54 protein-coding genes and 2 CRISPR repeat arrays are annotated in these 44434 nt (G+C 42.6%); of the genes, 14 read left to right on the plus strand and 40 right to left on the minus strand.

The annotated features are described in order from the left end of the window. The first annotated feature begins 8 nt into the window (after window positions 1-8). Window positions 9-636: a CRISPR direct-repeat array (repeat unit 30 nt; unit sequence GTTTCAAACCCTTATAGGTAGTCTACAAAC). Between the two features lie 162 nt (window positions 637-798). The 38 genes from C508_RS0110785 to C508_RS0110980 form a co-directional block, all read right to left on the minus strand. Continuing rightward, window positions 799-3210, minus strand: a complete 2412-nt coding sequence (locus C508_RS0110785; RefSeq protein ID WP_018703581.1) for an ATP-dependent DNA helicase — start codon at window positions 3208-3210, stop codon at window positions 799-801. Window positions 3211-3230: 20 nt separating this feature from the next. Further along, complete coding sequence (gene cas6 / locus C508_RS0110790) at window positions 3231-3899, minus strand: CRISPR-associated endoribonuclease Cas6 (RefSeq protein WP_018703582.1); 669 nt, start codon at window positions 3897-3899, stop codon at window positions 3231-3233. Continuing rightward, window positions 3896-4744 carry a hypothetical protein gene (locus C508_RS0110795; protein WP_018703583.1) on the minus strand — a complete coding sequence of 283 codons (849 nt, stop codon included), beginning with the start codon at window positions 4742-4744 and terminating at the stop codon, window positions 3896-3898. The genes cas6 and C508_RS0110795 overlap by 4 nt, the downstream gene beginning before the upstream one ends. Further along, window positions 4725-5456 carry a hypothetical protein gene (locus C508_RS0110800; protein ID WP_018703584.1) on the minus strand — a complete coding sequence of 244 codons (732 nt, stop codon included), beginning with the start codon at window positions 5454-5456 and terminating at the stop codon, window positions 4725-4727. Before C508_RS0110800 ends, C508_RS0110795 begins: the two co-directional genes overlap by 20 nt. A 13-nt stretch (window positions 5457-5469) precedes the next feature. After that, the gene (locus C508_RS0110805) at window positions 5470-6498 is read right to left on the minus strand and encodes a hypothetical protein (RefSeq protein ID WP_018703585.1); all 1029 of its coding nucleotides are present in this window, start codon (window positions 6496-6498) and stop codon (window positions 5470-5472) included. Between the two features lie 157 nt (window positions 6499-6655). Beyond that, window positions 6656-7207, minus strand: coding sequence for a thymidine kinase (locus C508_RS0110810; protein ID WP_018703586.1), 552 nt, complete (start codon window positions 7205-7207; stop codon window positions 6656-6658). Between the two features lie 102 nt (window positions 7208-7309). Next, entirely contained in the window at window positions 7310-7570 is a 261-nt protein-coding gene (locus tag C508_RS0110815; protein ID WP_018703587.1) for a hypothetical protein, read from the minus strand. 34 nt (window positions 7571-7604) lie between these two features. Further along, complete coding sequence (locus C508_RS0110820; protein WP_018703588.1) at window positions 7605-7967, minus strand: hypothetical protein; 363 nt, start codon at window positions 7965-7967, stop codon at window positions 7605-7607. Window positions 7968-7979: 12 nt separating this feature from the next. Then, complete coding sequence (locus tag C508_RS0110825; protein WP_018703589.1) at window positions 7980-8393, minus strand: hypothetical protein; 414 nt, start codon at window positions 8391-8393, stop codon at window positions 7980-7982. A 221-nt stretch (window positions 8394-8614) separates the two neighbouring features. After that, on the minus strand, window positions 8615-8851 hold the full coding sequence (locus C508_RS20350; RefSeq protein ID WP_156817619.1) for a hypothetical protein: 237 nt from the start codon (window positions 8849-8851) through the stop codon (window positions 8615-8617). Window positions 8852-8873: 22 nt separating this feature from the next. Further along, the gene (locus tag C508_RS19485) at window positions 8874-10199 is read right to left on the minus strand and encodes a hypothetical protein (protein WP_018703591.1); all 1326 of its coding nucleotides are present in this window, start codon (window positions 10197-10199) and stop codon (window positions 8874-8876) included. A 168-nt stretch (window positions 10200-10367) separates the two neighbouring features. Continuing rightward, window positions 10368-10781, minus strand: a complete 414-nt coding sequence (locus C508_RS0110840; protein ID WP_018703592.1) for a hypothetical protein — start codon at window positions 10779-10781, stop codon at window positions 10368-10370. Between the two features lie 15 nt (window positions 10782-10796). Then, the gene (locus C508_RS0110845; RefSeq protein WP_018703593.1) at window positions 10797-11354 is read right to left on the minus strand and encodes a hypothetical protein; all 558 of its coding nucleotides are present in this window, start codon (window positions 11352-11354) and stop codon (window positions 10797-10799) included. Between the two features lie 165 nt (window positions 11355-11519). Continuing rightward, window positions 11520-12107: a DUF6036 family nucleotidyltransferase gene (locus C508_RS0110850; protein WP_018703594.1), complete on the minus strand. Its 588-nt coding sequence runs from the start codon at window positions 12105-12107 to the stop codon at window positions 11520-11522. After that, window positions 12086-12637: a DUF6788 family protein gene (locus tag C508_RS0110855; RefSeq protein WP_018703595.1), complete on the minus strand. Its 552-nt coding sequence runs from the start codon at window positions 12635-12637 to the stop codon at window positions 12086-12088. The genes C508_RS0110850 and C508_RS0110855 overlap by 22 nt, the downstream gene beginning before the upstream one ends. 115 nt (window positions 12638-12752) lie before the next feature. Further along, a complete protein-coding gene (locus C508_RS0110860; RefSeq protein WP_018703596.1) occupies window positions 12753-13397 on the minus strand; it encodes a DUF6927 domain-containing protein in 645 nt (214 codons plus the stop codon). 15 nt (window positions 13398-13412) lie between these two features. Beyond that, complete coding sequence (locus C508_RS0110865) at window positions 13413-13775, minus strand: hypothetical protein (protein ID WP_018703597.1); 363 nt, start codon at window positions 13773-13775, stop codon at window positions 13413-13415. Between the two features lie 18 nt (window positions 13776-13793). Next, window positions 13794-13940 carry a hypothetical protein gene (locus C508_RS20355; RefSeq protein WP_018703598.1) on the minus strand — a complete coding sequence of 49 codons (147 nt, stop codon included), beginning with the start codon at window positions 13938-13940 and terminating at the stop codon, window positions 13794-13796. Further along, a complete protein-coding gene (locus C508_RS0110875) occupies window positions 13933-14304 on the minus strand; it encodes a hypothetical protein (protein WP_018703599.1) in 372 nt (123 codons plus the stop codon). Before C508_RS0110875 ends, C508_RS20355 begins: the two co-directional genes overlap by 8 nt. A 107-nt stretch (window positions 14305-14411) precedes the next feature. Next, window positions 14412-14822: a hypothetical protein gene (locus C508_RS0110880; protein ID WP_018703600.1), complete on the minus strand. Its 411-nt coding sequence runs from the start codon at window positions 14820-14822 to the stop codon at window positions 14412-14414. Between the two features lie 60 nt (window positions 14823-14882). Then, a complete protein-coding gene (locus C508_RS0110885; protein WP_018703601.1) occupies window positions 14883-15218 on the minus strand; it encodes a hypothetical protein in 336 nt (111 codons plus the stop codon). Window positions 15219-15239: 21 nt separating this feature from the next. After that, entirely contained in the window at window positions 15240-15719 is a 480-nt protein-coding gene (locus C508_RS0110890; protein WP_018703602.1) for a hypothetical protein, read from the minus strand. Between the two features lie 122 nt (window positions 15720-15841). Then, a complete protein-coding gene (gene ligA / locus C508_RS19490) occupies window positions 15842-17701 on the minus strand; it encodes an NAD-dependent DNA ligase LigA (RefSeq protein ID WP_018703603.1) in 1860 nt (619 codons plus the stop codon). A gap of 24 nt (window positions 17702-17725) precedes the next feature. Beyond that, a complete protein-coding gene (locus C508_RS18375; RefSeq protein ID WP_018703604.1) occupies window positions 17726-19096 on the minus strand; it encodes an ATP-dependent DNA helicase in 1371 nt (456 codons plus the stop codon). Window positions 19097-19605: 509 nt separating this feature from the next. Next, a CRISPR array of direct repeats spans window positions 19606-20236; the repeat unit is 30 nt; unit sequence GTTTCAAACCCTTATAGGTAGTCTTTAAAC. Between the two features lie 142 nt (window positions 20237-20378). Then, on the minus strand, window positions 20379-21266 hold the full coding sequence (locus C508_RS0110905) for an exodeoxyribonuclease VII large subunit (protein WP_018703605.1): 888 nt from the start codon (window positions 21264-21266) through the stop codon (window positions 20379-20381). After that, complete coding sequence (locus tag C508_RS0110910) at window positions 21259-21648, minus strand: hypothetical protein (RefSeq protein WP_018703606.1); 390 nt, start codon at window positions 21646-21648, stop codon at window positions 21259-21261. The genes C508_RS0110905 and C508_RS0110910 overlap by 8 nt, the downstream gene beginning before the upstream one ends. A 256-nt stretch (window positions 21649-21904) precedes the next feature. After that, entirely contained in the window at window positions 21905-22027 is a 123-nt protein-coding gene (locus C508_RS20840) for a hypothetical protein (protein WP_018703608.1), read from the minus strand. Between the two features lie 5 nt (window positions 22028-22032). Further along, the gene (locus C508_RS0110925) at window positions 22033-22803 is read right to left on the minus strand and encodes a hypothetical protein (RefSeq protein ID WP_018703609.1); all 771 of its coding nucleotides are present in this window, start codon (window positions 22801-22803) and stop codon (window positions 22033-22035) included. 47 nt (window positions 22804-22850) lie between these two features. Further along, window positions 22851-23099: a hypothetical protein gene (locus tag C508_RS0110930; protein ID WP_169342530.1), complete on the minus strand. Its 249-nt coding sequence runs from the start codon at window positions 23097-23099 to the stop codon at window positions 22851-22853. Window positions 23100-23116: 17 nt separating this feature from the next. Continuing rightward, window positions 23117-23542: a single-stranded DNA-binding protein gene (locus tag C508_RS0110935; protein ID WP_018703611.1), complete on the minus strand. Its 426-nt coding sequence runs from the start codon at window positions 23540-23542 to the stop codon at window positions 23117-23119. A gap of 696 nt (window positions 23543-24238) precedes the next feature. Beyond that, window positions 24239-25981: a DNA cytosine methyltransferase gene (locus tag C508_RS0110950; RefSeq protein WP_018703614.1), complete on the minus strand. Its 1743-nt coding sequence runs from the start codon at window positions 25979-25981 to the stop codon at window positions 24239-24241. Window positions 25982-25996: 15 nt separating this feature from the next. Continuing rightward, a complete protein-coding gene (locus C508_RS20360) occupies window positions 25997-26224 on the minus strand; it encodes a hypothetical protein (protein WP_156817620.1) in 228 nt (75 codons plus the stop codon). Between the two features lie 73 nt (window positions 26225-26297). Beyond that, window positions 26298-26768 (minus strand): HD domain-containing protein, encoded by a 471-nt coding sequence (locus C508_RS0110955; RefSeq protein ID WP_018703615.1) that lies wholly within the window; start codon window positions 26766-26768, stop codon window positions 26298-26300. A 2-nt stretch (window positions 26769-26770) separates the two neighbouring features. Further along, window positions 26771-27364 (minus strand): ProQ/FINO family protein, encoded by a 594-nt coding sequence (locus tag C508_RS19495; protein ID WP_018703616.1) that lies wholly within the window; start codon window positions 27362-27364, stop codon window positions 26771-26773. Window positions 27365-27427: 63 nt separating this feature from the next. Continuing rightward, the gene (locus tag C508_RS0110965; RefSeq protein ID WP_018703617.1) at window positions 27428-27631 is read right to left on the minus strand and encodes a hypothetical protein; all 204 of its coding nucleotides are present in this window, start codon (window positions 27629-27631) and stop codon (window positions 27428-27430) included. A 188-nt stretch (window positions 27632-27819) separates the two neighbouring features. Next, the gene (locus C508_RS0110970; RefSeq protein ID WP_018703618.1) at window positions 27820-28239 is read right to left on the minus strand and encodes a hypothetical protein; all 420 of its coding nucleotides are present in this window, start codon (window positions 28237-28239) and stop codon (window positions 27820-27822) included. Window positions 28240-28408: 169 nt separating this feature from the next. Beyond that, window positions 28409-28780, minus strand: coding sequence for a hypothetical protein (locus C508_RS0110975; RefSeq protein ID WP_018703619.1), 372 nt, complete (start codon window positions 28778-28780; stop codon window positions 28409-28411). Window positions 28781-28808: 28 nt separating this feature from the next. Continuing rightward, window positions 28809-29705, minus strand: coding sequence for a tetratricopeptide repeat protein (locus C508_RS0110980; RefSeq protein WP_018703620.1), 897 nt, complete (start codon window positions 29703-29705; stop codon window positions 28809-28811). Between the two features lie 110 nt (window positions 29706-29815). Here C508_RS0110980 and C508_RS19500 point away from each other — a divergent pair, with 110 nt between their 5' ends. The 4 genes from C508_RS19500 to C508_RS0111000 all read left to right on the plus strand — a co-directional run bounded on the left by C508_RS19500 (window position 29816) and on the right by C508_RS0111000 (window position 33717). Next, window positions 29816-31387 (plus strand): sensor domain-containing diguanylate cyclase, encoded by a 1572-nt coding sequence (locus tag C508_RS19500; protein WP_018703621.1) that lies wholly within the window; start codon window positions 29816-29818, stop codon window positions 31385-31387. A 23-nt stretch (window positions 31388-31410) separates the two neighbouring features. After that, window positions 31411-32418, plus strand: a complete 1008-nt coding sequence (locus C508_RS19850; protein ID WP_018703622.1) for an HD-GYP domain-containing protein — start codon at window positions 31411-31413, stop codon at window positions 32416-32418. Between the two features lie 130 nt (window positions 32419-32548). Continuing rightward, the gene (locus tag C508_RS0110995) at window positions 32549-33211 is read left to right on the plus strand and encodes a nucleotide-binding protein (RefSeq protein ID WP_422664644.1); all 663 of its coding nucleotides are present in this window, start codon (window positions 32549-32551) and stop codon (window positions 33209-33211) included. A 23-nt stretch (window positions 33212-33234) separates the two neighbouring features. Then, the gene (locus tag C508_RS0111000; RefSeq protein ID WP_018703624.1) at window positions 33235-33717 is read left to right on the plus strand and encodes a hypothetical protein; all 483 of its coding nucleotides are present in this window, start codon (window positions 33235-33237) and stop codon (window positions 33715-33717) included. 51 nt (window positions 33718-33768) lie between these two features. Here the strand turns inward: C508_RS0111000 and C508_RS0111005 are convergent, their stop codons facing one another. Both C508_RS0111005 and C508_RS20560 read right to left on the minus strand, forming a co-directional pair. Then, window positions 33769-35157 (minus strand): replication initiation protein, encoded by a 1389-nt coding sequence (locus tag C508_RS0111005; protein WP_018703625.1) that lies wholly within the window; start codon window positions 35155-35157, stop codon window positions 33769-33771. Between the two features lie 624 nt (window positions 35158-35781). Further along, window positions 35782-35961 carry a hypothetical protein gene (locus C508_RS20560; RefSeq protein WP_215731968.1) on the minus strand — a complete coding sequence of 60 codons (180 nt, stop codon included), beginning with the start codon at window positions 35959-35961 and terminating at the stop codon, window positions 35782-35784. 504 nt (window positions 35962-36465) lie between these two features. Between C508_RS20560 and C508_RS0111015 the strand changes: the two genes are divergently transcribed. From C508_RS0111015 to C508_RS0111065, 10 genes are all read left to right on the plus strand, one after another. Next, a complete protein-coding gene (locus tag C508_RS0111015; RefSeq protein WP_018703627.1) occupies window positions 36466-37083 on the plus strand; it encodes a hypothetical protein in 618 nt (205 codons plus the stop codon). Continuing rightward, on the plus strand, window positions 37080-38759 hold the full coding sequence (locus tag C508_RS0111020) for a BamA/OMP85 family outer membrane protein (protein ID WP_018703628.1): 1680 nt from the start codon (window positions 37080-37082) through the stop codon (window positions 38757-38759). The genes C508_RS0111015 and C508_RS0111020 overlap by 4 nt, the downstream gene beginning before the upstream one ends. A 14-nt stretch (window positions 38760-38773) precedes the next feature. After that, complete coding sequence (locus tag C508_RS0111025; RefSeq protein WP_018703629.1) at window positions 38774-39472, plus strand: hypothetical protein; 699 nt, start codon at window positions 38774-38776, stop codon at window positions 39470-39472. 26 nt (window positions 39473-39498) lie between these two features. Next, a complete protein-coding gene (locus C508_RS0111030; RefSeq protein ID WP_018703630.1) occupies window positions 39499-40677 on the plus strand; it encodes a type IV pilus twitching motility protein PilT in 1179 nt (392 codons plus the stop codon). Between the two features lie 19 nt (window positions 40678-40696). After that, entirely contained in the window at window positions 40697-41500 is an 804-nt protein-coding gene (locus C508_RS0111035) for a hypothetical protein (protein WP_018703631.1), read from the plus strand. Between the two features lie 68 nt (window positions 41501-41568). Further along, window positions 41569-41931 carry a hypothetical protein gene (locus C508_RS18395; protein WP_018703632.1) on the plus strand — a complete coding sequence of 121 codons (363 nt, stop codon included), beginning with the start codon at window positions 41569-41571 and terminating at the stop codon, window positions 41929-41931. Window positions 41932-41970: 39 nt separating this feature from the next. Next, entirely contained in the window at window positions 41971-42306 is a 336-nt protein-coding gene (locus C508_RS19505) for a hypothetical protein (protein WP_018703633.1), read from the plus strand. A gap of 444 nt (window positions 42307-42750) precedes the next feature. Further along, the gene (locus C508_RS20365; protein WP_018703634.1) at window positions 42751-42897 is read left to right on the plus strand and encodes a hypothetical protein; all 147 of its coding nucleotides are present in this window, start codon (window positions 42751-42753) and stop codon (window positions 42895-42897) included. Between the two features lie 350 nt (window positions 42898-43247). Further along, the gene (locus C508_RS0111060) at window positions 43248-43667 is read left to right on the plus strand and encodes a helix-turn-helix domain-containing protein (RefSeq protein ID WP_018703635.1); all 420 of its coding nucleotides are present in this window, start codon (window positions 43248-43250) and stop codon (window positions 43665-43667) included. A gap of 184 nt (window positions 43668-43851) precedes the next feature. Further along, window positions 43852-44043 (plus strand): hypothetical protein, encoded by a 192-nt coding sequence (locus C508_RS0111065; protein WP_018703636.1) that lies wholly within the window; start codon window positions 43852-43854, stop codon window positions 44041-44043. The last annotated feature ends 391 nt before the right edge of the window (window positions 44044-44434 follow it).

Here is a 44434-nt window from a genome sequence, read left to right on the forward strand (position 1 = left end):
TCTCAAGAGTTTCAAACCCTTATAGGTAGTCTACAAACCGCCAAAGTCATGGCTTCAGGCGTCATTGCTTGCGGGTTTCAAACCCTTATAGGTAGTCTACAAACGGTGCTGGATCGTGTTATCTGAATGGAAAGAAATCGAGTTTCAAACCCTTATAGGTAGTCTACAAACTTTTTCTCTTCGTACATACCGCCAACTTCAAACTGAGTTTCAAACCCTTATAGGTAGTCTACAAACTTCACCCAATGCTTCACCCCAAACTTCCGCATTATAGTTTCAAACCCTTATAGGTAGTCTACAAACAAAGGCTTTTTTTATGGTTTCTGCTGTCCATGGCTCGTTTCAAACCCTTATAGGTAGTCTACAAACGGACGCAAATGTGTTTAGCTTCATTGCAGTTTCTAAAGTTTCAAACCCTTATAGGTAGTCTACAAACCACCGCCGTGTATAGCGAGTTTTTTGGTTTCAAACCCTGTTTCAAACCCTTATAGGTAGTCTACAAACTTTCTAGGAGTTCTTGCAGCTCTTCCTCCAATATTTCGTTTCAAACCCTTATAGGTAGTCTACAAACTTACCAGGCAAGGCAATTCCCCCGCACCCTACTTTGTTTCAAACCCTTATAGGTAGTCTACAAACCCATTTTACTCGCTATTTTACTGCCTATCAAAACAGCCCTAATCAATTATACCATCGACCAGAAACGATAAAGCCAGATTTTTGCTCGTAGCCGTTGTCGTCGATCCCCCGTACTTTTTACCATATTGGAAATCGACGACAATAGCATTTTGCCATTTGGGCTTAAAAATCCATAACCACCTGAAACCGATTTGTTGATGCATCTTTGGTTTTTCTATTTTTCCATTTTGTTTCTTCAAGGGCTTGGTTAACTAAAAAACCGAACTTGCTATACGGAGCCATTTGAATCTTTCCAGCCGCCGTTGTCCATATTGACTCATCGCCTATTAGATACACCCTTTTTTGTGCTCGGGTGATGGCCGTATACATCATGTTCTGGTTTATACGAGATTTTTCGCTAGCCGGCACAACGAAAACATAGTCGGCTTCAGAGCCTTGCGCCTTGTGGATACTTATTGCATAGGCCGGTTCAATCCAGCATGATATCTCTTCATACGTATATGGGGATATTTCATGGTCTGGATCATTCCAGCGCACTGTGATACCAGTACCCGTTTCCCCAACAATAGTACCTCTCATACCATTAAACACATCTTCGGTGCGTCCTTCATGGCGAAAAAACATTATTTTACGGCGCCCGGTAGTATCCTCAGCATACTCGGCATAATCGTTTTGTGTTGCAATAACCGGATCTCCTACCGCAAAGCTACCTGCTGACTCGTCAATTCGCTTGCCTTTTTCATTTAGTTTCGTCCGTAAAAATGCATTAAGCTGCATGGTTCCCATTTCTTCTTTTCGCTGATCTGAAATGACAAGGATATCCTCATGCTTTATTCCGTTTTCCAAAAGAGCAGCTATTTCCCGGTATAATGCTTCTTTGTCTCGCTCTATCAGTTGTACGGCTTCCGTAGGCCTAATTTCAAGCGAGTGCTCGTTTCGGACTTGAAGGGCCGCTTCCAACAGTTCCCTACCCTCTGTCCTAAAAACCGTCTTTAGCTCGGTTACAGGAAGAAGCGATGGGTCTATAACGCGTGCTGCCATCTGGTGGAAAAATCCACTTGGCCCAATAGCCGGCAGCTGACCGGGATCACCCATGATCACTAAATGAAGTTGCGGTTGCTGTTTAATCGAATGAAGCAACCGGCTAAATACCATGACCGAACAAAGGCTCATTTCGTCCACAACAATAATGTCTGTATGCTCAAACAGATTTTCCATGTCGCCTTGCCGAGGAAGAAAATCATTTACCCCTAAATCCTCGGTCATATGGGTTATGTTCGCAAATCGATGGATGGTTTGAAAATCTTCCTTTCGCAGATTGGCTTTTCCTCCAGCTACGGCCGCCGCCATAGCCGATGGAGCGATAACCTTAACCCTCTTACCAATGGCTTGACAATATGAAACCAACGCCTTTATGATATGCGTTTTGCCGGTTCCTGCTTGGCCAACTACTACACTGGTTTTATACGCAATTGCATTTTTTAAGGCTTGCTCTTGCTCGCCGGACAGCGGAATATCCTTAAACAATCCCAAATCAATGGAGTATCCATTGTTCGAGTCACCTATCCGGTTTGCAAACAACTCTGCCGCCGTACGTTCAGCAAAATAGGCTCCCGTCATATAAATTCCTGAAGCTGCAGCGTTGCCATAGTAATTGCTTTTTTCCGCGAAGTTTTCTCCTAACGTTTCTGCCACTTGCGAATAGTATCTTGCAGCTTCTTCGCCGCATTCTTTTTTCCCAGAAATAGTTACCTTCGCGCCACCTTGCTTCATTACGTCCCGGAAGGAGCTAATCAAGAGCCGATTTATAATGATGCTGGGATGGGTATCCTTTGATTTTTTTGCCAACTCCATCATCGCTTTATCGCCTTTTGTTTGAACCGCTACATGCGGTGTGGGAATGAAGGTGTTTCCTCTTCTGGCGTTGCTGGCTACTATCTGAGCGACCACTGCCATTGCCTCGATTTCTATCGGCAAATTCACGCCCAAATTTTTTGCCAATCGCTTTGCATCAGTTATTGAAAACTCTTCCGTTTCTGCAATGATGAAAGGATTGCTGGCAATCAGATCGACAACACCTTCAAACCCCCGTTGCTTGGCTCTTTGGGAAAAGAAAGAAACCAACATCCAGGCGGTTTCTGGTGACTCGCGAAAGCCCGCTTTCCTAAATAGTTCGTGCACATCGCGGACATCTTGCGTGTATACGTCCGGCAGATCACAAACCGTCCCTTTTGTTCCAGTCAACTGTCCATCGCGCAATCGTTCTCCATCAACTGCCGTTTTCGAAAACATTTTTCGGATGGATGATTGACGAATAATTTCCCAATCTTGGATATAAAACACCGTGTTTTTCCCAAGTTTTGCTACTTTCCCTTGGGCGTGAATAACCATGCCCCGCCGCAAACTGTCTTTTTGATTCCGTTTTGCCAGTTTAAACGATATGCTGTCTTTTGCTTCTGCTTCCATTATCCCCGAAGGGTCTTTCAGAACGGTAAGCTGGCCATCTGTCTTATATTTGGTTGTTGCCATCGAAAACGAATACACATTGTTAAGATATACGTAGACCCAATCCATTTTTTGCAATCTCCTTTCGTTTAAACCGGCACCACCAATCCAAACCCTGATCCAGTACGTTCTCCCAGGCCGCCATAGAGCGCAACTTCAATAGCCTTGGGTTCACCTGTCAGCTCAAGTACCACGTCACCACGGGCGGGTACCGCGAATTTATAGGGGATACTGCAAGGAAACCCTTTTTGCACGATACGAACACCCACCGCATTTGGTAGCAGCTCCATGTTTAAAAACGCATTGGTTCGGCGCACTAGATTTTGGGCCAATAACTTTTTCCAAAGTTCCTCGTCTTGATCCAAAAATACCGGCTTCTTTTTACCGTCTTCGCCACGGTAGGAAAGAGCAATAGGAGACAGCGCTTTCACGGTCATTCGACCGCTAATGCGCTGAACTGGTTGAATCGGAAGAACCTTCTTTACTTCAAATAAATTATTTTCGATCATAATCCCTTGTCCGACCAGTGAGACAGCCCCCTCTTTTAACGCGAGAGCTATGTCTTCTCGTACAGACGCAAAGGTAAACATGCCTTGCTGATAAGCCCAAGTATAGGGTTTAAATTTTTCCTTGGCATTATGCAGTTGCTTGGCCAGCGCTTCGTTCCCGGTATTTAATAACCGCCAAAAAAAGGTTACCGCTTGATCCTTTGAAGCCGGTTCTCCATATTGTTCTACCAAAATTGCAAGTCGGTTCATCTTTTTGACCGTCCTTTCTTCTTGGTACTACCTTGTGCCTTGCGCTCCTCTTTGGCAATTTCTCGATCCAAAAAGTCTTTTTGTTTTTGGCCCAAAACAGCGGAGGCCTTTTCCACTTCTTCTTTCCCCGGGAGTGCGGGAAAATTAAAAAAGGACAACGGGGAAATATAGCAATGGTCATAGAGCGCACGGTTCCAATACGGCGGCTTATAGCCTACAAAATCAATCAGTTCCTCTTTAATCGGCTCGGTCCAACCGGCAACCGGAATCGGGCGGGCGGGATTTCCTTCTTTCAAGACGCTCCAATTGGGGCACTCCTTCTCTTTCACATCAACCTTACCTATTTCTCCAAAGCCAATCGACCGCTTGCCGCCAAGATGGCCCAGCTTCCAGATTAGTTTTGTGAGCTCTCTAAAGTGCTCCTTGTCGGTCACTTGTGCGTAAAAATCAAGATACGGAGTAACTAATTTCCAGTACAGTTCCCGCGCTGCTTGATGTTCGCCCATTTGATTACTTACATAGGACTTACCTAAGTCTTGTTTTGCAAAGGTTTGCACAAAATCAGCGTGCCGATATATCAGCGTTGGCTCAAGAAACGAACCTTCTGCAGCAAAGCTGCTGGAAATTGCAAAAAATGAATCATTAACCAACGTAAATGGCAACTCTGGTTCCGCTAAGTTAGCCGGGTCCATTTCCGCTGGGGTTTTCACAAGCCCTTTAGACAGGGCCCACGCGTACCCATAAAGCCCATCGCCCTGAATCGGACGGATGGGCTTTACCGCTGGAAAAAGCAACGGCGATACGAGATGAAAACGTACCCGGACGTTATGAATCTGCTTGCTCATTAGAAACCTCAGAAACCTCCTTTGTGGCAACGTGCGCAGCCAAATGTGCCGCCAAGACAATGGACGTATCCATTGCTTGTTTATAGGCTTGCATTAGTTCCCGAATGTAATAGTTTCGCTTTTGCCACTCGGTTTTCATATACACTGTGGTTGGTTTCAAATACGAATCAATTTGTTCGAGCATAGATTGAACCGATTGGATAAATTCTGCTCGGTCTACATCAACTACCCCGGAAAGTTCTGTAGAGGACCGAAAAAACCGCAAACCGGCGATGGTCATTTTTAGCCGTTTTTTTGAAAGATTTACACCGTCAATGGCTTTCCATTGTTGGTGTTTTTGTGTTAATGACGTATTATCCCCCCGCAGCAGGATAACGCTGGGGACAGCGACCGCATCGGCGCTGGCGACAATCTTCTCGTAAAAATCAGCAAAGTTCATTTGTTCAATGCTTTCGGGCGTTGCAATGACCACCGATTGCTTGTCCCAATATTGCTGACGGTTATGCCCTGTTCTAAACCATTCGCAGGCCACACAGCAGCGGTCTTCATCGATCCGCCGGCAGATGTTTTCATCGGTCCATGTAGTTGACGACAATTCCTGGTGGCTTTTCGATGGCCCAAGGAGTGGGCCGCCGCATACACGGCAGGCCCCCGGCTCTACTTCTGGGCGATTTCCCAATCCTATATAAATAATCTGAGGTCCGCTATACATTAGGCGCCCCTCCTTATTTTTCCGCTTCTTTGGCTGCTTTTTTTGCCGCTTTCGACACATACCCGAACAGCTCCGGCATGGTTTTAATGGCATCAATGATTTCTTCCTTATGTGCCGCTAGATACGCGTCATAGTTTGCAATTGCCGCAGACGCATCAAACTCTTTAGCATCGCCATCTTCTTCGATTTCATAAAGCTCAAAGGATACAAACCCATGACCGCGGCCGCTCATGCCGCCAACGACTCCATTTTCGGAAAGCAAGCCATACATGGCCAAAAAGGCTAACCTGGCACCCTCATTGTCCGTGGTGATGCGCGAAGAGGTTCCAAGAATCGTACCCGCTGGCAGATACTCGGAGCCATAAATCATGGCTTCTTTCTCTACGCCAATATCGCTTTCTCCAGAAGCATCTTCAATCGCGCCACTTTCCGATCGCCGTGTATAGCGAATTTTTTGCAAATGAGCATCTTTCATAAATTCCGCATAGCTTGGAGCCTCGTTTTCAATCTTTTCTGTGAGGGCCAACGGGAATACCGGATCAAATAAGCTGGCGGTTTCGCGTAAGTACGGACGCAAAAAGCCGACCCGGGAACTACCTTCGAATTGATGTGCATGAAAAACCATGCCCAGGGCGCCCAGCATCGGAATTGTATCACGAAGCTTTTTGTATTTTTCTGGCGCCGCTGCTTTCGCGGTCATGCCAGCCGGGGTAACCCCGCCCGCGCGGAATGCCGTTTGAACACGGCGTGCCAAAACTTCTTGTTTTGGAAACAGCTCCCCAACCGTAACGCCCAGTTGAGCAAACGTATGATCAAACAGAAGGCGACGGCCCAGGCCGCGTACACCGTTACCAGACACAACCGGAATGCGCAGCGTCAACGATTCGCCGTTATGTTGGCACACCACCGTTTCGGTGCGCCGTGGTTTAACATTAGGGTTTTGGCCTTCGTCAAGGATCTCCGAGTGCACAATGCTCGAAAGAGCGGTCACCGTTCCGACTAGCTGAGTCGTTTTGTTTTCCACTACCCCGTTTTCTGTCATCCTAATCCCCTCCATAATTTGGTTTTCCACTTTTTATATTATAGTATTTATTTAAAAATAAAACAATGCTTTTACTGTCAAATTGTACTATATTTTCGCAAAATAAAAACCAGCACGTGAATTCACATGCCGGTTCAAGGATACTAAGCGATGAGTTTTAAGTTGATTCGAGACAATCACGGCAAAGCGCCCTATACTTATCAGCGCCACCTATATCGACGATTGAATCATCCTCAACAATCTTTTGGGATAAATACGCATCGGCACCACAGCTTACGCAAACTGCGTTAAGCTTCGTTACACTGTCTGCGACACAGGCCAACCTTCCCATTAAGGGGATAGCCTCACCTGTAGACCACATATCAAGACCGACGCAAATTACCCGAATGCGCTTTTCTAACAGTACTTGGAGGACTGAAAGAAGATCCCCATTAAAAAACTGAGTTTCTTCAATGCCGATAATGGATATGTCCGGGGTAACCAAAGAAAGTATCTCTTCGGCGCAGCCGACAACCTGAGCTTTCATCTCTACCCGCCCGTCATGCGTCATCACTACATCGTTGTAGCGAGTATCACGGGATGGCTTTACCAATAAGATTCCCTGCCCAGCAATTTGTCCTCTGCGTAGCCGGCGAAGCATTTCCTCTGTCTTGCCCGAAAACATGCTGCCAAAAATCAGCTCTAATTTTCCAACGCTCTGATTTGCCATAAATACTCCTCCTTCGCGCAATGCGCAATTTTAATAATTACCTATCATCATTGTAGGAGGAAAAAGAATCGATAGCAAAAGAGCCTTTTAAATATCCCGGGTCTATCTATAGTGTGTCACATGCGCAATTACTGGTTTAGGCATACCGCTTCCTCCTTTTTCAGGATGATAACTCGCAACGTCAGCCTCTACCTTATCCTTTTGTCCACTAGCAAGTTCCTTAATCCAGAAATCGCCTTGAATAAGTATTGAACTACCATCTTCAAACTCAATCACTACATCATCATAGCGGGCATCCGCCCCGCCCTCTTGCCGAATCCCTTTAATAATTTTGCCATTAGCGTTTTCAAAAACCATCTTCACAAAACACACCTCTTTCGATAATTTGGTATATGGATCAACGCCGCTTTTTCCAAAGTTGATCTGCAGCCTTTCGATTGACCAGCCATGTTTTTTCGCCCATCTTTACTTTATCTAGATTGGACAACCGTTCCGTTGCACAGGTCATTCTAACATTGCTTTCCGATACTTCATATTCCTGGGCAATTTGCTGCGGTGTCGCCCACTGCTCTTTTATCATTTCAGGCGTAACCGGTTTTTTATAAAAGTTATTGCTTATATACTCGATTAGAATGTCTGGTGAAAGCCCTTCTGGTGTACGCCCAGAAACATTAAAGTATAACTGGCGCAACATATCTATCGGTAATCCTTCCAAAAAAGATTTGCTCAATATGACTATTTCACTCGTATCCACTTTCATTTCCTCACCCTCTTAGCAGCCATTTTTTATACAGTTATATCCTCGTCTCGGTATTTGAATCTTTTCCGCCCCTTTCCAGAACTTTGACCGTTTATATACTCCATTTATGCATTCATACCTGAAAATTAGCTCTCTCCCCTTTTTGTCTTTGCGAATTAAAATAATCCATCCATTGTATGATGGATGCTTATCAATAAATAGCTCCATTGCTGCATCGTTATTCTTTTCCTCTTTAAGAAAAACGTACTCGGTGTTTGAAATATCTAATCCTTGGGGTATTGGAGTAACGTCATGCCGATACATCATTTTGTGACCTGGAGCAGTATGCTCCAGATTAAACTTTTCGATCAACTCGCTTTCCCTTGCTGAAGGATCATGATTTACAACTATAGAAGCGCCACAAGAACAAATGTAGATTTTAGCCATAGATATCACCATTCCTTTACTACAATTCACAATTTATTGTAGCGGAAAATAGTGTATTTGTTTTTGCATTTTTGGACATCTTTAAAATTTTTAAGCCATCTTATCAGGACTGCTCCCTCGCCGTTTATTCATCTCGGCATGATTTTGCTTGAAAAGATCTTTAAAAAGAACGTTCAGATTCATATTTGCATTATTCATCATGACCGCTCCTTAACCATATATTAACTACGATTCAATTTCCATCCGTAGCCTTCACATTGAGTGCATTTACCATTGGCATCATTCCCAGTGCCATTGCAATTAGAGCAAACAATCCAATCATCATTTCCTATGGCACTACTAAATACGCCCTTGCAAGTATCTCCGTATTTTGTACGGCGGTGAGGTTCGTTTATTGAGGAAGCATTATAAGAGTATTCTTTGCATACAGTACAAAAAGCAATTGGTTTGTTTTTCATTTTTATCATCCTCCACCTATCGTCACCCTGTCTCCATGAAGAGTTCCATCTGTTCTTCAAACGCTCCCGCCCAAAGCCGATTGAACCAATCGATTCCGTATCTAGCTTTGTCTGGAACTATGGCCGGCGCTACCACAAACATTTCTTCTTGGGTTGGATAAACCCCTTTATTTTTTTCGGAAACCACGGCGTAATAAATATCCTTTGGACAATTGAGGGTTGCACCAATTTTTTTGGAAATATTCTGCAGAGGCATTGGCGGTTCTCCTTCCATTGGGCGGGTCGTTTTCTCTCTACTTTCTACCGCTCGATACGTTAATCCCTTTTTGAGATATAACCGCCGCACACGATACACCGCCCATTGGTGGTTATCAAGGATCTTATTAAACCTAATCACCGCAGCTTCATTGCCGGTTTCCTTAACTAGGTCTATGAGTGACTTTGAAGAATATAACGCGCCTCTTGGATTAAACGCTAGACTAACATATTCCATTTGCATCGCTTTAGCCACTTCTACCGGATACTCTTTTTGCCGTTCGATCAAGTCCTGGATGTTTTGTTTATTATGAGCAAATGGGCAAAAGACACAAGCGCTTTTTTTCCAGATAACTTGGAGCTTGCTTTTAATGTAATCAATACAGTCTTGCCGATTCCATTTCCAATCTAATAGTGGATAAAAACCAACGCGCTCATAAAAATATTTATCTTCCTTGGTGCTAGTATCATACAATTTCGCTTTTTTGACTCTCGGCATTTCATCTGTATTAAAACCAAATGCTATTCTTTCTCGCACCGTTTTTTCAAGCCTCTTTTGAAAGCCGGCTTCTGATTTTTCTACCCGATCCATCTCCTCCGAATTATATCCAAATACATGTCTCGCTGGCTTTCGCACGTGTTCGTCTAGCCAAGACTCAATCACGAAATTCTTGAATTTCAGAGCGCATCGATGTTCGCCTGCATATTGAGGTACTGTCCCTGCATTAAGTTGCTCTTCTGATAGACGATAATATCCTTCAATATGGCATTTTTGAGGGGCTCTGCTATCTTCTAAAACAACATATCCTTTTTTTTGCAAGTGACCCTTCCTGGCAACCTGAACAAAACGAACCCCTTTTTCTTGCATCAAGGGAAACATGTATTCTTCGACCATTTTACCCGTATCTGGCCATTCTTCGCCTACTTGGGATGTTATCACAATTAGTTTTTCCAAATCGCAGGGACACGTTTCCGGCTCCAGCATCCATCGTAACAATATGGCCGTACTCTCAACGCCCATACCATATGACAGGATAACAATCTCAGAATCTCTTTCAATATGCTCTTTTAGTTGCTTTATTGCCGTATCCATGTGACCCGCCTCCCTATATTGACGTTATCGTCAATATAATCTTAGCATTGACGATAACGTCAGTCAATACGCAAAAAAATAAACTGGCTCTAAACCAGTTTATCTATATGACGGTTCTTCCGTTTTCGATATTGTTTCTAATGTCCACACAACCACTTACTACTAGATTTATTCAAACTTCATTCCGACGCCAACCAACAAACCATGAATATCAACGTGCAAAGACGCATTTGCCTTTATCTGAACAATATCCTCCGGCCCAATAGCAGCCGCCTTTTTTCTGTTGAGAATATCAATAATGTCGTTTTCAAGGTTTTGGAGTTTAGTATCTAAATAGCTCTGCAATTCTTCTTGAGAACGAATGGGAACACCTTGATTGGTGAATTCCCTTCTCACCTCTTTGTAGAAGTCATTCAAATACGTTACTTTTTTGGCTAATACCTCTTTTTCTAATTCCTGGCATGACTCTCCTTCTTGCTGCTGCAGCTCATCTAACTCAAACTTCCCTGTATCGATAATCGTATCCAAAAATGTAAAAAAACTATTCATGGCAGCTTGCTCATTTGGGTATCCCTTTTTCATAGAAAACCAACTCCTTTATTCTCTTCCTAATCCCCAGTTGCGTGCCGGGTCGTTTCTCCGGTTCAAACATAAATTATCTTTGGCAAATACGGTCCCGTCTTCTCCATGAAAACTAACGCGCCAATCCGTGTTCGTCTTTCCGGAATTCGACATGATTCTACTAGAACGCCGCTCATAGCGGATGCCTTTAAAAAGAACGGCCTTGCCTTGCTGAAGCTCATTCGTTTTATCCCAGAAAGCCGCTTCGAGATTTGTATAATTGACTTCCATCTCTTCCGGCCGCTTTGGTGTCTCTTTCTCTGGAAGATTGACACGGATATCCGTATTCCCGGTTATTTCAATAATATTTCTAGTGAAGTATTCCCGCCCGGCCGTTTGGGTATCAAACGAAATGTCTTTTAAGCGATCATCAGGGGTCGTGTTTTGGGTCATAGTACATACCTTCCCGCCCATGGTTACTTCGATGGAAGAAGGTTCATTTTTTTCAATATGCCAAGAGAAGGGTGAGCCCACTACGCAGTAGCCCCATTCTTTAATTTGCTTATTTGTCAAAATGGACGTAATTTCTTTCACGAATTCACCACTCCTGTTTGTTTGTTTTTTTGTTTGTGTGTTTGAATAATGTCTAAATCAAAAATGCTTCTATACCTTTCGGGCATTGGGCGGCATGGCTACATTATATCACGCGACAAACATCTATGAAAAAACCGCCAGTATTAGCTGACGGTTTTCCCCAACCTACCCATTTCCGTATTCCTGATTAAATTCCTTGCGTTGAATGGTTGCCCATCGTTTGCTTTTCGTGATAATATCCTGGCAATCAGCTTCTTTAGCTCGTTGACTCAAATACTTCCAGTCAATTGTTTCATAATGACCCACCATGATGTATTTGACCCATTCGTCCGGGTCGCCCCAAAACTTCACCGCAGCGGCCCGATCCACCAGGATATCTTCTACTGAAATGATTCGAACCAGCTTATCATTAACTAGAACTTTTCGAACCCGATCCCAACGCCCATCCAATGGACCTTCTGGAAATTCAACAATGACATGCGGATATTCTGGCAAATGCCACGTACCACCTTTGTTTTTAAAGCCCAATGAAATCATTACGTCTTTAATATCATCGCTATGCGTGGCTACCATATCCAAGTCCTGCGTCATATAGTTGGCCACCGTATAAAATTCGACCGCGGACCCGCCCACCATAACACATTGGGTGCCTCGTTTTTCTAGTTCATCCGATACAATCGCTGCCACTTTCATTTGTCGTTTTAGTGGATCTTCCGTTTGGGCAGCTTCAATTAAGAGATCACGACTTTCCATACTATCTCCTGCCCTTCTTCGCTTCGCGTAATATACCCACTCTCAGAGGCCCGTTTAACAGCGACATACACGGCTCTAGCCAACGCCTTTGCTTCCGATGGATTACGGCGTGTTCCCTCGCGGAATTCTCTTCGCGGACGCATTCCTGGCCTTACTTGTTGAAACCGCATTTTGTTTTGTTGAATGGCTGCCATAAAATCCATTGGCTCGGATTCAGCCGCAGCTGTTTGCGGCGTCGACCGTTTTCGCCGCGGACAAGCTTTGCGCAGCTGCATTAACCGATACCTGGCAGCTCGTTGCTCTTCTTCAAGACGCTTTCTTTCCGATATGGCTTGTTTAATGGCTTCTAGTTCATTTGGTTTAATATAGCGCGTTTTCACCGTATCTTTTTCGCGGTAGACCAAGTAATAATACGGATTCCCTTTAATTTTCTTTTGAATAAGAGAACCGCGAACCATGGTTTTCCGTTTCATTTTGCATTGTGCAATAAATTCTTCGGTGATCGCTATATCGTTTTCATTGTTGCCCATATGCATCACCCTTTCGCAAAATGTAGGTTAACTTCATTATATCCCCAGGGCCTTTAAAGTCAATGCCCGCTGAGTAAAAGAACGGCCCCTTGCGTAATGCAAGAGGCCGCTTTTTTTAAAACAATGAAAGTTCCTGTTCTGCTTCAGGGATCTGAATAGGATTCAATTGTGTTTCGATCGTGAAACTTCGTTGCTTCCATTTAGGAATCTCGCAACGGCGCCGGCTACCATCCGGTAGCTCGAACCACTCCATTCTACCTTCTTTACGATAGATGAAGTCCGTATAGCCAGCATCCCCTTCTTTGAAAGCAAGCGGGTGTTCAAAGGAAATCTTAACGCCATCGTGAATAGCTTCATTGCGCTGAACACGTTGCCAGCACTCCTTGCGCCACTCTGGAGCATAACTGCTGTCAGAGGGCAATGCTGTTAAGCGTTTAAGAATTTTTTTCGGGCAGTTGCGCAGCAAGCTGCCTTCAAATTCCGAATCCGCACGAAAGCCAATATTATAGCCTTTTTGCGGGTTCGGTTCAACCAATACTGTCATGCAAAACACGAACGATACCGGCCAGGTGCATTGTTCCGGCGCCTTAGTTGGGTCTGGTGTGTACCGAACGGCAGCATACCATTCCTTACTGCCTTCCTCCATGCCCGGAATAAGTGCCGTATCAATAATCTTGTAACACGTTGGATCAATCAACCGACGCTCTAAAAACACGTCCAAGCTTTCTTCTTTAGGTTTATTGGTGCATGTATATCCCATAGTAAACACTCCTCTCTACGAAGCCTTAGAAGGCATAATCGGACGCATTTCCGTCTCTGGTTCTGCAACATCAAACGTAAGCGTTGCTTCAGCGCCAGCTGCCATTTTCCGATATAACCGTTCATATTGTTCTTGCTCCGTAACCAGCCTTTTAAGTCCGCTACCAATATAGCGAATCTTCTTATGGCGCAAAACTTTGAGGTAGTGTTCCTTGGGATGAATAGATCCCCAAAAACCCACGATCATTCCGTACTTTCCATGAATTCTGTAATCGTCAGCAAAATTCCCCAGGGAACGCCCATTTACAATGACTTCCGCTTCCCCTTGGGTTACGCTGAAACGATGACGCCGAATGACCACCTTCATTTTCTTTTTCATACAAAATCCTCCTTTTGCTTAATGCAATTCTTTTTGATTAAAAGGATGCTCAACGAGCTGCAGCAACAATCGAATTTTTTCCACATCCACTTCTTGAGGAACCGTCAAGCCGGTTTCTAAATCATGAATTAGAACATCGACGATTTGATTCACTGCACTACCCATTGAGTTTCACCACCATTCCCAGTAAATTGCAGAAGTTCATTTGGTTGTACCAATCCAGCGTCATCCATGCTGCATCGGTATCCGTTTGCACTTCCTTTACCTTTTGCACCAAATCTTCTTTATCAGAGATTCGATACCACCCCAGCTGCAACTCTAGCGGCGTGGGCTGAAACTTAGCATATACCGGCGTGCTTGGTGGCAATTGTCTTCCCGATAGATAATCAAGAAGGCATTGGGCAGCTGCATCTTCCGAATAAAAATAGCCCGCCCAATCTTTCATTTGCAGTACGACTCCACCTTGTGTGTCAAAAATGACGTTGAAGTCTTCTGCTACCAGAATGGATTCCAAGAGTCCCTTTGCCATATAAAATTCCTCCTTTGGCCAAAAGGCCATAATTTTGTTTTACAATTCGAATATAGCACAGCTTTCCCTGACCACAAAAAGAGCAAAAAAAGAAGCCATAGGCTTCTTTAATTCATTTTTTGTGCGTGGTGCTTTTGCACCCAAGCCTGATGGTCTTTTAGCATCCATGGAAGCACCAGCACTTGCTTCAAATTTGGATAGTCTTCTAGTTGCTCCAATAATTTAGCGTCTGGATACAACGCAAATACATTCCCGGAAAACAACCTTTCCATTGGCTTTTTAGCAGAACAAAGTTCTATCTGTCCAAACCGTGGATCCGAAAGTCGATGTGCTTGTTTGATCTTATTGCGCTCGGCCGAAGAAGCTTTCTCAAAGATACGGTCGATAATTGCATCAATCGGTCCAAAACTAGGAGAGATGATTGCTTTTGCTCCTGGACTCTTAACCAACCACCCTAACCCGGCAATTTCTTTGGGGACATTAACAGAGTGCGAATCATAATAGAAAGCCTGTTGCATTGTGATTCTCCTTTTTCAATATCGTTTTATCGAGCCGCCCAACGGTTACTAGGCGAACCCTTATAACCCCATTGCTTCATACAGCAAAATTCGTTCCGCATTGGACAAGTCACTAATCTTTCTAGATAAGGCTTTTCGGTCTTCCACAGACCCCCGTTTACACTCGAGAACGGCCTCATGCAAATATCGAATTAGAAGTGAAGAAATTTCGCGTTCCCCAAGAGCTTCTACAAGCAGGTCTTTTTCTATTTGGCTCAGTACGGGCAATTGCGTTAGTTCCATAATGAGCTGGAAACGGTGAATCATTCGGCCCAGGGCTTTCCCAAACTGACCACGGGGAGTTTTCTTATCCAGTATTTTCAGGGTCTCATTCATATATATAGTTTTATTACTCATAGCAGCCTCCTACTCTATCTTTTATTTAAAGCGAATCCACGCAGACGGATCTTCTACTGGTTTGCTCTTATCGTAGAGGAAAAAGACCCATTGTTCGTTGATATATTCATTTTTCCCGATTAGAAGCCTTCCGGCTTTTTCAGGCCAAATGGATGTTTCAAAAAGGTAATCGGTCACTTTGAAAATATACGCAGTATCGGTTCCATAAAGCTTTCCCAATTCTACGGCTTCACTCACCGTTCCATACCATGACTTGATATCACTGAATGTAGGCTTTACCACTGCAACAATATTTTCGTTTGCATCCACAATAGCCACTTCAAAACTATCTTCCGCATATACTTGGCAATAATATGCGCCTTTAGGAAAAATGCTTTTTCTTGAGTCGACAGGATCTTTTACGATAGAAAGCTTCGCCTCTTCTTCCGTCTTATTCATTCTCATTATTTTTATATCATGCTCGTTGGATATCAAAAAAGAAATACTATAATACCAATTCATCCCTATTCCTCCCACCCAGCGACAGTTTATCGTTTAGTATTATCCCTTTTTTTACTAAACCCTTTTTCAGTCCCATCTAATTGTGGTAGTACCTCACTTAGATGGGACTGGCTTTTTGATGGCTACAGCAAACTTTCTAATTCGCTTTCCTTAACAATTGAAACCCCTAGCTCTTGGGCCTTGATTAACTTTGAACCACTGTCTTCACCAGCCAGTAAGTAGGACGTTTTCTTGGAAACAGAACCCGATACTTTATGCCCTGCCTTTTTGATCTGCTCTTCATAGTAACTGCGCGGGCGGGTGAGGGTCCCGGTAATGACAAAAGTTAGAGCGTTTTCGTTTGAAATGATCTTTTCTGCGGTTGCCGGTTCAATCTTCTCACGCATCTTAATCAGCATCTGCTTATTATCGAGTAGAGCTTGGACCGCAACCGGCCCAACTCCAGGAATGGCTGCAATACGCTTACAACCCTGTTCGATATCTTCCATTATCGCTTCAAATGTGCCTAAATTGCCTGCTACGTCGTTTGAAATGCTTCTGCCGATACCAACTATCCCGCCCGCATATAAAAACCGCTTCAGCTCGGTTCTGCGAGCGTTTTGAATAGCAGTAAATAGTTTGGCAGCGGACTTTTCTGCAAAGCCTGGCAGCTGCTTTAATTCAGTTTGGGTCAAATCGAAAATATCGGTGATATGCTCTACCCCAGCTCCAATCATCTTTGCGGCCGTTTCTTCCGACAAGCCTTCAATGTCTAGTGCTTCTCGCTTAGCCATATGGCATAAGGCTTGCAGTAGCTTCCCTCGGCAATCCGTATTGATGCAAAAATGCTGGTCGTTAATTTGCTGCAGGCGGCTGCAGCATTCCGGGCAAACCGAAGGCGCCTCAAATTTTTTAAGCGGATCGTATTGGCGTGATTCAATGATGTCAGGGATTACATCATTGGAGCGGATAACAAACACTTCACAGCCTTGAGACAGCTGCAAACTATCCATTACACCCAGATTGTGCAAAGATACACGTTCAATGCTAACGCCGCCGATATCCACTGGCTCCAAAATACCTACGGGAGTAATTTTCTCCCGCCCGACTTGCCAGATAACCTCTTTCAACGTGGTCCACTGGCCTTCAGAAGGAAACTTATAGGCGACCATGTTTTTCGTATGGTGTCCTGTCATGCCAAATTCTTCGGCAGCGTTTTCCTTGTTGCTCTTAATAACTAGTCCGTCAATCATATAGGGAAGCGCGGCGCGGTCAAAATCAAGAACGTATTGAACCGCTTCTTCAAGGTTCTCATGGCTAAAGGAAAAGAAAGGCGTTACCTGCCAGCCAAGTGCTTTTAGTTCTTCCAACTGGGTCGTTTCTGGTCTGGTATCCCCAGCTAGGTTATAGGCAAAATACGAAACCCCTTCCACTCGGCCAGCATCTTTATTACGAAGCATTCCGGCGCACGCATTACGAGGATTCTTTGGAACTGCCTCCCCTTCGGCTTCCCGTTTTTTTTGCAGCTCATAAAAGGCGTCCCACCTCATTAGCCCTTCAATGCGGATCGGATACGTATCATGACAACGGCCTAAAGAGGAAATCTTGTTAGCCGTGTTATTGATAATCTCTCCAATGTGCCCGGTTCCTCTTGTAACCGCCGTCTTATCTGGATAAAACATAACGGTCAGGCCATCGAACTTAGGCTCAATTACCCCGGGAGCCAATCGCGCCAGCTCAGCACGCAGCGCCTCTTTGGTATTGATTTTTGCCAGGGATAGAACCGGATACCAATGATTAAACTTTTCAAACCGCCCAGCCGTTTCCCCCGGTACCTGCTCATACTCTTCTAGCCCTGCATTACGCAGCCACATATCTTTTAGAAGGTCGTATAATTCATCAGCAATTACGGGTGCGTCATTGTCATAGTAAGCAGTATTACAGGAATCCAAATAGGTTTTTTGTTCTTCCGTGGTAAGTTGTTTAAATGCTGCACTGTTCATCGTTTTACCCTCTTTCGCTTCGTTTTAGTGAATAGCCATTTCAATTTCAGACCAAGACAGTTTCGCAACGCCAGTATCGCTGAGGATTAGTTCTTTGGCCGCTCGCGTAACCGCCGTATATAGCCACCTAGCATTATCCTTAAAGCAATCCTGTTTAACAAACACCTTAGCCCACTGGCTGCCTTGGGACTTATGCGCTGTTACCGCATAGCCATACGTGCATATGGACACTTCTTTGTCTAACTCATTCTTTTTAGTCTTGGTATTAAGCGTAACCCAATCACTGGGGAACAACGAAAGGTCAGCCACTTGGGCATGATAGACGCTTGATTTTTCGACTTCCGGCAGAAGAAGGATCTTGTGGTCTTTCTCTTTGTCCACCAACAAATAGGCTTTTTCCATCCACTCTCCCGCCCCGCTAACCAAAGCTGACGCGATCCCTGATTGAAGCGGCAAGTTAATTTCCTCTAACACTTCAAGTTCCTCTAAAAGAAGTCGATCCCCATTCACGCATTTTTGGCCATTGCTGATGGAAAGAAGCACATCTCCTTTTTGAGGCGGTTCTACCTCTCCAAATTTTGCTCTTCTTGCCCGAATGTTAAGAGCCTTACGGGTACGATTCGATCCCACAATACAAACGGCATCTTCTTCGTTTTTAATGGCTTCTAAGAACGCTGTGTCGGCGGGGAACGTCCGCATGATCGTTACATCACCGCAGGATTCTTGGGGAATAAAGACTCTTCTTTCTTTGCGCAATGCGGTTGCAAACATGAGAATTTGGCTTTCCGCAGCTTGTCGCCGTACTTCATCTAATGCTTCGTCAGGCTGCTCTAAAATATGAGGATCTTTCCCCACCGGCTCTAATTGATAGGAATCACCAATATAGAGCAGTTTGGCCTGACTTCCGCAAACCTGAGTTTTTAAATCACTATGAAGGTCTTCGTTAACTAAACTTCCTTCATCGCAAATCACCACATCATCACTGCTAAAAGACACTCTTGGAATCCAAGCTCCTTTTTCATCGGGATGACCATAGAGCAAACTGTGCAAGGTTCTAAAGTTAGCCCGGATTTCCTCGGGCATCTTTTCTTTTAATACTTTTACCGCCTGGTTGGTAGGTGCCACTACATAGACAGTTTTCCCTTTGCTAAGAGCAAAATTGACTATGTTTTCGACAATGGTTGTTTTGCCCGTTCCCGCATAACCGGCCAAGGTAAACTGAAAATGCAGCGCCGATTGCAAAAACATTGCAATTGCCTTTAACGCTCTTTTTTGTCCTTCGGTATAGCGCAGATACGTGCTGCGTTGGTATAAAATCCGGTCATTGGTTCGTTCTAGTTTTTTTATATCCAGCTCTGCAGCTGCATTGTCTGGACCGTTTTCAAATAGCTTCATTCGGCACCCCTCCGCACGATTTACATTATTCGGTATCTATATTATAACATCTATGCTTGTATATTACTATGTTTTATACGTGTGTTTTTTAAAATTTTATACGTATAAATAAAATCCTCCTCGTTTGTGTTACGAGGAGGATCAGGTTATGCTTTTCAGTTGGTTCATCTGCGATAGTTTTCATCCCTTATAGGTATTCTTTATACCCGACTTCTAGATTTTTGTCTGCCGATTTTCATCATGGTTTTAATCCCTTATAGGTAGACTACAACCCACTCTTCACATGCAATATTGGCCATTGAACGTTCCTGCTTCAAACCCTTATAGGTGATCTTCATACATGCCATTCACGCGGCGTTTTGATTCAACTCGCACATTTCAACCCCTCATAGGTGGTCTTTAAACAACTTCTGGTATTGGCGAGGCAACTTATGTGTACATATTTCCACCCCTCATAGGTAGTTTTCATACTTGGAATTTGATGGCAGGTAGTTTTCCGCCGCAACACGGTTTCAATCCCTTATAGGTAGTCTTTAAACAACATCGTAGATGTCGCTAAAAGATGCGTATTGGCCGTTTCAAACCCTTATAGGTAGTCTTTAAACGAAGCGTCTGGCGGTCCACAGCGTCCAGGTATTTAGAACCGTTTCAAACCCTTATAGGTAGTCTTTAAACAGAAGTACCGCGATTGCTGAACAAAGCGAAGCAAATGCGTTTCAAACCCTTATAGGTAGTCTTTAAACGTTCCACCTGTAGCAGCCGTACCGCTGCCACCGCCAGTTTCAAACCCTTATAGGTAGTCTTTAAACGCTGGATCATAATAACTTTGGCCCTCAATTTGCTGAGTTTCAAACCCTTATAGGTAGTCTTTAAACGGACTGAGTGGAAAACAGGCCGCCCGGGTCGACCGGGGTTTCAAACCCTTATAGGTAGTCTTTAAACTTTTTCTGGCAGGGGGCTAGCCGTGATTTGGTTGCTGTTTCAAACCCTTATAGGTAGTCTTTAAACTGAAGGCTTGTATTTTATTGTTTTTTCGGTTATTCGAGTTTCAAACCCTTATAGGTAGTCTTTAAACCTGTAGAGCCGCTGGCATCGGTTCCATTCGATTGAGTTTCAAACCCTTATAGGTAGTCTTTAAACCCATTTTATCCGCTTTTTTACTGCCTATCAAAACAGCCCTAATCAATTATACCATTATCCAGAAACGATAAAGCCATATTTTCTCTCGTGTCATTTGTCGTTGATCCCCAGGAGCAATTACGCTACTCCAAATCGACGACATTTATTTGCCAACAATTTTTAAAATTAAGATCACAAAGAGAATTACTGCAAGAATAAATACCCATCGTTTGTACTGATTTACCTGTTTTTGTCGTTCTCTTTCTGAAGCCATTTTATTCAGCAACTCTGCAGCCGCGGTTGGCGTGGAGCATCGCACGTCTGCTACTTCTTCACACAACAGATAATCGCCTTCATGGCCGATTCCGGTGATGACTGGGATTTTCGACTTTGCAATCGCCAACAGCAAAGTTGGGTGGTTATATTCGAATAAATCATTGGGACTTCCACCACCGCGGACAATAACAATACAATCATAGCCTCCCCGGACATTGATTTCACTGATTTGCAATGCAATGTCTTCACTCACGTTGGCACCTTGCATTTTGGTTGAAAATAAATCAAATTGTCCAGTCTTTAACGTTGAACAAAAATCCCCATATCCATGAATGCTTTCGTTTGATATCAATGCGATTGAATGACAGACGGGCGGGAGGCTTTTTTTATTTCGATGGATTAGCTCATAGTGTTCCTTTCTCCATTTTTTGAGTTGGTCTGGCATATTACCATTGCCTACATACTGTATTGACTCCGCGATCAACAAAATAGTCCCATTTTTAGTTAGAGAGATTTGCCCACTTATCTGTACTTCATCATTAACATTGATATCATCAGAGAATACCCAAACATTATCATAAGCTAAAACCGTTAGGTTAGCTGATTCTTTGCCGTGCGCTTCGGCTAACGTTATAAACAAACTCGCTTCCCATGGAGAAACTCGCACCACCGTTCCCTTCACGGAAAACTTTTTCCCAGCGAACGCCTGTCTAATTGGTTCCCTTAAAGACCGAAAAAAAGAAAAGATAGATTGCCCACTATTTGAATCATACATTCAAAGCTGACTCCTTCAACTTTTTACTGGCCTCTTTAAAGGCTATTACAAATGGAATAAATTGAGGATGAAATTCAAATAGAATTTGATCATTAAATCTATCAAATTCAATATACGTTATCATTGCAAATAAATGCTCTACTTTTAATTTCTCCTCCCACGCCCGAACTATTATCTGCAAAATTTTATCTTCCCTTTGATTTAGGTTTAATTCTGACCATTTATCCGTGATTTTTAAAAAATCGCTTACTCCCATATAAAAGAGACCGCTACGATCAATATTTGAATCAATTGCTGCAGAAATCACACATCTTGCAATCTCATCCTCTACTTGATTTTTTGTTTTTATTGTAACTTCCGAACCGTTAAGTCTTAGCGCCATCAACTTTGCACCCCTATCTATCTTACCGCACATACTGCCTTAGTTCGTTGTTAAATTGCTCATTCGCATCAACAACAAACTCGCGAACTGGTATTTCCCCTGCATCAGTCTTAAAAAGGCTTCCTTTCCGAAAAAAGAAAGGTAGGCAGGTCCAAATAGCTTCCGCCAGCACTTTCAGCTGGTCGGCCATTCACTCCAGAACAACCATTTTTCATATCGCCCAATAATATCGTAAGCATATTGGACCTCCTTTCTTTTATTCCTTGCCGGTTGGATCGGGAATGTTTTGCGCTGCAGCAATTCCCTTTTCCATCTCATCGCATTGCGTATCCGACATGCCTTCAACCTCATCTAAAAGGTTTTCATTTTTATCGTTCATCTTTTTTATTGTCCTTTCTTAAAATTCGAATAGACCTCATCGATATTGCTAAGCCATTCCAGTTTCTTTTCCAAAACAGATGGGCTTGGATAATAAAAATCGCAAGGCCACCCATTCTCTTTTTTTACCCCAAAAATCCGCTGAGACGGAAGCATGGACATAGCTTTATGAATAAATGGCACAAAAGCTTTTTGACTAAAACCCCATCCACATAGGATCGGCGCCGTGGTCCCAATGGCCAGACTAAATTCTTCTTCCCGGTTCACTATAGAGTGTAGGCAGCCAACTACTGGCACCCTTCGTATTTCGTTTAAATTATCGCCAGCCGAATCGCTGTTTCCGTCTCTTAAGTCCGATAAGTTAATAACACGAGCATATTGGATGTTTGCCTTTTTCATAAAGCGCATAATCTGATATTGAGCTAAATCTGGCTTCGCTCTCACCATTTTCACTTTGAGAATTTCTTCTTCATTGTAATTCATTCCCGCATGAAGAAGAGGAATTTCATACTTCTCATCCAACGGGCGGGAAGATCCTGGGTTCATCATAACCACAATAAGTTCAGGTTCCGCTTTGTAGGTCGCATAGGTTTTGTTTTTGGCAGGTTCCAGTGATTTATGATGGATTTCAAGCAGATTTCTAAAATGTCTTGTTTGCGACTCTGTATGGTCTGAAACTGCCGTTACCGGATCTTTCACATTATAAAAGCTGGCATAGACCGTATAATCTTTTTTTAGTTCATCTGCCTTTATGAATTCATTTTTCGTTTTTGCCATCTAATACCTCCTTAATCAACAAACACACGCACAAACAAAAAAACAAACTATAAAATACCTACCAAAACGACATCGGGTTCATCTAACGGGTCCGGTTGAAGCCATGAAGCTTCTGGATGCAAGCGCATTGCATCTTCAATCGATTGATGATGCTCCACCCTGTGCGCTAAGTCTGTTCCACGATGACGGGTAACCACATACCCACCGGGCGGGAATACATCATCAGGCGCCCCGGTTCCATCTTTCCATCTTCCAGACCATTTTCGAATTACAAGAGTTTCCAATTGTTTTTCCACCATTTATCCTCCTTATATCAAAATGGAATATCTTCTTCGGGGATACTTGGCCCGAAGCCGAATCCGTCTTGCTGATTAGAGTTTTGACTGTTGTTGGCAATACTGCCTTCGCCGGAAGCTCCCGTGGCGCGGTTACTATCTAGAAATTCAATGTTTTGTGCAATGACTTCAGCAACTCTGCGTTTTTGACCGTCTTGCCCTTCATAAGCGCGAATTTGCAGACGCCCTTCAACTAAAATCCGTCGGCCCTTTGAAAGATTATTACCAATGATCTCCGCTAATTTTTCCCACGCAACGATTGGAATAAAGTCAGTAGAATCTTGTTGGCCTTGCCCTGTCCTACGATTTACTGCTAATGAAAACGTCGTAACGGCTTTCCCGTTTGCTGTATAACGGACTTCTGGATCTTGTGCTAAGCGCCCCACTAATATTACCTTGTTCATAACTAAGACACGCTCCTTATTTGTTTGTTGGTTAGTTTGTTTATTTGTTTTTTTAAAGCGGTAATTAGTTGCCTCAATTCCAAAATTACTGCTTTATGGTATACTCGCTCAGCTTGAATCTTGGTTTGTTCTAATTCCAATTCATCAATATATGCGAGAACTTCCTCTTTTCCATAAATTTTTCCTAAAAGGATTCTTTCTCTTAACTCCGTTATTTTCATAATAGCAGATTTTGCCTTTCTATTGTTTTCAAATGGCACTGTCTATGTTTAAACCCATTAGCGTGAACGTCCCCCGGTTTTCCCCCTTTCGATCTATCTGCTACTTTCTAAAAAAATGTCTCTACTATTAGTATACGTATTCAGACTCTATCCAAGCAGTTTTTTTGATTTTTTTGCTATTTGCTTTTATCAAACATTGAATATTCTAGGTGGAACAAAAGGGTACTCCTTAATTCTGGAGCACCCTTTTGTTTATAATCATTTCATGAATTCTCTTCATCCGGTAAATTGCAAAAAACGGCTGTATTTGTGTTAATTGAGATACCTTCTTCGCTTTCTTTTTTTTGAAACGCGCATTGTTTTCCAGTAACTTCACACAAAACAAGGTCTTTTTCTTTCGTTAAATAATAGGCTCTTTCACATAGCAACTCTTTGCACACTGTACCTCACTCCATTCTATTTTTGATTTTTTGGATTACATCGCTACAGCCCCAATACGTTCCGGCACTTCTTCCTGGCATACGTCTGGCAAATTTGCTTTCACAAGGGCGGCTGGAATGACGGGCGAAACAGAATTGCCACAACGTGCAACCTGATCTTTTTTACTGTAGCGTCGGCCATTCATATCAAAATCAATAATGTACGAATCAGGAAAACCCTGTGCTCGAAACAATTCGCGAGGCTCCAGCATTCGCATACCAATGTCAACAATTTGATATACCTCTCCTTGAATGTTAACAAGACCTGACAGTTCCTTTACTCTTGCCGTTTGCGAAGGTTCTTTTTGAAACAATTCTTCCCCATCACCGTAATATTTCAGAAGAAACGCCCGAACCTCTCCAATATGATTGCCGCCAGCGGTAACCGTTGGCATGGGCTCAGTTACCTTCTGTCCATGTTGACAAGTCCCTCTGAATTTAAGCAAATGGCTTGTGACGAGTGCATTATGATCGACCGTGGTCACGGTGGGGGCCGGTTTCTTTAGATTGGCGCCGCTCCCTTTATAATTGCCGCCGTAATGCTTTGCAAAAAAGGCCGAAACTAAAGATGCCTTACTACTATCGCAAGTCCAGGAATCGCGTTTAGCATCAGCACCCCCCTCTTTACGAGCAAATGTCGCTGTTGCTACTGCAAACTTATTCCCCCCGGCCGTAATCGTACCCAGCGGTTTTTCTAAGTCAAGCACGCGCCGGCCTTCCGCATCACCGTATCCCATTTGGATCAACGTAGGAGAAATAATCTGATCATCGTTTTGGCACGACTCCTTTATCTCGTCCACTCCAAGTGGTTTTATAATGTGTTTTCCTTTGACAACGAACGGTTCAGGGTTCTCGATAACAAATTTCTTTATGCCCCGAGCAATTCGACGCAGCGTATTTTCCGATAACTCTTTTTTACGCTCAAATATGGACGGACACGAAATGGACCAATCAATGATTTCCGCTGCTGTACGCCAGGGCTTGCGCCAGCCGTTTTTCACCTCTTCGCTTTCGGGATCTCCATACGTCGGCTCTGGCCATATGATAGGCAGCCCATCGCAGCGAGCAATAATGAAAAGGCGCTTGCGAATGGTCGGCGCTCCAAAATCACACGCGCGCAGCTCCCGCCACTCAACCTCGTAACCCTTTGCTTGTAGTGCATTAATAAACGAACGAAAGGTTCTTCCTTTTTGTTTTGGATCGGGTACCATTACCCGCTTATCATAAGGTACCACTTCATCTTTTTTTGCCAGTACAATTTTTCGCTTTCCCTCTTTGTCAGTAACGAATTTATACAGTCTCCCAGAAGCATCTTTTTGTGGCGTCAACGGGCCCCAGGTTTTAAATTCTTCCACATTTTCTAGCATAATCACACGAGGGCGAACCGTAGCTGCCCATTTAACGGCGACCCAGGCTAAGCCGCGAATTGATTTTTCTACAGGTACGTCTCCTTTGGCTTTGGAAAAATGCTTGCAATCAGGGCTAAACCAAGCAAGAGACACTGGCCATCCCTTGGTAACTTTAATCGGGTCAATATCCCAAACCGACTCTTGATAATGTTTTGTAGTGGTATGGTTTTTTTGATGCATGGATATGGCCGCAGGATCATGGTTAATTGCAATATCCACATGACGCCCTATGGCCATCTCGATCCCCAAAGAAGCACCGCCGCCGCCGGCAAAGTTATCCACTACCAATTCCGGAAACAGATTCATCATTGCTTTTTGAGCAACGGCCATCGCAGTACCCCCTTCTTAGCACCGGCATTCTTTTCGTATTGCTTTAAGTGCTTCCAGTTGTGCTTTTGAAAGACGCGGCGGTTTTAATGGAACAAGCTTCCCTTCTTCCACCATTGTTTGTGCACTGGGATACCCATGCTCATTCGATGCATGGAGATTGGATGCGTAGGGAAGAATTTTTCCGCAGCACATGCACCTCCATTGCTGACTTAAATCTAAGCTTAACGGTTTTCTTTCGGACACGGTGCATACCTCCTCATATGTTCTTAACGTACTTCAAGCGAATGACTTATAAAAAAGAGCTGCATTAGCAGCTCTAGTGGATCATTGGATTCGTTGCTTCATACCTATATTGTTCTAGAAGCTGCTTCGCTTTTTCATATTTTTCGGCAAAAAATTTCGCTTTTTGCGGTCCTAACAAGGATAGTCTCCAATGATCGGAGTTATGATTCATGTCATGGATTTTTACACGCACTGCCAATTCATTTTGAACAACACGTTTTAGATACGATTCTAAGGATTCACCGTCCTTTTTCGATATGGCTTCCAGCGCATTCATCAAAGCATCCGGAAAACCGTATTTTTCTTGGAGCGTTTCCACCGTATCTTCGGTGTCCTCCACAACATCATGAAGCAATCCCAAGACGATTTCATCCAAATCCGCTCCCGCTGCTGCAACGGCAAGAGGGTGCATTAAATAAGGATTCCCAGCCTTGTCTTTTTGTTCAACATGCGCCGCTGCACACGCAAGCATAGCATGGTATAAGTCATTACTGTCGCAAATCATGCTTATTCCCCCTGCAGAATCTTTTCCGTCGATAAAAAGCCTTGCGCTAAAGCAAGTCGTTCCAGAGCTGCCATTACATCTTTGCATTTTCTTTTAATGGCCACAGTCCTTACTAATATAGGCGTCTGTACTTTTTTCACTGGTTCCACATACCGCCCATACAAATCGACTCGATACGCGTCCGGTTTTGCCAACGCTTGTTTATATCGAGGACCATCACACCAGAACTGCATCGCCTTCCGAGCTACATCACGAGAGTACCCTCTAGCTTGTGCCCAATCTCTTACCTCATTTGCAATTCCAATTTTTAATGGGACTTTGGATAACGGCTTATGGGGAAAGGTAAAAGGAAACTCTTCTTGGAGCTCTTCGATGAGACGCTTTGCAGCTTTGGCTACTAGATCACACCCAATTAAAATTTCACCATTCCACTCTTTCCGAGTTAAATTTACCGAAGAATGCCACTTTGTTTCATTGCCACAAGAAACGCACTGAATTTTATAACCCAAGACAATTCCTTGCTTATCCTGCCGTACTAATAGCTGCCGCTTTGAATCATGGCATTTATGGCAGTTGTCATAGTTTAAAAAGCTCATGGCCCCCTCCTCATTATTGTTTTTTTGTTGCTTCGTTTGTTTGGTTGTTTGTTTTATTGTTTGTTATGCTTTCACCCATGCCGGGCGATTTACCAACCCTTCACAGGTTTTCGTATTGCAATCTTCACAAAGAGGAGACATCGGCTGATCTGGTTCATACCGACCGCAAGTACCACAAATCCGAAACCCTTCTTTTTTTCGATACTCCTCATCAAAAAAGCAAAAACTCATTTGTTCCTGTTCCAATCTCGCAATCTGTTCCTTCATCCTTGCCGGCGCCTGAGCGCCTCCCCCCTTTCGGTTGTTGTTTGTTTGTTTGTTTTTTTGTTTGTCTATTTGCCTGTAGTATACGCTTGGGATTTTCGTTTTGTCAATATATTTTTTGTTTGTTTTTTTGTTTGTTTGTTTTTATGCGTAAAAAAAGAGTGGCGTTAATTAACGTCACTCTTTTGAGACTACAGTTGTTCTAGCACCATCTTGAGGTTAGGGCGAAGAAAACTCGCTTTCAAATCTCCCACCACATCATGGATTTGAGCTACTGCGCATGGCCCTATACACATGGTGATGGCTTCTTTTAAGATAGCCAGCCGGTCTTCTCCTTTTTCTTTCCCTCGAGATAAAAACGTATTGGCCTCCATTGGAGTAATATCAAGCGGAAGATCAAACTTCCCAACCATTGTTGTTTCGCCTGATTCAAGCTCCTTGATAATTACCTCGTTAAAGTCTGCTCCATAGGGCAGCACTTCATAGGCTAACACATGAGGCCAAATCTTACGCTCTAAAAACAACAGCTTCTCGATCGAATTTGAACGAAGTTCTTGAGCCGGAACCATCTTGTAACCCCAACTCGTTTTGAAAACATATTTTTTTCTCATGGAAATTCCTCCTTATGGCTATGTGCCAAAATTTTAATTTACACTGTTATCGTACGAGATTTTATACTCTATTTCAAAAGAGCTGTGTTATTGTTTGTTATGTGGTTTGTTTGTTTGTTTGTTTGTTTTTGAGAAAAAGAATAGGCGCGAGATAAATCTCACGCCTTGCTTATTGCAGTAACTTTTCTAGTCGTTCTTTATCCGTTCCTTCAGGAGCTGGGAGAATGCGCCAGCCTGAGTCCATTGCTTTAAGATAAAAGGCTCCTTCGTGTTTATGCGAGCCTGCTTTTACATCAATCACTACAACTGCATATTCCGAATCCTGGGCCAACGTGTGCGCTTTTTCCAGGAGCAACCCGGCCTGGGGTAAACTACTTTGCAAAACGGTTCCTACTCGGGGCTCAACATATAATTGACCTGCATCATCATACCGTTTATCACCCAGGTAGCTGAAAAAAAGTTCTACCGTACCAATAGGAGTGTTAGTTGCCATTTTGGTATTGACCCATTCAAGAGCCGGGCTGGCTACTGCAGCAATCACAAAGAAAAATGCTACTATGAGAAAGACACTACTCTTTTTTCGCCATACCGTCGATGAGTGCTGTCGCTTCCTCAAGAAGCCGCTTGTCCAAATCTGTTTTCGGTTTTTTGTGTCCCACATACCAATTCAACATTCCTTTCGCATTATCTTCGTCGCCGTTTGCCAATAACACAAACCCTGTGCTCAATGCGACGTCACTAAGATCAAATCCATACACATCGTTGTAGGGGAGAACAGCCGGACCCGCTAGATCCGGAACGCATCTCCAGTAATCATCCACTGCCTGAATAACCTTGCCGGCATCCTTGCTGTCATTCAAGTTTGTATAGGCCAATATCGTTTTTTCCGAAAACACAAACATTCCCGCGAGCCAAGGGTACTTGGTATCTAGATCGCTTAGTGTTCCGATTTCCGGTGGTTTTTTGGGTACTTTAAATTCATGCGGCAGTTTTGCCTCCGCTTGTTCTAGGACCGCTTCGGCTTTTTTCGGCATTCCCATTTGACGATAGGATCCAGCAAGCATGTTGGCATACATAGAATTCATGTTTTTATAATTAAAGAGCAAAAATACAACGTCCTGGTAATGACCCGCTCGATAATGATAAATCACTAGCCAGCGCATATATGGGTCATATTCTTTTGCGGTAGGAAATTCCTTTTGCGCTCCTTCTAAAATCTTGGCAGCGTCTTCATACTTTCCGGTTTTCGCCATTTCGTTGGCTTTCACAAAAAATGGCATCAATCCTTCTGTTTTTCGCTTATCGGACGCGTCTTTCTCCTGCTGAGCGATAGCCTTTTCCGCAGCGCCTCTGATTTTTTTTCTAAACACTGTCGACTCCCCGTTATCTGCTTCGGCTGCAAAGGCGCTTACATCCGTTGCAAGCAGACAAGCTAGCGTCAACGCTGCGAGCCATTTTTTTTTCATTCTTACTCTCCTTTTTCAAAATTTTTATGGTTCTTTCCGTATACTAAAAATAAGCTCATATTTAAAGTATACGCAGAAATTTTGATTTTGAATGGAATAGGAGGTCAAGAATGGATATTTTGCGTCAACTTATCCCGCTGGCTGTTATCGCAATGAAGTGGGAATTCCTTTTGGTCAGTGTGGAAGTCATATTCCAAAAAGACTGGGGAGGCCCACTCCTGTTTGCTGATCTACTTACCCTCTTATTAACGTTTTTACCAAGGCAATTCCCCTATGTAAATGCGGCTGTAGCCCTCTTTGAGGTGGCCGTATTATCGTATGCAACCATTATTACCGGACAGCCCGTTTTCCTCTACATGTTTTCCACTATAGCGATCAGCCAATTCTTACTCCGGTGTTTGCCGGCGGTATATACAACATTGATTGGCGCCACTACCAGCTGTGCTTTGATTCAAGCCATGCTGCCATCCTTAACCCCCATGGGCGCCTTACTATTTAATGTCCTGGTTTGCTTTATCATGATCGCCGGCACGAAATACCTAGTACACGAACAAAAATTACTAGACAAGGCCTTACGGCGAGTAAATAAGTTGGCCGAGGAAAAAGCAGACTTAGAAGCAAAAAATGCCTCTTCAACCCGCATCGGCCGCCAGGAAGCAGGGAAGTATTACACCCTCATGGATCGCTTAAAGCTTGGGTATGATAAAAAAGAAAACTTTGAACGGATCTGCACGACGGTGCAAGAGACCACGCAGGCCACAGCGGTTAGTTTTTATATTTGGAGTGACGTCGACCAACTACTGCAGCTTGAATGTTACACCGGGGACAATTCCATCGTAATGCCGGCTAATACCCTTAGAGCCGGTGAAGCCATCCCAGGTTCGAGGTATTATAACCGCACTCCTCATATCTATACGATAGACGATACCACCACGCAAATGGGCAAACCCATAAACACGGTTTTCACAACTCCCTTTTTTATGGGAGATGATACTTTTCTTGGTGTATTATCGGTCGGTTTTGATGGTACCGGTGAAGAGCTAAACGAAAAGATTAACTTATGCTATTTAATCGTTAAGCATGTTACACCGGAATTAGAAAAAACAGAGCTATATGACCGGACACAACGAATGGCGACAACTGACGGATTGACAGGACTCTTTAACCGCCGCTTCTTCGATAACCGATTGCCCCTTGAAGTAGAACGGGCCGGCCAATTTACCATTCCGCTTTCTTTGATCCAAATCGACGTAGACTATTTCAAGCAGATCAACGACACGCACGGGCACCCGGAAGGAGATAAGGTTTTAATTACCTTGTCGGAAATCTTGTCCCATTCCATCCGTACCAACGACTCCGCCTTTAGGACGGGGGGAGACGAGTTTTGTGTACTTCTTCCAGGTGCAGATATTGCCGTTGCCGAACGCATTGCAAACGAGATTGAAACCTCTTTTTCCTCATTAGGGTTTAAGGGAAAGATGAAAGATACGGGGGAAGAGGTCAAATCAACTCTATCCATTGGTGTAAGCACATTCCCACATTGCGCAACAACCGCAACCGATCTTCTTTCCACCGCGGATCAGGCTCAATATAAAGTAAAGAGCCATGGAAAAGGACATGTTCTTGTTGCCGACCGTCTTATTCATAAAAAGCCGGGAAAACCAATTAAGTCCTTTATTTAACCTTATGGAAGGCGGTGGGCTAATTGAAAAGAACCTCTTTAGCTCAAGAATTAGCAAGTTTTTCGCCAATCAGTTATTCAGTCCAGGACTCGAATTCTGACCCACGCTATCTTTTCACTGAAGTTTTAATACGAAATATGAAATCTCTTCGCCTTTTAGCCGGCGCCGCGGAATGCGAAATGAAGTTTTTATTAACTTCTTACCAGGACTTATCTCTTCACATGCGAGGCGATCAATTCATTCCTTTGGTTAAGATAGCTAAAATCGAAAAGAAAGAACTTCGGCATAAAACCATTGAGTACCCGCTATTTAGTCCTTGGAGCGAAAAAGTTGGCCACTTTTCCGCCCTATTTACCGAAAGACCCACAGATCAAACTATTGCCTGCGTCCAGTTGGCCACCCAGGCTGTGCAAAGTGCTTTGACCACTGTTTTTTTGTTAGAAAAGCAAGAACGCAATACCGAAGAAATTATTGCTGCCCTTGTCACTACCCTCAAAACGAAAGATCCCTACACATACATTCATTCTCGTTCGGTTCAGCGTCATGCGAGCTTTTTATCGAAAGTACTTGGCTTTTCTTCTGAAAAGATTAGTCTGATTCGAGTTTCAGGCTTGCTCCACGATATGGGGAAAATCCAGTTGCCCCTAGCGTTGTTACAAAAAGATGGCTCCCTAACCGATCAGGAATACAAACAAATAAAATTTCATCCGGCCTTCGGATATGATTATCTAGTTCGCTTTTCATTTCCAATTCTTCAAAGCTGTGCTATTTTTGCACGCAGCCATCATGAGCGCTGGGATGGAAAAGGGTACCCAGATAACCTTAAAGGAGAAAATATCCCTATTGAGGCTCGCATACTTGCCATAGCAGATGCCTATGATGCCATGGTAGGGATAAGGCCATACCGCAATTCAATATCTCCTGAAGAGGCCTTAGACGAGCTTTCCGAGAATGCCGGAACGCAATTTGATCCCACTCTTGTTAAAAACTTTTATTATGCCATGAAACAAAAACTTCAAATTCCTATATAATACGATGTTGAAGTACTGCCGCTACGCTTCGTAGCGGCTTTTTTGTTTCCTTGTTTTTTTGTTTGTTTGTTTTTTCTTTGCCTTGTTTGTTCTATTGTTTTTGTGTATAATAAGTAAAAACCATTGGGAGGTGTATATTTTGAAAACGATCGTTGTTGCAAATATTAAAGGCGGAGTAGGGAAAAGCACCATTTCAGCGAACTTAGCCATTGCTGCAGCACAAGAAGGGTACTCCGTCTTATTGGTTGACTCCGACCCACAAGGCAGCACCATGGCATTCCATGAACTGCGTGTCGAAACCCTGGGGGAGAAGAACACGATCCAGGCGGTGGCCATTACTACTCCAACCATCAATAAGGTGGTTCCTTCGTTCAACAACTTTGATTACGTGATTGTTGACGTCGGCGGCAGAGAGACGCAGGTTTTGCGTTCGGCTATTTTAGCAGCTGCAAAAGGAATTTTAATTATTCCTACAGCACCCTCTATGTATGACATTTGGGCCACAGAAGATACCTTTAGGATTCTCGAAGATTCGAGGGTCTATGCAGATATTAACGCCTGCGTCTTTTTCAATATGGTAATGAGTAATACCGTAATTGCGAAGGAATCGCACGAATCCATGAAACAGCTTTTGGATCAGTATAATCTATATAGTCTCAATTCAACCTTATCTGTTCGCCAAGACTATAAACGTTCTTTAACAGAAGGCCTTGGCGTTATTGAATATGCTCCTAAAAGCAAATCGGCAGAAGAGGTAAAGGCATTGTTCAAAGAGATCGAAAAATTAATCTAATATAGAGAAAGGAGTTCTGCTCTATGGCACTTCCACAAAAGCCGCGAGGCAGTAGCACTCTTCCTCGTCAAACAGAAGCCGAATTCATTTTACAAGGTTCAAGCCGAATTAACACCAACCAACCATCAATAATTGATCCAGAAGATGATGCACTTTTAAATATTGACGATAACCCCTCGTCAACACTGCAATTGAAAATGGCAGCCGATTTGATCGAACTCATCGATATTGCTTTTAATGCCCAATCGGAAGATAAAACCATGCGCTTGTTCGTAGCCAAAGCCTTATTGCAAAAAGTTAAGAACAAGACAGGTATGGAAACCATGCTTCCCGGGTGGGAGGTATATTTAGATTACAAAAACAAACCTTCACGAATTAAGGGCGCCGAAATCACCAACGAGCTGCGCAACTTAATCAAGAAGATGGTTAAACACCATAAAACCAATATCTACGAATACGGTGGGCTAGCCATGCTGGAAGAGTTAAATCGCCGCGGTGCCATATAAAAAACAAGCCTTTTGGGAACTCCCCAAGAGGCTTGTTTTTTTGTTTTGTTTTTATTTTGTTTTTTTGTTTGTTTTTGGAACAATGCCCACGGTAAGCAGGTAGGTTTTAAACATGTTTTCGTGAGCCGGGTGGTTTTTCTCAGGAGCAAAGAATTGTCCCCATCCGTCTGGACTTGTTCGCTGAAGATACTCTTTGCATTGATATCGTAGTGCTAGTATGGTTTCCGCATCGATACTATTTAGAAAATTGTTTACTCGCTCCATATCTTCCTTCGAGACTTCATTGGGGAGTAATGCCAGTTGTTCTTCGTGTTGAGCTTGAATGGTAAGCTCAATTGTTTTTTTGGTTTCCTCTTGCTGCGCTTCTTGTTCCTTCTTTTCCCCAAACCAATCTTCCTGTACTGCAGCAACAATAAATCCTGACTTTGATTCGATTGGCTTAGCGCTTTTGTCTATGGCTTTTAAAGCATACTCCAGGTTGTTTCTGATGTGTTCTACAGGGTATTGTTTTACCCACTTCCGGCTGATGCTCTTATAAACGCCATGAGCTTTTAATAGCGTAACAATATCCTCCACCGGATCTCCCGTTGAAAGCCCCGCTTCGGCAGCTGCTTTACGTTTTTTTCGTGGCGATGGCTGAAAGGGGAGAATATCATCGTCTTCATCGTTGGTAATATCCTTGTTTAGGAAGATTGTAAAATAAATACGATGAATGGCTCTTCCAAGCTTTTCTTCACGATATTCGAATGCCAATTCGGTGCTCATTTTCATTTCTTTTTGAGCTTGATGAATCACACGTTTTCGGAAATTATCATATACTTTATACTCGTGCGGCTGAATTCCAAACATTTCTCTCAATTCAGCAACCGTATAATCACATGTATTTTTCTTAATATTTCCCGTTTGAGAGTCAATCCAAAAGTTTTTGCGCATCAACTCATACATTCGTACAGAATACGTACTGCGAAGACTCCATATAGACCGGAACTGATACTTCGTAAACTTGGGAAGGTTTAAAAAATAGGTCTTAAGTTGATCATGCAATTGCAAACTCACGGTCCGATCTTTGGAGTTCACCTGCGCTAGCGTAAACCAAGGCACGCGTGGCCGGTCTTTAATTTCCAGGTTTTTGTTTGGAAGATAGACGAAGCGCTCTTGCATTTGAAAGATGGTTTTACGCAAATACTCGTATTTCCGATTACTTGTGCTCTCACCCATAATTCGCGTAGCATCACTAAAAGAGAACGTATAGGTTTTAAGAACATCGTCATCTGGATTGATAAGAGAAATAACATATGATAACAGCTTAATTTCATAGAGTTGCAGCGAATACTGCGCTTCCACCAGTTCAGGACTCTTTACTATGTAATTGTCTAGATTATTATCGGAGTACGGAATTAGCTCAACTCCTATATCACTAACAATCGACGATCCATTCACGGGAGTCCCTCCTAATATAAATCGTTAAATCTTGTATCATTGTATCAAACATCACTAAAAACTAAAAGCGTGATTATTTCTATATTCATTGCTACTACGAAATGATAAAATCCTCTTTTTGTGAGTTTTAAAGAAAGATTTGAACGTCCATAGCGGCATTATATCTGGCTTTGTTAAAATACCATCCCATCCTCATACTCCTCATTATGTGAGTTTTGATTCCTCATTCCGTGAGGTTTTGGTGCCAAAATTTATTTTTCCCAACTCTCTTTTGGCTCTTAATCCTTGCACTATCGACAAAATTTTCCCCATTTAGTGATACTTAGAAGAAGACTACATTGAGCCAGTGTAGTCTTCTTTTTTCCCCATTTAGTGATGGTTTAACAAGGGCGTAATTTGCATTCATTTCCCCTTTTAGTGAGTTTATTACAAAAAATTATATTTTTGCCATTTTTTGGATTGTTTTTCTTTCCAAAAGGAACCTTTTCCTCCTCAATTTGTGAGTTTTATTTCCCCATTCCGTGAGTTTTAGAAGGAAAAAATCCAGTATTATCAAGAGCATTGGCAGCCCCTTATAAATACAATATGAAAATAAAGAAGTCTTTCCTCATTTAGTGATTCTTTTTAAATCTCATCTTTTTTGTCTTTAGAATAAAACTCCCCAATTAGTGATGTTTTTATCCCCATTTTGTGAGCTTTAGGAGATACCACTCCAGTGTTTCCGGGCTTTGTCGCCCTCCTTATAATTACATTAGAAAAAACGATTCCTCTTTTAGTGAGTATTCTTCTTGCAAGCAGTACCAAAAGCACTCCTCATTTTGTGAGTTTTAGTTCCCCATTTAGTGATTTTTAGCCCCAAAAAGTCCTTTTATATCAAAGGCTTCAGGCCCCCTTATATATACTATTTAGGAAAATCAATAAAAATACTCCTCATTTAGTGATACTTAATAATGCTTTGACCTTAATTCCTTAAATAGTGAGTCATGTTCCCCAAAAAGTGAGATTAAACTCCCCATAAAGTGACAGTGGAACCCCCAAAAAGTGAGTTTGATTTCCCCAATCAGTGATTCTACGTCCCCAAATAGTGAGTGATACCACCCCTTTTAGTGATTTTTAGAGTAAAAGAAGCCAGTAATTTCGCGGCTTCCCGGCTCTCGTATATATACTATCTACTTAAGCTAAAATAAGCTTACTTAGTAAAGCTGCAGATTTTTTTTAAAAAAGTAACGAAGAAATACGTCCCCACGCCTAATTTTTGATTTCATCTCCGTATACTAAAAAAAAGACCACTTTTGGGAGACGATGTAGATGTCCATTGTTAGCACGAATCGATACACTACACTCTTTTACGGACTACATGCCTACCTTTGCTATCTCCAAATTATGGGTCATCTTAGAACCTATCAGTTTGCCTACTTAGCTATTGCTGAGCTTTGCTTTTTTATCTGGCTCCAGTCATTACTCGAATTGAAAGATTGGAATACGTTTCACCCTTTGATGGAAAAAGAGTTCTCTAAACGCTTGCGTTCGTTAGGGTTGGAACAAGTTGGTTTTTATCATGGCTCTACTGTTTATGCCGGTTCCGGCGGAATCATCTTTGTTAAGCCGTATTATGCCCCCGGAGTTAGAGATGAAAACTTCGGTTTAATTATGGGCCCTCACAACGCAGCCTGTGAACTAAGCACGCATCAAGAAATGATAGCGCTTAAGAAAGAAGTTACGACGATAATTGGAGATCAAGTGCCTATATATTGCATAGCACTATTTTCAAATTCCACTTTTTTGACGTGCCCGTTTTACAACGGAAAATATTATAGTTTAACACTCCGAGAAAATATGCATTTATTTATAAAAACCTATATTTCAAGTCAAATTTTTCCGAATCAAATCACCATGGCATGTAAAAAACTGGAGGAAAGTGCATGAGACTTTGCAAAAGAAACTCCCATAAAGCTGCATATCGCAAAGGGTTATCGCTTCTTCTAGCTGGATTAGTTCCGCTTATGGGACTAACCTGGAGCACGGCTGCCGATGCGGAAACAGCACCAACGGTATCAAATGTCTATATCGTTGGAACAGAGACCATTGAAGCTAAAACACTGATGCCATATGTGACAGGTACTCAAACGGGCAAACCTTTGGATACTAAGCTGCTACAGGCGGATCTGGATCGGTTGATTGCAAGTGGCATGGTAGACGAAGTAAAAGCCAAAATTGTTCCCATGGGGGAAGGGTGCACCGTTTTTTTGCATGTAACGGAAGCTCATGAGATAAAAAAAGTATCGGTTGAAGGCGCCAAGGTTTCGGATAAAACAACCTCGCTAAAGCAGGGGGATACGTTAACGCATGACAAGCTGAAAACGGAAACAGAGCGTATCAACAAAGAGCTGAAGGATAAGGGAAGCTTAGCTGAAGTTACCCAAGTTAAATTTGATGGCGATGGAAATGTTAAATTCGTCGTTGAAGAAAAAATCATGTCAAAAGTCGAATTTCAAGGCTTAAAAAAGACGAAAGAGTGGTTAGCGAAAAAATTAGTCAGCTTTTTAAAACCAGGGAAAACGCTATCCAAAAAAGATATCGATAAAGCACTGAACAAGTTAACAGATAGCGGCTATTTCGACAAGGTTCATGCGGAACTGGTCCCAGATGCAAAAAAAGGGGAATTTATACTGCGTTTTGTAGTCACTGAGCCATTAAGTGGAGAATGGCGCTTTGGTGGAGGAACCAGCACAAGGTCCGGCACTTTTTTGACGGGCTCAGTGAAAGAAAACAATCTTCATGGAGAAGGCAAAGAAGTGAGTGCTGCTATTCGGTATAACCCGGATGACTCTGAATATAGCCTTAGATACAGAGATAACTTTTATCATCAGAGTAATGATTCTTTGGCCTTGGGCCTTTGGAAAACTCACTTTAAGGGGACTGTTGATGGTAATAGTTATACAGAGGGAACGCAGGGAGGGTCAATTTATTATGAAAAAGCGTTGCATGATGATCCACGGTTTAAATTTACTACCGGCGTAAGAATGGAAACGCAAACGGTTGAAGAGAATACGACTAGTAGGAGAGATGTATTAAGAGTTTTGAGCTTGGGCTATATAGCTGACACCACTGACGATACCAAAAACCCAACCAAGGGATCTATTGTTGATTTAAAACTGGACAACGGGTTGAAAATCTTAGGTGGGACCGTCTCGTTCGAAAAGTTCAAATCCGTTATTAGGCATTATATGCCGCTAGACGAAAAAGGGAAAACGTCCCTGGCATTTCGTTTTACCACGCAATTAGCCGGCGGAGATCTACCTACCGCCGAACAGTTTTCACTTGGTGGTGAAAAAGCGGTAAGAGGTGTGGAAGAATATAATCTTCGAGGAACTGGAGGTGCTGTGTTAAATGTGGAATATCGAAGAAATTTGTCCGATGCAGTACAAGCCGTTTTATTTGGCGATGCAGGTCGTTCTTGGGGCTTGTCTTCTTCGAAAGCCGCTGCAGGGGTTGGCGTTGGTGTAAGAATTAAAACCGGTATGGGCATTATGCGATTTGATGTCGCAAAGTCTGGAAGTAGACCGACACAATTTATTTTTGGGCTAGGAAATAGCTTTTAAAAGGGGCGTGAACAATGCAAAAGTTAAAGATTTTTGGATGGGCTGCGGCAACTTCATTTTGGTTTATGGTGTATGATTTTGCTTTCCGCTACGAAACCAGTGACTTCATTATTTTTCTCGGTGCTTTTTTGGCTTTGATCGTATCGGTCGTAATGGGGAGTATTTGCTTTGTTGGTCTAATGCAGAAAACAGCGGAAGTGTTGTTTGAAGTAGAAGACGAAGATAGCGATGTCAAAATGGCGATTCAAAAATACACTCTCCGGACCGGTATGTTTTTTGTGGTGTATTTGCTTTTGAAATATGCGATTGAAGGGTTCAATCTTTCCCCAATTCTCTTCATGGGCCTTATGTCTTTTTTATCCGTAACATTGGTGTTTGGACTGTTTAGTATTATCTACAAGGAAAGCAGCATGAAAGAAGCCTGTTTAGATTTGTTTGATACGGCCCAGGCCAATATTGGAAATTCGTTGCTGTTTATCATTTTGAATTACGTTTTGATGGTATTTTTGTATTTCTTGGTCTTCACTATTAACGATTTCGTATCGATGGGCGGCTTGCCGAGAATTTTGGGAATTGGGCTTACCTTCTTGATTTGGACCTTCGTTCTTAACGGCTGGTCTTATTGGGGTGGAAAGTTATACATTAGAGCCAATGCGGCGAATGGCCAAGCGGTTACGCAGACCGAAGAAGAGGATGAATATTATAATGACTAATTTTTGGTTAAAGAAAGGAGAGTTTCATGGATTCCAACGATAAACAAATTGCCAAAGAGATGATGGAAAGCCTTTTGATTCAAGCTTGTAAACAAAGAGCTTCAGATCTATTACTTACAGTTGGCGCAGAGCCAACTTTTAGAATTGATGGGAAAATCGCAAGGCTCCAACACGATAAATTGCGCCCGGAAGATACAAAACGAATTTTTGATTACTATGTTGGATTATCTGAGGAACTGAGCCTCCGCTTTAAGGAACGGGGAGATGTAGATTTTAATATTCCAATAACCAATGTTGGACGTTTTCGGGTCAATGCCTACAAACAAAGAGGTTCGTATGCTTTTGCAGCTCGAGTCATTCACCCACGTCCCCTTACGTTGCAAGAGTTGGGAATGCCGGATATTTTTACGTCTTTTGCCAACCGGCCTAACGGATTGTTAATCATAACGGGGCCAACCGGTTGTGGTAAATCAACTACGTTAGCGTCCATTGTAGATTATATAAACGAGACACGAGATGGGCATATCATTACGTTAGAAGACCCAGTAGAATATTTGCACTTTCATAAACGATGCAATGTAGACCAGCGGGAAATTCCTTCGGACGCTGCATCGTTTCAAAATGGATTGAGAGCGGCCTTGCGCGAAGACCCGGACGTGATTATGTTGGGGGAAATGCGCGATGCCGAAACAACCTTAACGGCCATAGAAGCCGCCGAAACAGGTCACTTGGTATTATCCACGCTCCATACGGCGAGTGCTCCAGAAGCATTTAGCCGAATCATCAGTGTAACACCACCGGAGTACAGGGAAAAAATATGTAATCAGTTATCAAATGTACTGATCGGCGTAGTTGCTCAACAAATTTTCCCTAAAAGACATTCTTCTGGGCGTGTAGTTGCACTGGAAATTATGGTAGGGACTCATGCTATAAAAAGTATAATCCGCGAAAACAAACCAGAACAGCTGCAAGGCCAAATTGAAACGGGCGAACGGTATGGAATGGTTGAAATGAAAAAAAGCATTGAGGACTTGGTTCGTAACGATATCATAGAAAAAAAATACCTTGAAATTTTCATGGATCAAAATGCGAGAATGAAACAATATGAAGCGCAACCGCCACGGTCGCCCTTATTTACTAGTTCCGAGACAGAAGCGCAACTTAGTAGAAATACAAGTATCTTGAACCGATGGAAAAGAAGTTAACTAACAGGGAGGAATAATCATGATTTCAAGAAAAGTGATTGCCGCAACGGTGTTGGGGACTATGCTTGCAGGGTCCACGGTAATGGCGGCCCCTAATGATGACGAATTGATGATTCGTCCGTATTCGCGAACATCAATCGATTTGTCAGAAATGAAAAATCCAAATTCAGCGTTTGTATCGGCTAAAGAAGCTCAAACCGCGACAGCCTCTGTTCCTACCCCTTCGGTACCAGAAGCATCTAAGCCGGCCGCGGTATCGGCAATAACTGACATTAACGTATCAACCAGCACTTCTAACACCTCGCCTACGGCAAAGCCCCAAGTTCCCTTGCAATCGACGGACACAACAAAAAACACGAAAACCGTCGCAACAACGACTGCCGCTGAAAAAGTCAATGATACTAAAACAACGGCAGTTAAAGAAGAAAAGCCTAAGAAAAAATCAGGCGGCATTTGGGGCTGGTTTTCTCGAATCTTTACCACCATTAAAGAGGCCATCGTAGGCAAGCCAAAAGAAGAAAAGAAAGAGATTAAGCCGGCAGCGCAGCCTGTTGAAATGACCGATAATGAGAAAAAACAAGTGGCGCAATTGGGAGCCATGCCGGTTGTTTATGGAGCTGATGTCAAACCGGCCGTTGCTACCACGGTCAATACAGCCCAGCCGCAAACCTTTACTTATGGAGCAAAAGAGGCGGATGCGGAACGGAAAGCTAAAGAAGCAGAATACGTTGTGCAACCCAGGACGTCGCTGTTAGATCAGCAAACGGCAGCCATCAATGCTCCGGAAAATAAAATGAAATTGCAGTGGTATCAATCGAATTAGGTAAATGATTGAATTAGAAAAAAGCGCAATGGCATGTTAGCTATTGCGCTTTTTAGGAGGTTGAATTAATGAAAAAGAAAAAACTTAGTCCTCTTGCTGCCGCTATCGTGGAAGGATTAAACGAGGCAATTTCTTATGTAAATGGAGAACATGTTCAAGGTTTTCATGCTGTTGAAGTATCTGAAAATAAAATAAAAAACCAGAAAACGATTACACTAAATATCAAAATTCTATTAAACAAAATCGATGATTGGGATAAAAAAGTAGGGGCTCAAATGTTACTTGATCTCTATAGCAGCGGGGTAGTAATTTTACCAAAAAAAGAATATGATAATATCATGGAAAATCTTCTAATTAGAAGCAATCCAGAAGATTATAGGAGACTTATTGAATCAATCCATCAGTTTGAATCGAGCAAGATGAATAAATGATAAACTATTTACTTTTTATATGAAGGGAGCGTGGTATGTATGGAAACGAGAATTTGTCCGGAAACCGGCCAAGAGATGACTCGTGGTACAAAGTTAATAACGTTAACTTATAAGGGATTTTCAGAAGAAGTTGAGATGCCTGGTTGGTATACAGAAGACAAAGATCATGGTATTCACTCTAGTGAAGATATGAAAGTTTCCGATAGCGCTCTTTTAAGACTGAAAGCAAGGGCCAACAAGCCCAAAGAGCAAGCTTGGTTTTGGTCGCAAGAGTGGCAACGAGGCGAAAAAGCTGTACAGAAAGAATTGACTGCCAAAGGCCCTGGCAAAGCGTACACATCAGCAGAGCTACTGGCGGAATTTAAAAAATCGTAGCTTAAAACTTGTCATTTAGTACCACGTTATAGTACAATCAAGGTAGACAAAGACAAAAGCCGCCGCCTTGTCCAAGGGCGACGGCAGGAGTAGAGTTAGGAGTAGATCTTGTAGGCAATAGCTGCAAGAGCTAGTACCTTAAGAACTACACGGGGCGAGATCCGGATGTGTATTTCCATTTTGGTACCTCCTTTCCCTATTCTATTATCGGAGCCTTTGGCAGTAACGATGCCGCTGGCTCCTTTGTCATTTTAAGACGATTTAGCCATAATTACAATGGCTAAGGTAACGGCCAACAGCGCATAAATTTCCAGCCAACCGCAGTGAGTATTTTCCTAAATTATAAAAAGTGTTATACTTTAAGTAGAAAGACAGGTCAACGAGCCTGTCTAGTACGTTAACACAGAATCATATGTAAGACCAATTTTGCAAGGAGTGATGATAGTGCCTGCATCAATGAGAGAGATTCCGGTATTAAGGGGTGAGCTTGCAAAAAGATTTTTAACCAAAAAAGCTGAAACAGAACGGAAAGTGAAAGAATCAGCTGAGAGGATAATGCTTAAAATAAAAAATCAACAAATTGAAAATTAATTATCTGTATGATATAATATTTTTGACGGAGGAAGTGTTTCTGTCCCGTCAAACCCTTCAGGACTTGTGTCTATGAAGGTTTTTCTTTTTTACATCAAAAAAGAGTAGAAGCAGATTTATAAGAACTGCTTCTACTCTTTTTAATTTGACTTCCGTCCATTTATATCCCGCCAGACAGATAGCGGTAAAATCTGATTCCTGCCCATTTATATCAGCCGCATGGCAGGTAGCAGCATACATTCTTTTATAAGTTTAGCAGATAAAAATATAAAAGTCAATGTCATAGCCCTATTGATTAAAGTTAACGTATAGGTTAAGATTAAGAAAACAAACTATTGGAGGTGAAGAGCATGATTCGTTCAGAAAAGGAATATCGAGATGCAAGAAAATCTTTGCAAAATAGCAGAGAATTTCTCGAATTGCAGCGAGAAACGCTAAACCAAATGTCATTATCACCAGAAGAAATCAAACAAGCGATGAATCCATATTGGTGTTTTTATTTAACACTGGAAGAAGACCTTGTGGAATATGAAAAGATTAAGCGCGGTGAATTTCCTTCTGTTAATAATCTGAATGAAATTGGCAAATTGCTGATTTCGTTGAGGTTGTATAAAAATATTTCACAAAAAGAGTTAGCTGCTAGGTTAGGTGTTTCAGAAGCAATGGTATCAAAAGACGAAAAAAATGAATACCATGGAGTTACGGTGGAAAAAGCGCAAAAAATCATTAGTGTATTGAAAAGTTCTATTGTTATTGATATAATAATATAAAGCGTAGGGATAGACCTTGCCGGTATGTTCTAAGTATCAAATGTTATCAGCAGTTGATCACGCTTTTTTAAAAGTATATCGCTAACCAATACGCGACTAATAAAATGTTGGTTCGCAAGTGTGTCGCAAGCCAATAAGCGACTAATAAGATGTTGGATAGTAAGTTATAGGAAGGTGTTGAAAAATGTCCGAGTTTTTGCTTTCAACGCCCAGCTTGTTTCGTGGAATCGCAAGCGTTCTTGACGTCGGCTCGAGTTTAAATATTTATAACGAATCCAATACAACTGAAGAAGCAGATGCTATAGCAAATAAGTCTGATTGGAACGTAATTGGTAAAGACTTAAGAATAGTAATGAAATCCTATGATGTGAAATAAAGAATGGTCGTAGAGCACGACCACCATAGTAAAGAAAGCTCACCGAGAAGATGTAGTCGTAGAGCGCGACTACGGTAATCAAAAAAAAGCTCACTGAGAAGAAGCCCTTGAAAAAGGGCTTCTTTTGTCTTTTCTTATCTTCTTGAACACCGGTCAATAAAGACGTATAATAATTGTATAAGATAATTCTTTGAGGTTATCTTGACCGTTAAAACGGGTGATTTGGTCAGAGAGGTTATCCGATCAGGTCCTTATCGGTTTGGGCATAATGCCAAAATCTGACTAGGTTGAGCCTTTGGCGAGACCGAACGAAAAATGCTCTTTTTCACATCGGCTATAGAAAGCCCATGTTTTAGCCATACCTTCCGTACACACTCCTACATGCTCTTTC

This window comes from Anaeromusa acidaminophila DSM 3853, from assembly GCF_000374545.1.
GTDB classification, from domain to species: domain Bacteria; phylum Bacillota; class Negativicutes; order Anaeromusales; family Anaeromusaceae; genus Anaeromusa; species Anaeromusa acidaminophila.

Bases quoted from the DNA above. Each gene is read 5' to 3' on its own strand.
- C508_RS0110785 (WP_018703581.1), bottom strand. From the start codon at position 3,210: ATGGATTGGGTCTACGTATATCTTAACAATGTGTATTCGTTTTCGATG.
- cas6 (WP_018703582.1), bottom strand. From the start codon at position 3,899: ATGAACCGACTTGCAATTTTGGTAGAACAATATGGAGAACCGGCTTCA.
- C508_RS0110795 (WP_018703583.1), bottom strand. From the start codon at position 4,744: ATGAGCAAGCAGATTCATAACGTCCGGGTACGTTTTCATCTCGTATCG.
- C508_RS0110800 (WP_018703584.1), bottom strand. From the start codon at position 5,456: ATGTATAGCGGACCTCAGATTATTTATATAGGATTGGGAAATCGCCCA.
- C508_RS0110805 (WP_018703585.1), bottom strand. From the start codon at position 6,498: ATGACAGAAAACGGGGTAGTGGAAAACAAAACGACTCAGCTAGTCGGA.
- C508_RS0110810 (WP_018703586.1), bottom strand. From the start codon at position 7,207: ATGGCAAATCAGAGCGTTGGAAAATTAGAGCTGATTTTTGGCAGCATG.
- C508_RS0110820 (WP_018703588.1), bottom strand. From the start codon at position 7,967: ATGAAAGTGGATACGAGTGAAATAGTCATATTGAGCAAATCTTTTTTG.
- C508_RS0110825 (WP_018703589.1), bottom strand. From the start codon at position 8,393: ATGGCTAAAATCTACATTTGTTCTTGTGGCGCTTCTATAGTTGTAAAT.
- C508_RS20350 (WP_156817619.1), bottom strand. From the start codon at position 8,851: ATGAAAAACAAACCAATTGCTTTTTGTACTGTATGCAAAGAATACTCT.
- C508_RS19485 (WP_018703591.1), bottom strand. From the start codon at position 10,199: ATGGATACGGCAATAAAGCAACTAAAAGAGCATATTGAAAGAGATTCT.
- C508_RS0110840 (WP_018703592.1), bottom strand. From the start codon at position 10,781: ATGAAAAAGGGATACCCAAATGAGCAAGCTGCCATGAATAGTTTTTTT.
- C508_RS0110850 (WP_018703594.1), bottom strand. From the start codon at position 12,107: ATGGAAAGTCGTGATCTCTTAATTGAAGCTGCCCAAACGGAAGATCCA.
- C508_RS0110855 (WP_018703595.1), bottom strand. From the start codon at position 12,637: ATGGGCAACAATGAAAACGATATAGCGATCACCGAAGAATTTATTGCA.
- C508_RS0110860 (WP_018703596.1), bottom strand. From the start codon at position 13,397: ATGGGATATACATGCACCAATAAACCTAAAGAAGAAAGCTTGGACGTG.
- C508_RS0110865 (WP_018703597.1), bottom strand. From the start codon at position 13,775: ATGAAAAAGAAAATGAAGGTGGTCATTCGGCGTCATCGTTTCAGCGTA.
- C508_RS20355 (WP_018703598.1), bottom strand. From the start codon at position 13,940: ATGGGTAGTGCAGTGAATCAAATCGTCGATGTTCTAATTCATGATTTA.
- C508_RS0110875 (WP_018703599.1), bottom strand. From the start codon at position 14,304: ATGGCAAAGGGACTCTTGGAATCCATTCTGGTAGCAGAAGACTTCAAC.
- C508_RS0110880 (WP_018703600.1), bottom strand. From the start codon at position 14,822: ATGCAACAGGCTTTCTATTATGATTCGCACTCTGTTAATGTCCCCAAA.
- C508_RS0110885 (WP_018703601.1), bottom strand. From the start codon at position 15,218: ATGAGTAATAAAACTATATATATGAATGAGACCCTGAAAATACTGGAT.
- C508_RS0110890 (WP_018703602.1), bottom strand. From the start codon at position 15,719: ATGAATTGGTATTATAGTATTTCTTTTTTGATATCCAACGAGCATGAT.
- ligA (WP_018703603.1), bottom strand. From the start codon at position 17,701: ATGAACAGTGCAGCATTTAAACAACTTACCACGGAAGAACAAAAAACC.
- C508_RS18375 (WP_018703604.1), bottom strand. From the start codon at position 19,096: ATGAAGCTATTTGAAAACGGTCCAGACAATGCAGCTGCAGAGCTGGAT.
- C508_RS0110905 (WP_018703605.1), bottom strand. From the start codon at position 21,266: ATGTATGATTCAAATAGTGGGCAATCTATCTTTTCTTTTTTTCGGTCT.
- C508_RS0110910 (WP_018703606.1), bottom strand. From the start codon at position 21,648: ATGGCGCTAAGACTTAACGGTTCGGAAGTTACAATAAAAACAAAAAAT.
- C508_RS20840 (WP_018703608.1), bottom strand. From the start codon at position 22,027: ATGAACGATAAAAATGAAAACCTTTTAGATGAGGTTGAAGGCATGTCG.
- C508_RS0110925 (WP_018703609.1), bottom strand. From the start codon at position 22,803: ATGGCAAAAACGAAAAATGAATTCATAAAGGCAGATGAACTAAAAAAA.
- C508_RS0110935 (WP_018703611.1), bottom strand. From the start codon at position 23,542: ATGAACAAGGTAATATTAGTGGGGCGCTTAGCACAAGATCCAGAAGTC.
- C508_RS0110950 (WP_018703614.1), bottom strand. From the start codon at position 25,981: ATGGCCGTTGCTCAAAAAGCAATGATGAATCTGTTTCCGGAATTGGTA.
- C508_RS0110955 (WP_018703615.1), bottom strand. From the start codon at position 26,768: ATGATTTGCGACAGTAATGACTTATACCATGCTATGCTTGCGTGTGCA.
- C508_RS19495 (WP_018703616.1), bottom strand. From the start codon at position 27,364: ATGAGCTTTTTAAACTATGACAACTGCCATAAATGCCATGATTCAAAG.
- C508_RS0110965 (WP_018703617.1), bottom strand. From the start codon at position 27,631: ATGAAGGAACAGATTGCGAGATTGGAACAGGAACAAATGAGTTTTTGC.
- C508_RS0110970 (WP_018703618.1), bottom strand. From the start codon at position 28,239: ATGAGAAAAAAATATGTTTTCAAAACGAGTTGGGGTTACAAGATGGTT.
- C508_RS0110980 (WP_018703620.1), bottom strand. From the start codon at position 29,705: ATGAAAAAAAAATGGCTCGCAGCGTTGACGCTAGCTTGTCTGCTTGCA.
- C508_RS19500 (WP_018703621.1), top strand. From the start codon at position 29,816: ATGGATATTTTGCGTCAACTTATCCCGCTGGCTGTTATCGCAATGAAG.
- C508_RS0111000 (WP_018703624.1), top strand. From the start codon at position 33,235: ATGGCACTTCCACAAAAGCCGCGAGGCAGTAGCACTCTTCCTCGTCAA.
- C508_RS0111015 (WP_018703627.1), top strand. From the start codon at position 36,466: ATGTCCATTGTTAGCACGAATCGATACACTACACTCTTTTACGGACTA.
- C508_RS0111020 (WP_018703628.1), top strand. From the start codon at position 37,080: ATGAGACTTTGCAAAAGAAACTCCCATAAAGCTGCATATCGCAAAGGG.
- C508_RS0111025 (WP_018703629.1), top strand. From the start codon at position 38,774: ATGCAAAAGTTAAAGATTTTTGGATGGGCTGCGGCAACTTCATTTTGG.
- C508_RS0111030 (WP_018703630.1), top strand. From the start codon at position 39,499: ATGGATTCCAACGATAAACAAATTGCCAAAGAGATGATGGAAAGCCTT.
- C508_RS0111035 (WP_018703631.1), top strand. From the start codon at position 40,697: ATGATTTCAAGAAAAGTGATTGCCGCAACGGTGTTGGGGACTATGCTT.
- C508_RS18395 (WP_018703632.1), top strand. From the start codon at position 41,569: ATGAAAAAGAAAAAACTTAGTCCTCTTGCTGCCGCTATCGTGGAAGGA.
- C508_RS19505 (WP_018703633.1), top strand. From the start codon at position 41,971: ATGGAAACGAGAATTTGTCCGGAAACCGGCCAAGAGATGACTCGTGGT.
- C508_RS0111060 (WP_018703635.1), top strand. From the start codon at position 43,248: ATGATTCGTTCAGAAAAGGAATATCGAGATGCAAGAAAATCTTTGCAA.
- C508_RS0111065 (WP_018703636.1), top strand. From the start codon at position 43,852: ATGTCCGAGTTTTTGCTTTCAACGCCCAGCTTGTTTCGTGGAATCGCA.